The sequence below is a fragment of the Macrococcoides caseolyticum genome (assembly GCF_002902665.1).
Classification (GTDB): domain Bacteria; phylum Bacillota; class Bacilli; order Staphylococcales; family Staphylococcaceae; genus Macrococcoides; species Macrococcoides caseolyticum.
Genome location: NZ_PPRM01000028.1, coordinates 1 through 57,671 on the forward strand (window position 1 = coordinate 1; position 57,671 = coordinate 57,671).

Annotated in this window: 66 protein-coding genes, 1 pseudogene and 1 riboswitch; of the genes and pseudogenes, 10 read left to right on the forward strand and 57 right to left on the reverse strand. The window is 36.7% G+C overall.

From position 1 onward, the window contains the following. The first annotated feature begins 96 nt into the window (after window positions 1-96). Entirely contained in the window at window positions 97-693 is a 597-nt protein-coding gene (locus tag CD152_RS05290; protein WP_101140320.1) for a hypothetical protein, read from the forward strand. Window positions 694-707: 14 nt separating this feature from the next. Here the strand turns inward: CD152_RS05290 and CD152_RS05295 are convergent, their stop codons facing one another. Continuing rightward, on the reverse strand, window positions 708-1,538 hold the full coding sequence (locus CD152_RS05295) for a lipoate--protein ligase family protein (RefSeq protein WP_101140319.1): 831 nt from the start codon (window positions 1,536-1,538) through the stop codon (window positions 708-710). A 104-nt stretch (window positions 1,539-1,642) separates the two neighbouring features. Here CD152_RS05295 and CD152_RS05300 point away from each other — a divergent pair, with 104 nt between their 5' ends. After that, window positions 1,643-2,023 (forward strand): rhodanese-like domain-containing protein, encoded by a 381-nt coding sequence (locus tag CD152_RS05300; protein ID WP_012657083.1) that lies wholly within the window; start codon window positions 1,643-1,645, stop codon window positions 2,021-2,023. Window positions 2,024-2,061: 38 nt separating this feature from the next. On the opposite strand, the gene gcvPB is transcribed toward CD152_RS05300, so the two are convergent. The 10 genes from gcvPB to comGA form a co-directional block, all read right to left on the reverse strand. Then, window positions 2,062-3,531: an aminomethyl-transferring glycine dehydrogenase subunit GcvPB gene (gcvPB, locus tag CD152_RS05305; RefSeq protein WP_041636022.1), complete on the reverse strand. Its 1,470-nt coding sequence runs from the start codon at window positions 3,529-3,531 to the stop codon at window positions 2,062-2,064. Next, window positions 3,524-4,867 (reverse strand): aminomethyl-transferring glycine dehydrogenase subunit GcvPA, encoded by a 1,344-nt coding sequence (gene gcvPA / locus CD152_RS05310; RefSeq protein ID WP_012657085.1) that lies wholly within the window; start codon window positions 4,865-4,867, stop codon window positions 3,524-3,526. Before gcvPA ends, gcvPB begins: the two co-directional genes overlap by 8 nt. A 12-nt stretch (window positions 4,868-4,879) precedes the next feature. Continuing rightward, window positions 4,880-5,965: a glycine cleavage system aminomethyltransferase GcvT gene (gene gcvT / locus CD152_RS05315; protein WP_101140329.1), complete on the reverse strand. Its 1,086-nt coding sequence runs from the start codon at window positions 5,963-5,965 to the stop codon at window positions 4,880-4,882. Between the two features lie 65 nt (window positions 5,966-6,030). Then, window positions 6,031-6,116, reverse strand: a riboswitch (glycine riboswitch). Beyond that, window positions 6,103-6,609, reverse strand: a complete 507-nt coding sequence (locus tag CD152_RS05320; RefSeq protein WP_101140318.1) for a shikimate kinase — start codon at window positions 6,607-6,609, stop codon at window positions 6,103-6,105. (Overlaps the previous riboswitch by 14 nt.) A gap of 160 nt (window positions 6,610-6,769) precedes the next feature. Next, on the reverse strand, window positions 6,770-7,222 hold the full coding sequence (locus CD152_RS05330; protein ID WP_101140317.1) for a competence type IV pilus minor pilin ComGF: 453 nt from the start codon (window positions 7,220-7,222) through the stop codon (window positions 6,770-6,772). Continuing rightward, window positions 7,167-7,409, reverse strand: coding sequence for a hypothetical protein (locus CD152_RS11735; protein WP_133422303.1), 243 nt, complete (start codon window positions 7,407-7,409; stop codon window positions 7,167-7,169). Before CD152_RS11735 ends, CD152_RS05330 begins: the two co-directional genes overlap by 56 nt. Beyond that, window positions 7,396-7,821: a type II secretion system protein gene (locus tag CD152_RS05335; RefSeq protein WP_012657089.1), complete on the reverse strand. Its 426-nt coding sequence runs from the start codon at window positions 7,819-7,821 to the stop codon at window positions 7,396-7,398. Before CD152_RS05335 ends, CD152_RS11735 begins: the two co-directional genes overlap by 14 nt. Then, window positions 7,814-8,137: a competence type IV pilus major pilin ComGC gene (gene comGC, locus CD152_RS05340; RefSeq protein WP_041636417.1), complete on the reverse strand. Its 324-nt coding sequence runs from the start codon at window positions 8,135-8,137 to the stop codon at window positions 7,814-7,816. Before comGC ends, CD152_RS05335 begins: the two co-directional genes overlap by 8 nt. 21 nt (window positions 8,138-8,158) lie before the next feature. Then, the gene (gene comGB / locus CD152_RS05345; RefSeq protein ID WP_086038845.1) at window positions 8,159-9,232 is read right to left on the reverse strand and encodes a competence type IV pilus assembly protein ComGB; all 1,074 of its coding nucleotides are present in this window, start codon (window positions 9,230-9,232) and stop codon (window positions 8,159-8,161) included. Then, window positions 9,183-10,154, reverse strand: a complete 972-nt coding sequence (comGA, locus tag CD152_RS05350; RefSeq protein ID WP_012657092.1) for a competence type IV pilus ATPase ComGA — start codon at window positions 10,152-10,154, stop codon at window positions 9,183-9,185. Before comGA ends, comGB begins: the two co-directional genes overlap by 50 nt. A 211-nt stretch (window positions 10,155-10,365) precedes the next feature. Between comGA and CD152_RS05355 the strand changes: the two genes are divergently transcribed. Beyond that, window positions 10,366-10,614, forward strand: a complete 249-nt coding sequence (locus CD152_RS05355; protein ID WP_041636023.1) for a DUF2626 domain-containing protein — start codon at window positions 10,366-10,368, stop codon at window positions 10,612-10,614. A 26-nt stretch (window positions 10,615-10,640) separates the two neighbouring features. Here CD152_RS05355 and CD152_RS05360 read toward each other — a convergent pair whose 3' ends face one another. After that, window positions 10,641-11,261, reverse strand: coding sequence for an MBL fold metallo-hydrolase (locus CD152_RS05360; RefSeq protein WP_103214483.1), 621 nt, complete (start codon window positions 11,259-11,261; stop codon window positions 10,641-10,643). Window positions 11,262-11,350: 89 nt separating this feature from the next. Here CD152_RS05360 and CD152_RS05365 point away from each other — a divergent pair, with 89 nt between their 5' ends. Next, a complete protein-coding gene (locus tag CD152_RS05365; protein WP_041636024.1) occupies window positions 11,351-11,590 on the forward strand; it encodes a DUF2759 domain-containing protein in 240 nt (79 codons plus the stop codon). A gap of 25 nt (window positions 11,591-11,615) precedes the next feature. Here the strand turns inward: CD152_RS05365 and CD152_RS05370 are convergent, their stop codons facing one another. From CD152_RS05370 to CD152_RS05430, 13 genes are all read right to left on the reverse strand, one after another. Then, window positions 11,616-11,927: an MTH1187 family thiamine-binding protein gene (locus tag CD152_RS05370; RefSeq protein WP_086038848.1), complete on the reverse strand. Its 312-nt coding sequence runs from the start codon at window positions 11,925-11,927 to the stop codon at window positions 11,616-11,618. Beyond that, window positions 11,927-12,895: an ROK family glucokinase gene (locus CD152_RS05375; protein ID WP_103214484.1), complete on the reverse strand. Its 969-nt coding sequence runs from the start codon at window positions 12,893-12,895 to the stop codon at window positions 11,927-11,929. The genes CD152_RS05370 and CD152_RS05375 overlap by 1 nt, the downstream gene beginning before the upstream one ends. After that, window positions 12,892-13,083, reverse strand: coding sequence for a YqgQ family protein (locus CD152_RS05380; protein ID WP_103214485.1), 192 nt, complete (start codon window positions 13,081-13,083; stop codon window positions 12,892-12,894). Before CD152_RS05380 ends, CD152_RS05375 begins: the two co-directional genes overlap by 4 nt. Window positions 13,084-13,087: 4 nt before the next feature. Next, window positions 13,088-14,536 (reverse strand): rhomboid family protein, encoded by a 1,449-nt coding sequence (locus CD152_RS05385; RefSeq protein ID WP_101057093.1) that lies wholly within the window; start codon window positions 14,534-14,536, stop codon window positions 13,088-13,090. Next, a complete protein-coding gene (locus tag CD152_RS05390) occupies window positions 14,512-15,066 on the reverse strand; it encodes a 5-formyltetrahydrofolate cyclo-ligase (RefSeq protein WP_157820970.1) in 555 nt (184 codons plus the stop codon). Before CD152_RS05390 ends, CD152_RS05385 begins: the two co-directional genes overlap by 25 nt. 89 nt (window positions 15,067-15,155) lie before the next feature. Then, the gene (gene rpmG / locus CD152_RS05395; RefSeq protein WP_041636027.1) at window positions 15,156-15,305 is read right to left on the reverse strand and encodes a 50S ribosomal protein L33; all 150 of its coding nucleotides are present in this window, start codon (window positions 15,303-15,305) and stop codon (window positions 15,156-15,158) included. Window positions 15,306-15,393: 88 nt separating this feature from the next. Next, window positions 15,394-16,032 carry a phosphate signaling complex protein PhoU gene (phoU, locus tag CD152_RS05400; RefSeq protein ID WP_231845604.1) on the reverse strand — a complete coding sequence of 213 codons (639 nt, stop codon included), beginning with the start codon at window positions 16,030-16,032 and terminating at the stop codon, window positions 15,394-15,396. Further along, on the reverse strand, window positions 16,025-16,915 hold the full coding sequence (pstB, locus tag CD152_RS05405) for a phosphate ABC transporter ATP-binding protein PstB (RefSeq protein ID WP_103214486.1): 891 nt from the start codon (window positions 16,913-16,915) through the stop codon (window positions 16,025-16,027). The genes phoU and pstB overlap by 8 nt, the downstream gene beginning before the upstream one ends. Window positions 16,916-16,939: 24 nt before the next feature. Beyond that, complete coding sequence (gene pstA / locus CD152_RS05410) at window positions 16,940-17,833, reverse strand: phosphate ABC transporter permease PstA (protein WP_103214487.1); 894 nt, start codon at window positions 17,831-17,833, stop codon at window positions 16,940-16,942. Window position 17,834: 1 nt separating this feature from the next. Beyond that, window positions 17,835-18,764 (reverse strand): phosphate ABC transporter permease subunit PstC, encoded by a 930-nt coding sequence (gene pstC / locus CD152_RS05415; protein WP_099482960.1) that lies wholly within the window; start codon window positions 18,762-18,764, stop codon window positions 17,835-17,837. A gap of 69 nt (window positions 18,765-18,833) precedes the next feature. After that, window positions 18,834-19,796 carry a phosphate ABC transporter substrate-binding protein PstS family protein gene (locus CD152_RS05420; RefSeq protein ID WP_103214488.1) on the reverse strand — a complete coding sequence of 321 codons (963 nt, stop codon included), beginning with the start codon at window positions 19,794-19,796 and terminating at the stop codon, window positions 18,834-18,836. Between the two features lie 141 nt (window positions 19,797-19,937). Then, on the reverse strand, window positions 19,938-21,947 hold the full coding sequence (locus tag CD152_RS05425; RefSeq protein ID WP_103214496.1) for a peptidoglycan D,D-transpeptidase FtsI family protein: 2,010 nt from the start codon (window positions 21,945-21,947) through the stop codon (window positions 19,938-19,940). 153 nt (window positions 21,948-22,100) lie between these two features. Continuing rightward, complete coding sequence (locus CD152_RS05430; RefSeq protein ID WP_012657105.1) at window positions 22,101-22,700, reverse strand: superoxide dismutase; 600 nt, start codon at window positions 22,698-22,700, stop codon at window positions 22,101-22,103. A gap of 132 nt (window positions 22,701-22,832) precedes the next feature. Here CD152_RS05430 and CD152_RS05435 point away from each other — a divergent pair, with 132 nt between their 5' ends. The 3 genes from CD152_RS05435 to CD152_RS05445 all read left to right on the forward strand — a co-directional run bounded on the left by CD152_RS05435 (window position 22,833) and on the right by CD152_RS05445 (window position 25,321). After that, window positions 22,833-23,564, forward strand: coding sequence for a DUF1189 family protein (locus CD152_RS05435; protein ID WP_101140307.1), 732 nt, complete (start codon window positions 22,833-22,835; stop codon window positions 23,562-23,564). An 85-nt stretch (window positions 23,565-23,649) separates the two neighbouring features. After that, window positions 23,650-24,756 (forward strand): flavodoxin-dependent (E)-4-hydroxy-3-methylbut-2-enyl-diphosphate synthase, encoded by a 1,107-nt coding sequence (gene ispG, locus CD152_RS05440; RefSeq protein ID WP_174804805.1) that lies wholly within the window; start codon window positions 23,650-23,652, stop codon window positions 24,754-24,756. Beyond that, window positions 24,743-25,321: a 5' nucleotidase, NT5C type gene (locus tag CD152_RS05445; protein WP_101140306.1), complete on the forward strand. Its 579-nt coding sequence runs from the start codon at window positions 24,743-24,745 to the stop codon at window positions 25,319-25,321. The genes ispG and CD152_RS05445 overlap by 14 nt, the downstream gene beginning before the upstream one ends. Window positions 25,322-25,343: 22 nt before the next feature. On the opposite strand, the gene CD152_RS05450 is transcribed toward CD152_RS05445, so the two are convergent. From CD152_RS05450 to CD152_RS05470, 5 genes are all read right to left on the reverse strand, one after another. Then, entirely contained in the window at window positions 25,344-25,751 is a 408-nt protein-coding gene (locus CD152_RS05450; RefSeq protein WP_101140305.1) for a Fur family transcriptional regulator, read from the reverse strand. Then, the gene (locus CD152_RS05455; protein WP_165980776.1) at window positions 25,741-26,586 is read right to left on the reverse strand and encodes a metal ABC transporter permease; all 846 of its coding nucleotides are present in this window, start codon (window positions 26,584-26,586) and stop codon (window positions 25,741-25,743) included. The genes CD152_RS05450 and CD152_RS05455 overlap by 11 nt, the downstream gene beginning before the upstream one ends. A gap of 2 nt (window positions 26,587-26,588) precedes the next feature. Beyond that, window positions 26,589-27,359 carry a metal ABC transporter ATP-binding protein gene (locus tag CD152_RS05460; RefSeq protein WP_103214489.1) on the reverse strand — a complete coding sequence of 257 codons (771 nt, stop codon included), beginning with the start codon at window positions 27,357-27,359 and terminating at the stop codon, window positions 26,589-26,591. A 68-nt stretch (window positions 27,360-27,427) separates the two neighbouring features. Next, window positions 27,428-28,324, reverse strand: coding sequence for a deoxyribonuclease IV (locus CD152_RS05465; RefSeq protein WP_103214490.1), 897 nt, complete (start codon window positions 28,322-28,324; stop codon window positions 27,428-27,430). A gap of 10 nt (window positions 28,325-28,334) precedes the next feature. Continuing rightward, window positions 28,335-29,663 carry a DEAD/DEAH box helicase gene (locus CD152_RS05470; RefSeq protein ID WP_086038857.1) on the reverse strand — a complete coding sequence of 443 codons (1,329 nt, stop codon included), beginning with the start codon at window positions 29,661-29,663 and terminating at the stop codon, window positions 28,335-28,337. A 130-nt stretch (window positions 29,664-29,793) separates the two neighbouring features. On the opposite strand from CD152_RS05470, the gene CD152_RS05475 reads away from it, so the two are divergent. Then, entirely contained in the window at window positions 29,794-30,762 is a 969-nt protein-coding gene (locus CD152_RS05475; protein ID WP_103214491.1) for a 4-hydroxy-3-methylbut-2-enyl diphosphate reductase, read from the forward strand. 37 nt (window positions 30,763-30,799) lie between these two features. On the opposite strand, the gene CD152_RS05480 is transcribed toward CD152_RS05475, so the two are convergent. The 7 genes from CD152_RS05480 to CD152_RS05510 form a co-directional block, all read right to left on the reverse strand. Continuing rightward, entirely contained in the window at window positions 30,800-31,882 is a 1,083-nt protein-coding gene (locus CD152_RS05480) for a Nif3-like dinuclear metal center hexameric protein (protein WP_101140300.1), read from the reverse strand. Further along, window positions 31,869-32,555 (reverse strand): tRNA (adenine(22)-N(1))-methyltransferase, encoded by a 687-nt coding sequence (locus tag CD152_RS05485; RefSeq protein ID WP_232237453.1) that lies wholly within the window; start codon window positions 32,553-32,555, stop codon window positions 31,869-31,871. The genes CD152_RS05480 and CD152_RS05485 overlap by 14 nt, the downstream gene beginning before the upstream one ends. A gap of 75 nt (window positions 32,556-32,630) precedes the next feature. Next, entirely contained in the window at window positions 32,631-32,984 is a 354-nt protein-coding gene (locus CD152_RS05490; protein WP_101140298.1) for a c-type cytochrome, read from the reverse strand. 89 nt (window positions 32,985-33,073) lie between these two features. After that, a complete protein-coding gene (gene rpoD / locus CD152_RS05495) occupies window positions 33,074-34,174 on the reverse strand; it encodes an RNA polymerase sigma factor RpoD (RefSeq protein ID WP_012657118.1) in 1,101 nt (366 codons plus the stop codon). A 21-nt stretch (window positions 34,175-34,195) separates the two neighbouring features. Continuing rightward, window positions 34,196-35,947: a DNA primase gene (dnaG, locus tag CD152_RS05500; RefSeq protein WP_101153201.1), complete on the reverse strand. Its 1,752-nt coding sequence runs from the start codon at window positions 35,945-35,947 to the stop codon at window positions 34,196-34,198. Window positions 35,948-35,960: 13 nt separating this feature from the next. Continuing rightward, window positions 35,961-36,776, reverse strand: a complete 816-nt coding sequence (locus CD152_RS05505; RefSeq protein WP_101140297.1) for a pyruvate, water dikinase regulatory protein — start codon at window positions 36,774-36,776, stop codon at window positions 35,961-35,963. An 11-nt stretch (window positions 36,777-36,787) separates the two neighbouring features. Continuing rightward, window positions 36,788-37,429, reverse strand: a complete 642-nt coding sequence (locus tag CD152_RS05510) for a helix-turn-helix transcriptional regulator (protein WP_041636420.1) — start codon at window positions 37,427-37,429, stop codon at window positions 36,788-36,790. A 274-nt stretch (window positions 37,430-37,703) separates the two neighbouring features. Between CD152_RS05510 and CD152_RS05515 the strand changes: the two genes are divergently transcribed. Further along, entirely contained in the window at window positions 37,704-39,092 is a 1,389-nt protein-coding gene (locus CD152_RS05515; protein ID WP_012657122.1) for a glycine--tRNA ligase, read from the forward strand. A gap of 38 nt (window positions 39,093-39,130) precedes the next feature. On the opposite strand, the gene recO is transcribed toward CD152_RS05515, so the two are convergent. The 20 genes and pseudogenes from recO to lepA all read right to left on the reverse strand — a co-directional run bounded on the left by recO (window position 39,131) and on the right by lepA (window position 57,087). Next, entirely contained in the window at window positions 39,131-39,886 is a 756-nt protein-coding gene (gene recO / locus CD152_RS05520) for a DNA repair protein RecO (protein WP_101041614.1), read from the reverse strand. After that, on the reverse strand, window positions 39,886-40,788 hold the full coding sequence (era, locus tag CD152_RS05525; protein ID WP_012657124.1) for a GTPase Era: 903 nt from the start codon (window positions 40,786-40,788) through the stop codon (window positions 39,886-39,888). The genes recO and era overlap by 1 nt, the downstream gene beginning before the upstream one ends. Continuing rightward, entirely contained in the window at window positions 40,788-41,192 is a 405-nt protein-coding gene (gene cdd / locus CD152_RS05530) for a cytidine deaminase (RefSeq protein ID WP_012657125.1), read from the reverse strand. The genes era and cdd overlap by 1 nt, the downstream gene beginning before the upstream one ends. An 11-nt stretch (window positions 41,193-41,203) precedes the next feature. After that, the gene (locus CD152_RS05535; RefSeq protein ID WP_232237506.1) at window positions 41,204-41,548 is read right to left on the reverse strand and encodes a diacylglycerol kinase family protein; all 345 of its coding nucleotides are present in this window, start codon (window positions 41,546-41,548) and stop codon (window positions 41,204-41,206) included. Then, window positions 41,548-42,012: an rRNA maturation RNase YbeY gene (gene ybeY, locus CD152_RS05540; protein WP_103214492.1), complete on the reverse strand. Its 465-nt coding sequence runs from the start codon at window positions 42,010-42,012 to the stop codon at window positions 41,548-41,550. The genes CD152_RS05535 and ybeY overlap by 1 nt, the downstream gene beginning before the upstream one ends. Then, on the reverse strand, window positions 42,013-42,957 hold the full coding sequence (locus CD152_RS05545; protein WP_012657128.1) for a PhoH family protein: 945 nt from the start codon (window positions 42,955-42,957) through the stop codon (window positions 42,013-42,015). It lies immediately after the preceding gene. A 59-nt stretch (window positions 42,958-43,016) separates the two neighbouring features. Continuing rightward, on the reverse strand, window positions 43,017-43,436 hold the full coding sequence (locus tag CD152_RS05550) for a PH domain-containing protein (RefSeq protein ID WP_101035481.1): 420 nt from the start codon (window positions 43,434-43,436) through the stop codon (window positions 43,017-43,019). 128 nt (window positions 43,437-43,564) lie between these two features. Then, window positions 43,565-44,119 carry a hypothetical protein gene (locus CD152_RS05555; protein ID WP_103214493.1) on the reverse strand — a complete coding sequence of 185 codons (555 nt, stop codon included), beginning with the start codon at window positions 44,117-44,119 and terminating at the stop codon, window positions 43,565-43,567. Window positions 44,120-44,130: 11 nt separating this feature from the next. Further along, window positions 44,131-45,120 carry a flotillin-like protein FloA gene (floA, locus tag CD152_RS05560; protein ID WP_101140292.1) on the reverse strand — a complete coding sequence of 330 codons (990 nt, stop codon included), beginning with the start codon at window positions 45,118-45,120 and terminating at the stop codon, window positions 44,131-44,133. 17 nt (window positions 45,121-45,137) lie between these two features. After that, window positions 45,138-45,767: an NfeD family protein gene (locus tag CD152_RS05565; protein WP_012657132.1), complete on the reverse strand. Its 630-nt coding sequence runs from the start codon at window positions 45,765-45,767 to the stop codon at window positions 45,138-45,140. Between the two features lie 141 nt (window positions 45,768-45,908). Next, window positions 45,909-46,085 carry a 30S ribosomal protein S21 gene (rpsU, locus tag CD152_RS05570; RefSeq protein ID WP_041636032.1) on the reverse strand — a complete coding sequence of 59 codons (177 nt, stop codon included), beginning with the start codon at window positions 46,083-46,085 and terminating at the stop codon, window positions 45,909-45,911. A 116-nt stretch (window positions 46,086-46,201) separates the two neighbouring features. Continuing rightward, window positions 46,202-47,547: pseudogene (gene mtaB / locus CD152_RS05575) on the reverse strand (tRNA (N(6)-L-threonylcarbamoyladenosine(37)-C(2))-methylthiotransferase MtaB). A gap of 119 nt (window positions 47,548-47,666) precedes the next feature. Continuing rightward, a complete protein-coding gene (locus tag CD152_RS05580; protein ID WP_101140290.1) occupies window positions 47,667-48,404 on the reverse strand; it encodes a 16S rRNA (uracil(1498)-N(3))-methyltransferase in 738 nt (245 codons plus the stop codon). A gap of 1 nt (window position 48,405) precedes the next feature. After that, entirely contained in the window at window positions 48,406-49,341 is a 936-nt protein-coding gene (prmA, locus tag CD152_RS05585; RefSeq protein WP_101140289.1) for a 50S ribosomal protein L11 methyltransferase, read from the reverse strand. A 2-nt stretch (window positions 49,342-49,343) separates the two neighbouring features. Then, window positions 49,344-50,462 carry a molecular chaperone DnaJ gene (gene dnaJ / locus CD152_RS05590; RefSeq protein ID WP_103214494.1) on the reverse strand — a complete coding sequence of 373 codons (1,119 nt, stop codon included), beginning with the start codon at window positions 50,460-50,462 and terminating at the stop codon, window positions 49,344-49,346. A gap of 104 nt (window positions 50,463-50,566) precedes the next feature. Continuing rightward, entirely contained in the window at window positions 50,567-52,390 is a 1,824-nt protein-coding gene (gene dnaK / locus CD152_RS05595) for a molecular chaperone DnaK (protein ID WP_012657137.1), read from the reverse strand. A gap of 51 nt (window positions 52,391-52,441) precedes the next feature. Then, the gene (gene grpE, locus CD152_RS05600; RefSeq protein ID WP_101140286.1) at window positions 52,442-53,041 is read right to left on the reverse strand and encodes a nucleotide exchange factor GrpE; all 600 of its coding nucleotides are present in this window, start codon (window positions 53,039-53,041) and stop codon (window positions 52,442-52,444) included. A 2-nt stretch (window positions 53,042-53,043) separates the two neighbouring features. Then, window positions 53,044-53,997 (reverse strand): heat-inducible transcriptional repressor HrcA, encoded by a 954-nt coding sequence (gene hrcA / locus CD152_RS05605; protein WP_101140285.1) that lies wholly within the window; start codon window positions 53,995-53,997, stop codon window positions 53,044-53,046. A 111-nt stretch (window positions 53,998-54,108) separates the two neighbouring features. Next, complete coding sequence (hemW, locus tag CD152_RS05610) at window positions 54,109-55,224, reverse strand: radical SAM family heme chaperone HemW (protein ID WP_103214495.1); 1,116 nt, start codon at window positions 55,222-55,224, stop codon at window positions 54,109-54,111. Window positions 55,225-55,263: 39 nt separating this feature from the next. Beyond that, on the reverse strand, window positions 55,264-57,087 hold the full coding sequence (gene lepA / locus CD152_RS05615; RefSeq protein ID WP_101140283.1) for a translation elongation factor 4: 1,824 nt from the start codon (window positions 57,085-57,087) through the stop codon (window positions 55,264-55,266). A 181-nt stretch (window positions 57,088-57,268) separates the two neighbouring features. Between lepA and rpsT the strand changes: the two genes are divergently transcribed. Continuing rightward, a complete protein-coding gene (gene rpsT / locus CD152_RS05620; RefSeq protein ID WP_041636033.1) occupies window positions 57,269-57,517 on the forward strand; it encodes a 30S ribosomal protein S20 in 249 nt (82 codons plus the stop codon). The last annotated feature ends 154 nt before the right edge of the window (window positions 57,518-57,671 follow it).

The following is a 57,671-nucleotide window of genomic DNA, read 5'->3' on the forward strand; positions in this document are numbered from 1 at the left end:
GTATAAGAGACAGGTATATATATTTTAACTATATTTTCTGAATATATACATGTTAACATAGTATTTAGAAAAACGAATCATTTGAGGAGTAAAAAAATGAAAAAATTCAAAATATTATCATTAATAATGACTTCTACTATAACACTTACTGCCTGTGGCGGAGGTGCTGAAACAGAACTAACAGAAAAATCGACCGACTTAAAGAAGGAAATTAAAGTACTAAAATCTAAAATCGAAGATCAAAAAACCGATTTAATCACAAAACAAAACACTTTAAATGCTACTGACAATGAATTAAAACAACTACAAGGGAGCATGCAGATGTCTAATCATGAATTTACAACGCACTTTAATTCATATGCTGCTTCACTTGCAATGGCTATAAAAATGTTTTCAACCATTGAAAACAAACTATCAAAACAAAATGATATTCAGATTAAAGAAAAACTAAGCACAATTAAATCTGACGTCAAAGACACAATCCAGCAATATAATCATGTATTTAAAGATAGCCAGCCACCTGCAACATTTGCTGATGTTCACCATCAGGTAAATGAAGCAAATCATAAATTCGAAAAGGCAGTCAGTTTGATTCATAGCGGCTATGAAAAATCTGACACAAAAAAAATATCACAAGGCAAAGCGATGCTTCACGATGCGATAGATGCATTTGACAAATTAACAATTGAGTAGGTAAGCGCATGCGCTTACCTTCTTTTTAACCATTCTTCACTTCTATATTTTTCTATTAGTAAAGAAACTTCCTGTTCAATCTCAGCAGTTACTTCAAAAGGCTTGAGCTTAATGTCGAGACCTTGCTCAAATCCTTTATAAAATGCTTCTTCCATCATTGCAATGGTAATCTCTTCATCGGTCAGATCAGCAATACTGACTGCTTTGGAATAGAAACTACGTTTCATTCGTTCTTTCAGTCGTTCACTACTAAAGATGAACAAATCAAACAGTTCATCAACATCAATCGACTGTAATATTGAACCGTGCTGCAGAATCACTCCTTTTTGGCGCGTCTGTGCACTGCCAGCTATCTTCTTACCTTCAACGACTAATTCATACCAGCTCGAAGCATCGAAACATACTGAACTTCGCGGGTCTTTTAGGCGTTCTCTATCTTCTTTCGTCCTTGGCACCGAAAATTCCGCCTGGAACCCTAAATTCTTAAACCCTTCTAACAGCCCTGTTGAAATCACTTTATAAGCAGCAGTAACCGACTCCGGCATCATAGGATGAGACTCAGGTACGATCACACTGTACGTCAGTTCTTTATCATGCAGAACTCCTCGACCGCCTGTCGCACGTCTCACTAGTCCATAACCCCCAGCATTCACTTTATCAAGATCAATTTCTTTTTCTAGTTTCTGAAAATAACCGATCGATAAAGTTTTAGGAGCCCATCCATAAAATCTTATCACAGGAGATAGCGCGCCCTGTGATACTAAGTTGAGCAAAGCTTCATCCATTGCCATGTTATAATATGGATTATTTTTATGTGTATTGATAAATAACCATTCTTCCTGCATATGCAACCCTCTTTACTGTATGTCTATAGTTTTAAAAAATACTTTGAAAATAAAGTATATTATATCTATAATATATCTATGAAACAAAAAGGAGGAATACCTGTATGAATTTCTGGTATGTGTTAGGTATTGTTCTTCTCTTACTATTCATCTATATACTTGTTAATTACTTTATTAATCGTAAAGCTGTTACTGAGTTAAGTCAAGATGAGTTTCAACAAGGGTTAAGAAGAGCACAAGTAATCGATTTACGTGAAAAAGCTGACTATGATTATGGTCATATCATCGGCTCAAGAAATATTCCGATGTCAATATTTAGAACACGTATGCTAGGTTTACGTAAAGATCAGCCCATCTACTTCGTCGATGCGAACGGTATTTCAAGCTATCGTGCTGCACGCATGATGAAAAAGCATGGTTATACAGACCTTTATATGCTTAAAAACGGCTATAAAGGCTGGACTGGCAAAATCAAATCAAAATAAAACAAGGTTAAGACATGCGTCTTAACCTTGTTTTTGTACTACTTCTCGTTTGAACCTTCATACTTTAAAACTGGCTTACGTGCCGCCAATGTTTCATCTAATCTACCGATTACTGTGTGATGCGGTGCTTCTAATACGATATCCGGATTCTCTTCTGCTTCTTTAGCAATTTGAATCATCGTATCACAGAATGAATCTAATGTTTCTTTAGACTCTGTTTCTGTCGGCTCAATCATCATACACTCTTCAACATTAAGAGGGAAGTAGATTGTTGGCGGATGGAAATTAAAGTCTAACAGACGTTTCGCCATGTCTAATGTTCTTACGCCAAGTTTCTTCTGCTTAGATCCACTAATTACAAATTCATGCTTACAGTGACGATCGTACGGTAATACGAAGTAATCCTGTAGACGGCGCATCATATAGTTCGCATTTAATACTGCAACTTCTGAAGCTTCTTTCAGACCGTCTGGTCCCATCGTACGGATATACGTATAGGCACGTAAGTAAATACCAAAGTTACCGTAGAATGGTTTTACTCGTCCGATTGATTCTGGTCGGTCATTATCAAATTTATAACCATCTTCAGTCTTAACGATATGTGGTTTTGGTAAGAATGGCACTAAATCTGCTTTCACACCCACTGGTCCAGAACCTGGCCCGCCACCACCATGAGGTCCAGTAAACGTTTTGTGTAAATTCAGGTGAACTGCGTCAAATCCCATATCTCCAGGGCGTACTTTACTCATAATCGCATTTAAGTTTGCGCCATCATAGTATAACTTACCGCCGGCAGCATGAACGATTTCACGGATTTCCAGAATATCTTCTTCAAATAAGCCTAAAGTATTTGGGTTTGTTAACATAATTGCAGCCGTATCATCACCTACAACACGCTTTAAGTCCTCGATATCGACTAGTCCAAATTCATTTGATTTAACGGTTACTGTTTCAAAGCCGGCCACTGTTGCTGAAGCTGGGTTAGTACCGTGTGCTGAGTCGGGTACGATGACTTTCGTACGGTTATGGTCACCATTCGCTTCATGATAAGCACGAATCATCATAAGTGCTGTCCATTCACCGTGAGCCCCTGCAGCTGGTTGAAGTGTTACTTCATCCATACCTGTAATTTCTTTTAAGTGTTCTTGTAAATCGTAGATTACTTCTAAAGAGCCTTGAATTGTTTTTTCATCTTGAAGCGGATGAGCGTTTGCAAATCCTGACATACGCGCGACTTTTTCATTGATCTTTGGATTGTACTTCATCGTACAAGAACCTAGTGGATAGAATCCAGAGTCTACACCATGATTTTTATTTGAAAGTTCAGTATAATGACGCATTAAATCTAGTTCCGCTACTTCAGGCAGCATCGGACGTTCTTTACGGATAAACTTACTATCTAATAATTCTTCAACTTTTTTATTTTCTACTTCTAATTCTGGTAATGAATAGCTGAAACGATTTTCTTTTGAACGTTCAAAAATTAACGGAGAGCTTCCCTTAAGCATTGAACACACCTACTTTCGCGATAAATGTATCAATTTCTTCTTTCGTACGTAATTCAGTTACTGCAATTAACATATGATTATGATATTGCTCTTCAACTTGACCTAAGTCATATCCACCAATGAAGCCTTCATCAAGAAGTTTCTCATTAATCTCTTTAACCGGATGATTAAACTTCACTACGAATTCATTGAACGTCGTACCTTCAAGCACTTCGAACCCTTCTTCAACCATACGTGATTTCATATAATTTGCTTTTTGTAAGTTCTGGTTCGCCATTTCATAGACACCATTCTTACCTAATGCACTCATTGCAACTGATGCAGCTAAAGCATTCAAAGCTTGATTAGAACAGATATTTGATGTTGCTTTATCACGACGAATGTGTTGTTCACGCGCTTGTAATGTTAATACAAATCCACGGTTCCCTTCATCATCCTGTGTCTGTCCAACAAGGCGTCCTGGCATTTTACGCATCAATTTCTTCGTTGCTGCAAAGTAACCGCAGTGTGGTCCACCTAGTTGTGCTGGAATACCAAATACTTGTGCATCTCCAACAACTAAATCCGCCCCGAATTCCCCAGGTGGCGTTAATAGACCTAGACTCATCGGATTACTTGAAACTACGAATAAAGCCTTCGTACCTTCAGTGAAAGATTTAATTGTTTCTAAATCCTCTATACTTCCGAAGAAGTTAGGATATTGAACCATCACACATGCAGTATCTTCATCAATTGCAGCTTTTAATGCATCTAAATCCGTAACGGTATCTTTCACATCAATTTCAACTACTTCTAGATGTTGACCTTTTGCGTAAGTGTGTAATACTGCACGAGATTGATCGTTCACTGCTTTTGAAACAATAATCTTCTTATTTCTCGTATGACCACATGCAAGCATTGCTGCTTCCGCAAAAGATGTACCTCCATCATACATAGAAGAGTTCGCACAATCCATACCAGTAAGTTCTGCAATCATCGTCTGGAATTCAAAGATAGCTTGTAATTCACCTTGTGAAATTTCAGGTTGATAAGGAGTATATGCAGTATAGAATTCACTACGTGAAATCACATGATCTACTACTGTCGGAATATAATGATCATATACGCCTGCACCTAAAAATGACACATGTGTATCACTCGTTACATTCTTGTTTGCAAGCGCCTGTAATTCTCTTAGTAATGGAGTCTCAGATTTACGTGGCTTGATATTTAAATCGCCCTGGAAACGTACTTTCTCAGGTATATCCTGGAACAACTCATCAATTGAGTTGATACCTATTGTTTCCATCATTTCTTTTTTATCAGTTTCTGTTAATGGTATATAACGATGACTCATTTTCTTCGCCCCTTAATTTTTATGGAATGGAGTTTTAACAACTTTTGCCGGAATACGTTTTTTACGAACTTGTACATAAACTTCTGTATCAATTGCTGTAAAATCTGTATCAATTAATGCTAAAGCAATTGAACGGCCAGTTAATGGTGATTGCGTTCCACTAGTAATATAACCGATTTTATTATCCTCTTTATCAAACACTTCATAGTCAGTACGTGCAATACCGCGTTCTAAAAGTTCGATACCAGCAGATTTACGATTTACACCTTTTAACTTTTGAGTTTCAAGTACTGACTTGCCGATAAAGTTACCCTTATCAAGTTTAACGCTGAAGCCCATCTTAGCTTCATAAGGTGTTATCTCAGTTGATAGATCTTGTCCATGCAGTGGTAATGCCGCTTCTAAACGTAACGTATCTCGAGCACCAAGACCACAAGGCGTAACACCTAAATTAAGCAGTGCTTCCCAGATTGATACCGTGTCTTCGGCTTTACAATAAATTTCAAAGCCATATTCACCAGTGTAACCTGATTGACTTAAGATTACGTTTTTACCGAAAATTTCAACATCTTTTAAAAATTCAAATAATTTCATTTCTGAGATGTTTTCTTTAACTTCAGGTGCAAGCTTTTCTAGAGTTTTAGGACCTTGCACTGCAATTTGTCCATATTCAGAAGATACGTTCGTTATCGTTACACCATCTTTTTTATGTGATTTTAACCATTCGAAGTCAATATCAGTATTTCCAGCATTTACTACAAGTAAGTATTTATTCTCTTCTAATTTATATACAACAAGGTCATCAACAACCCCACCATCTTCATTACAGATCATTGTATACTGAGCTTTTTTATCGGTCATTTTAGATGCATCGTTTGTAAGTACATATTGAAGATATTCAAGTGCATGCTCACCTTCGACAATAATTTCACCCATATGACTGACATCAAACATTCCTATGTCTTCTCTAACAGCGATATGCTCTTCTTTAATGCTAGAAAATTGAACAGGTAAAGCCCAACCAGAAAAATCAATTACTTTCGCACCATCTTCTAGATATTTTTCATAAAGTGGTGTTCTCTTTAATTCTGACATGATATTCCTCCTAATTGTTAAAAATAAAAACAGCATAGCATCGTGCTATCCTGCTTCATTACAGGGTTTGTCCGGAAATTATCCTTTTGCCTGAGAGTTTAATATAGCGATGCCCCTTCGGCGATGATTTCTCATTCTCTCTAATTTCCTTCTTCCGCAATAATAAAATTGTGAATTTCCTGCACACAGTCTGACAGTTCATCATCATTGTTAACGCTAATGTATGCGATTTCATTATAACGTGAACGTCTTCTAAAGTACAAGTCTTTAATTGCATCAAATGATTTATTCATCGCATTCGGACGATTAACATCATTTACAATTCTATTATACACAGTGTTAATGTTCGTATCTACCCATATATTTATTTTATTTTCTTTTAAAAGAGAAATATTGTTCGGATTTTCTATAATTCCACCACCTGTAGCTAATATAATATTCATGTTTATATGTTGTTTTAAAATATTATGTTCTAACGTTCTGAAGTAAGTTTCTCCGTACTGCTCAAATATATCCTTAATCTTCATATTCATTTCCAGCTCAATCTGTTCATCGATATCAATGAACTTTAGCCCAAGCTTTCGAGCTAATAAATTACCGATTGTTGTTTTTCCAACACCCATAAATCCTACAAGTACATAAGCCAACTAGACACCTCTTTTTTCCACAGACTTTAGAATCTCTTCATAATAATATTGTTCAAGATGATCCATCGTCTTTAATTTTAACATGAATCTGTTGCTATAATAACTTAAAAAAAAGACTGTTAAAAATAATAGAATCAGCAAATATGGCGTTATAAATCCATTATAGAACTTGATATTTCTTTGCGTGAGATTCGTTTTTTGATTGCAGAGATATGTATAGATGTTCATCTTCTATAAAAAAGACTCCTTTCTTAATGTCTTCCAGCATGATGATATAACCCTCTCCATTTACCTTGCATACGATGCGATTATGCACATATTCATATGTAATCAAATCTGTTCGAAGTGCTATTTGAAGTTTATCATCAATTACTGTAATATCCTTCGCATTTTTAAGCTCAGTAGCAATCTCCCTTAAAAATAAAGCTGTATTTATATCATGATGATCTGTGGAACGTCCATTAAATTGATATATCTGAATTAAGATCATCGGTATAATCGACATGATAATCATAACTACAGCCATATTAACAAGCATCTCAAGTAGCGTGAATGCTTTATTTGAACGTATGGCATACTTTAGATGCTTTAATACAGATTGTATGTGCTTCACGCGTATACTCTCCTTCTCTAATTACGATATGCATATACAGTAACCGAACCTTTTCAAGCGTAACTTGTTTCCTTTGATATGTCATGGACATTTCGTTATACATCGGAAGTAGCAGCATGACAATTAGGATGATGATAGAAAATGCAAGCATACTATCTATGAATAAAAAACCACTATATCGTTTCAATTCTCATTCTCCCCCAATGAATCTGAAAGATTAGACGATATTTCTTATCGCCTATATGATAAATAACTGAGCCACCTTTATTGATCCCTCTCCCATCAAAATAATACTGTATATTATACGAACTATTGTGTCGATCAATATAACCGTCATCTATTCGATAGGAAGCATTAATGTCGAGCGCCGATGATTTGATATAAATGGTGTCACTTCCCGGAGGAAATGACACATAGATATTCACCTTATATACAACTGCTTTTGTCTGATAGTAATTTAGTAGTGAAATTATTTCATCATTAATCTCTTCATGTTTTATTTCATCTAATTTAAATCTGTTTAAAGGTACAACAGCGAGTATAATGGTGACAATCATCAGTACAATGAGCATTTCTATATACGAAAATGCTCTAAGCACCTAATAATGCCTCACCATTATTGATTATTATGTCTGTTCCATCTTTACATTTCACTTGATTTTCTTTCAAATATTCAGGAACAAGCTCATTTACTGTAGACGGTGTTTTACCAGTATCGATCCGATAGGCTTCGATCTGACCTTGTACCATCTTTACCTGAGCTTCGCATCCTTTAGCTTGTACAGTCTTAGATTGTTTAGCGATGTTTGGAATAATGACGATAATTAAAATCGAAATTACGAGCAATACTAATAACATTTCAATTAAAGTAAATCCATCATCCTTACTAAACTGTTTTTTAAACCTGCGCGCCATACGTTTCACTATAACCCCTCCTTATTTTATACCTTCCATCATTTGTAGCATCGGTAGTATAATGACGAGATACATGGTCACAATTAACAATGCTAATATCATAAAAATTACTGGCTGAATTGCTTTTATACAGCGTAATAATCGATGTTGAAATCGATCAAATATAAATTCACTGTAATATTTTAATTCTTTATCCAATTTTGAATTTCTCTCTCCATGCTCCATAAATTGTACAAGTGACGGTTCGAATATATTCATATCCTTGACAGCAGCAGGGAGTGGCCTCCCTTCTAAAAGCTTGTGATTGATCATGAGTGCAATGTATCGAAAGGTTTCATTCTTATTTTGTGATGATAATATTTGTAATATTCTTTTCATCATCACACCATTGGACAGGAAAAAAGAAAGCATTTCACTAAAGCGATAAGTAATGTACAAGCGATACAAATCTCTAATCAGCGGTACAGATAATAATATTTTAAGCTGACCAGCAACAGACTGTTTCCTAAAATAGAAAGTATAAGCTAAAATAAGTGCTATGAATAAAAGTATAAAACTGTAGATGATATAAGGTAGAGAAAATAAAATTGCAGTCATAACTTTTATTTCTATTCCTACATTTACATCCATAGTGTCATACATAGATTGAAATTGAGGAAGTACTGTTAAGTTTACTGTAAATATAAGCGTAATAAATATGAGGATTAAAATAAGAGGGTATTGAATTGTCTTTATAAGTTGTGAGGCAAGCTTTGCTTTACTTTCTAAATAATCATAACATCGTACCAATGTCATATTTAAATCACCATACTGCTCAGCAAACTGTATCTGCATTACAATATCATCGCTATAGTTGAAATAGTCGAGCAACTCGGATAACTGCTTTCCTGATTCAAGTAATTTTAATGCCTCTTCCTTTATCTCTTGGTCAATTTCTATATATTGCGTATTCAAGAAAGAGACTGCTTCGTAAAGAGTGAACCCATTATTTGTCATTTCAGAAATTCTAATCAAGAAATCTTTATGATATATTCTCAGACGATTTTTAAAGATCAAATTTTTCAAATTCATGTTGTGAAATCTGATTTGTTTCATACATCTCCTTTAGTATGTCAGCCAACGTTCTATAGTTTATGTGCTTATTCTTTAAATATTTTTCAATATCCTTTTTTGTCAGAAATTCATAGGCTAGAATACGCTCCTTTTCATCTCTTTTTTTAATCAGTCTTTGATTGATTATCAAATTGATACTTTGATAAAGATCAACAGCATTAATTCCCATTTCTTTTAACCGAAATAATGCGCCAATACAATCATTCGCATGTAATGTCGTTAAAACTAAATGACCACTCAGCCCCGCATTGATAACTTGCTGTGCTACGACCGAATCTCTTATTTCACCTAGCATAATGATATCTGGATCACATCTAAGGATTGCCTTAATTGCGGTTTGATATGTTATTTCTGCTTTTTCGTTAACATTAACTTGTATGATACCGTCAAGATGCTGCTCCACAGGATCTTCTATTGAAATTACTTGGCGTTTCAATGTGTCCTTTGCAAAATGTACAAGTTGATACATTAATGTACTCTTACCACTTCCAGTTGGCCCACTAATAATAATTATACCGCTTGATTTTTTCATCTGATCGAACAATATCTGATCATCTGTCTGATATTCATCTATAAAACTTTGTCTGATGATTCTCAATACACATGCTTCATCGCCTAATGAACGAGGTAAAGTAGATGCGCGAATATTATATCGTAAGTTATCCAGATTAAAATGTATTATCCCACTCTGAGCCTTATTCTTTTCTGATACATCAAGATGTGCTGTAAATTTAATATATGAAAGTAATTTTTTAAATAATATATCGTCGATGTCACTATATTCTTCGATATCACCTTGTACCCTAAATTTAATAGATACATTTTTATCACAAGGAATGAAGTGTATATCTGATGCACTTTGTAAAATTGCCTGCTCTATTATTTCATTGAATAATTTCTCCATCTCTACCTCCTCATCTATCATATAAACTTATTCTTGATCTTTCTTCTTAAGCTATTTAATATCATATAAATAAATAAATTTATCTAGATTTTAAAATAAAAAAGAAAAAATTGGATGTTACAAATTTCGTAAAATTAAGGTTTACTTATCTTATCGTTAACTTTATAATAATAAGTGATATGAAGAGTCTGAGATTAGGGGGAATTGCCAAATGGATAAGGTTTTTAAAACTTTAGGATTCTGGACAGCAATCTTTGCAGTAATGTTCTATGTAGGCGGAATGTCTATGATGTCATTTGTATTCATTGCTCAAACAGGATTTTTTGTATTACTTGGATACTTAAACTTATCAGAAAGAATGTACATGTATATTTTTGCAGCATACTTAATCGTGTGTTTCGTAGGCTTCACTTATTATTCTACATTTTTATTAGAGCCAAGCTTTGGCCACCACGAATAAAACCTTCCAAAATAGGAAGGTTTTTTCTATAGGTATGGATTGTGTGTTTTTTCATATCCGACAGTCGTTTCAGGGCCATGACCCGGACAAATAATGAACGTTTCATCTAATGAAAGTAATTCCCTGTCGATGCTATTGATTAATTGTGACATATCTCCTTGATAGAGATCTGTTCTTCCGATACCTTCCTTAAACAAAGTATCCCCAACAATCGCGAAATTCTTAAATATAAAACTCAAGCTCCCTGGTGAGTGTCCTGGTGTATGGCGTACTTCAAAACTAAATGTTCCGATTTGATGAAAACCGTTATCCAGAAATTTCGGCTGCTGCTTCACTATTGTGGGTTCTATTCCATATTGACTGAATTTATCTGAACCATTTTTAAGCGGGTCTGTTAAAAAGTATTTTTCAATTTGAGACATATAAACTTCACACTGATAATAGCTGCATATTGCATCAACTGCTCCAATATGGTCAAAATGTGCATGTGTCAGCAGTACACCACTTACTTTTTTATCTGTATTACCGATTGCATCGATGAGCCTATCCGCTTCATTTCCTGGATCAACGATTAAAATTTCTTGTTCATTCTCTAATATATAGCAGTTCGTTTCAATCATACCTAAAGCAATTTTCTTTTTCTTCAAACTGAATTCCTCCTAAAATGTACTCGACAAATATATACTTTAATTATACAATATTAATGATAACAAAAGAAATTCATGGGGGTTATACTATGCCATTTATTAACACGGGCGAACTATTTGAAGTTTTTGGCGTAAAAATTCACATTGGTGTGAATATTTTTGCGATTCTAATGTTTTTAGTTTTCTTATTATCAATAAAAGCATTATTAAGTTCATTAAAGTCTAAAAATGTATTAGGCATTATTTTTGGTCTACTTGCAACTTTATCTTTTGGATTCTTCTCGTTAGCAACAATCTTCACCTATGGTTATCCAATTTTACATCATTAAAAAGACATCATTCGATGTCTTTTTTTTAATGCATATGTTTCTTTACAGCGTCAAGCTTGTCATTCATCTTTCTTTGCTTATCTCTTCGATCATCAATCCTAATATTCGTACACACCCGTTCAACCCCTGCCTGAAACGGAGATTCATGAATGCGTTCTAATGCTACTAGACAGTCATGAAGCTCTCCTTCAATCAATGTACTCATCGGTGTCAGCTGATAATCTATCTTTCCCTCTTGTTTCATCGCTTCAAGTATATTCTGTACTTCTGCAACATATTTACTGATACTGATAGATTTTCCATCCATCGGTATGATTACAACATCTATTATCGCCATTATATCTTCTCTCCTAGAATATAAATTTTGATTAAACCTGCAGCACCAATCATGCCTGCATCATTGCCTAGCTCAGCAGTTACTATCTTTGTTCCTTCATAAGCTGGAAGGAACGTTAAATCTTTATAATACTGTTCGATATGATCTACAAGAAACTGTCCTGCTTTAGAGACCCCTCCGCCAATGATAATGTGCTTAGGATTTGTCATGACACTGATAATACTAAATGCATAAGCGAGATGTTTCGCTACTTTCTTAATCACATATACTGAAAACTCATCCCCTGCTTTTGCGGCATCAAATATCATCTTTGCCTGAAGCTCTTTATTTCTGATTGCATCTTCGATTACAGTCTTAAATTGCAGCTCTTCGTAATAATGATAGGCTAAATTTACCACCCCTGTAGCACTTGCAACCGTCTCAAGACAGCCGTGTTTTCCACAGTTACATTTAAATCTCTGCTTCGTATCTACAGTAATATGTCCGAATTCTCCTGCTGCACCATTGAATCCATGAATGAGCTCATGATTACTGACGATACCCCCACCTACGCCTGTACCTAGGGTTACACATACGACATCAGGCTCATTTCTACCCGCTCCTCGAAATTTTTCACCGAGCGTCGCTACATTTGCATCATTATCTACATATACTGGTAATCCGCTTAGTGCTTCAAACTGCGCTTTAATATTAATCTTACCATGCCAGTTTAAGTTAATCGCTCCATTGATAATACCATTGTTAAAATCTACCGGACCTGGTACACCGAGACCCACACCTATGCAGTCTTTAATGGTTAAATTTACAGCACTTAAATGTTTAATAAATGAATCATAAATGTTCTTTAATATATGTGTTCCGTTATCATCTTTATTCGTAACGATTTCCCATTTTTTAATAATATTGAGGTTTGAGTCTAATATACCTAGCTTACAAGTTGTTCCACCTATATCTGCTGCTAAAATCATAGTTTATTCATCCTTCTCTGATTGATTAGTAAACGCGACTGGATATAAGTCTGATTATCAATTAACATTGCATCATGCAATGATTTTAATTCTTCATCCATCATCGCTAAAGTATTCTTTTCATCTTTAAAATAGATAATAATTCCAAATTTTTGCAATAGTTTTTGTACGTCATAGAATTGCTTCATCTTATCACCTGAATTCCTGAATCTCTTTCTTTAATTTTATGTATTCTCCCTTTTTATTGATTGTAATGGTCCTATCAATATATTTCTCTGCCTTCGGGTAGTCGTCCATTGCACGGTATGCTAATGCAAGCTGAAAGTTCAGCCGTTCACTATCAGGATATTTTTTCAGAGCTTCTAACCAGACTAATAGAGCACTTGATAAACTTTCATCTTTTGTTTTCCACAGTCCATAAAGTACATAAGTTTCATCATTTTGATAGCCTCTATCAATGGTCTTACGAATAATCTCAATGCCCTCACTATCTTTTCCTTCAATCAAATATTGTTTAGCATATTCATTGTAAATATGATGTTCACGCTCAGAAAAAATATTGATGATGAGTAATCCTAAAATAACAACCAGGCCGAGTGCCATATAATAGAAATATCTTTTATTGTATCGATAAATAAAAAACATTGAAGCAATGAACATTCCACCAAATAATCCACCAAAATGTGCATAATGATTTACGTTCTCAAAGATCGCACTGCCAATCAAGAAGATAAGAATACCGATAAAAGTCTGTACAAGAAATTTTTTCTCGAATTTCCCACTGAATACCAAATGGCTCATCAGTGCTCCGATAAGCGCGCAGATAGCACCACTCGCTCCTACAGATATTGATACATTATCAAATGTCAGTGAAATCAGATTACCAATAATACCACCTATAAAATAAATACATAGATATTGCCAGCGCGGATATAAATATTCTACAAGCTTACCAAATATAAAGAGGGTCATCATATTGTAAAGCAAGTGCTGCACATCGAAGTGTATGAAGATAGAGGTGATGACCCTATAATAATCTCCATGCACAAAATTAAAATGCGTAAGTCCTCCTTTATCAATGATCATTTCTACTTCATGAATATGTTGAACGATACTCATAAGAAGAAAAATAACGACATTGAGCAGTATAATTAAATATGTCAGTGGGGAAAATTTTCTCATTGCATTTTCAATCATATTTCCATTTAGTACACTTTTCTTATACGTTTTAATTGCCTTATCCTTATTCTTACCTGTAAGCTTCTGATATGGATGCCCAAACAGACGCTTTAAATCGCTCTCGTCATTACACTGTTCAATAAATATATGATTCGGCATGTCATCCTGAAAATGATTTATCTGATTTACGAGAATAATTTCAAATTTATTGATTGTATGACCAACTGTATTCTCAATATCATCAAAATGATCCATAATCTTCTGTACCATAAAGAGTGTGGACTGTGCTGTCTCTTTTTTTAGGATAATTCTCTTAATGAAACCTTTCTTTCTATCAATCAGCCATATATCGTCTTCCGCTTCTCCGTGTGTAAAATACTCAAAGTCACTGTATTTTGTGTATTCATAGATCGTTCTCCATATCTTTTTTTGTTCTATCATTGCTTCATACCTGTATGCCATTCTCTTTCTTCAGTAATGATATGGGCTACGGGAACATCATGTGGCTCAATGATCACTTCTCCTATCTGCGCTTCAAATACAAGACTAATTGTATGCCCTTCATATACACTTAAATATTTATCATAATAACCGCCACCATAACCTATACGATATCCCGATTCATCAAAACGTACACCAGGAACAATAAGAAGTGCTGGCTGCTCACTTCTTCCGTCATTATGTGTCATTACATCAATTCCAAAACGATCTTGAACTATATCTTCCGGAGATGTAAAGAACGTAAAATACATTTGTTGTTTACTGTAATCACACTTTGGGACAAATACAGTCTTACCAACCATTTGTGCATAACGGATGATAAATCGTGTATCCATCTCATGGTCCATGGATAGCGTTATACCAATAGACTCCGCATCTTTAAAATGCTGATTATTTATTAATTTCTCAATGATTATATTTTCTTTAGTATACTTGTCCGTTAACGATTTTAACTGATTTATCGTCGACTTCCTCAACTCTTTTTTAGTCATAACATCACCCATATATAATTATACAATAAACTGATCAAAATTTTATGATTTAACAAAAAAACAGACACAAAATGTGTCTGTTAAAAATATTATTTAGTTTCTCTGTGTAAAGTTTTCTTATTATCTCTTGCACAGTATTTTGACATTTCAATACGTTCTGGGTTATTACGTTTATTTTTTTTAGTGATGTAGTTACGGTCACCACATTCAGTACAAGCTAAAGTAACATTAACGCGCATAGTTGTTCCCTCCTCACGTTTCTAAATATCCATACGACTTTTATATAATACCACGAGACGCATGATTTATCTAGTGTAAATTTGTGATTTAGGCAAATCTTTCACCAGTAATCGTGAAATAAACACTTTCCGCAATATTTGTAATATGATCACCGATACGCTCAAGATATCTACCTGCTAAATGCGCCTGACCTGAAATATATGGGTCATTATCAATTAAGTAAGCACTGTTGATAATCTCTTTATATAAATCATCGATGTCATTATCACGCTCAATAATCTCTTTAACCAAATTAACGTCTTTACTCTCATAGGCTTCCTTTAAATCAGCGAGCATCATCATACTAAGTTTTCCCATTGTTTTTAGACGTGTGAGAATATAAGCATCTTCAAACTTTACACGTTTACGAATCTTAGCAATGTTCGCGGCATTATCACCCATTCTTTCTAGTTCAGAAGATACTTTACTTGAAGAAAGAATCATCCTTAAATCTGTAGCGATTGGCTGCTGCTTTGTAATCAGACTAATTATCTGGTCATCAATGTCACTTTCCATCGCATTGATAACATGATCATGTTCAATAATTTCTCTTGCCATCGCTTTATCACTATCACTCAGTACATTGATGCTTTTTTCGATTGTTCTATACACTTCATCAGCCAGTTTAAGAACACTTGCCTCCAGGTGCTGTAAACTTTCTTCGTAAATTTCTCTCATATTAACCAAACCTTCCTGAAATATATCTCTCTGTCTGTTCATCAGCTGGGTTAGAGAAAATCTTATCTGTTGCATCATATTCATTTACATATCCATTCAAGAAGAATGCAGTTTTATCAGAGATACGTGCAGCTTGCTGCATGTTATGCGTAACAATGATAATTGAATACTTATCTTTAATTTCCTGTACTAATTCTTCTACCTTTAATGTAGAAATTGGGTCTAATGCTGATGTAGGCTCGTCCATCAGGATAACATCTGGTTCAATCGCTAAGCATCGTGCGATACAGATACGTTGCTGCTGCCCACCAGATAAACCGTAAGCATTCTTGTCCAGACGATCTTTCGTCTCATCCCAGATTGCAGCCCCACGCAAAGATTTTTCAACAATTTCATCTAATATTTTCTTATCAGTAATACCGTGAATTCTAGGACCATAGGTAATATTATCATAGATAGATTTAGGGAATGGATTTGGTTTTTGGAAGACCATTCCTACACGTGTTCTTAAATGCTCAACTTTATAGCTTTTATCAAATATATTATCTCCACGGTAAAGAATTTCACCAGAAGTGCGCACGCCAGGAATCAATTCTATCATTCGGTTTAATGTTTTAATGTATGTCGACTTACCACAACCTGATGGTCCGATAATTGCAGTTACTTCATTCTCTAAAATATCAAGATTGATATTCTGTAAAGCATGATGGTCCCCATACCAAAGGTTTAAATTTTTTGTCTGATAAACGATCTTACGATTATTTGGATTTGGTGTCTCACCTGTAACTATCGTATGTTCTTTATTCGTTAATGCAGGTTGTTTTTCAGTAGCAACTTCCTTATTATCAGTTGAAGTTTCATTCCTATTAATAATGTTTACTTTTGAATTCATTATATTGACTCCTCTCAAAATGAGCTAGAATTTTTTCTGATATTTATTACGGATAAATATAGCGATTGAGTTCATTGCAATTAAAATAATAAGTAACACGATAATCGCGGCTGATGATACAAACTGAAACTCTGCTTTTGGCAATTTCGCCCAAGTAAAGATTTGCATCGGTAATGCCTGGAAACGGTCCATAATATTATCTGGTGTTTTCATAAAGATCGTCGGAATACCAATTACTACTAAAGGGGCCGTTTCTCCAATAGCACGCGATAATGCAAGAATTGTTCCAGTTAACATCCCAGGAATAGATGCTGGAAGTACGACGTTCGTTATCGTCTGCCATTTCGTCCCACCTAATCCTAAAGATGCTTCACGAATGGCGTTTGGCACTGCACGAATTGCTTCTTGCGACGACACGATAATAACCGGTAAGATCATAAGAGACATCGTCAATGCTGCAGCTAGAACAGATTTCCCTAATGAAAGTGCTTCTATTCCGCCGCCACGAACAAATAATGTTAATCCTAATAAACCAAATACTACAGATGGTACAGACGCCAGGTTTGCAATATTTACTTTAACAAAACGTGTAAAAAAATTATCTTTAGCATACTCTTCCATATAAATAGCCGTCGCTACTCCCAGAGTAATTGCAATCGGTGCAATCGTCATCATAAGCCATAATGTACCGATTAAAGCCCCTTTGATACCAGCTTTTGAAGGTGTAGTACTAGAAAAGTTCGTAAAGAATTCTGGTGTTAGATAACCTGCACCCTTTCTGATAATGTCAAAAAGAAGCATTGCTAGAACGATTAATCCAATAATCGTACATAAGAAGAAAATAAACTTAACTATCGCATTTTTAGTAAGTCGTCCAGAGAGTTTTTTCGCGACTCTTTCCTGATTAATTAATTCCATTCTAATACTCCTCTCTGAATTTTTTGGTGATCCATTGTGAAATCATATTCATAATTAATGTAAATACAAACAATGTAAATCCAACCGCATAGATACTATAGTAAATATCTGAACCAAATGTTGCATCACCAGTAGCAACTTGTACGATAAATGCTGTCATAGTCTGCAATGAATTTGTAAAATCTAACGAGAATTCTGGTGAACTCCCTGCTGCAAGTGATACGATCATCGTTTCACCAATTGCACGTGATACTGCAAGGACGATTGATGCTAAAATACCAGATAAGGCAGCTGGGAAGACGACTTTAAGCGCTGTCTCTAATCGTGTTGAACCTAGTCCTAGTGCCCCTTCTCTAATCGCTTGTGGTACTGCACTCATGGCATCTTCAGAAAGACTTGCAATCATTGGCACGATCATTATGCCGATGACTAGACCAGGACTGATTGCATTAAATGAACCTAAGTCTGGCCAAACAGAACGAAGCATTGGTGTAACAAAAGTTAACGCAAAAAACCCGTATACAATGGTTGGAATCCCTGCGAGAATCTCTAAGATTGGTTTAATGATTCTTCTTACTTTGTCACTTGCATATTCGCTTAAGTAAAGCGCCGCTCCCAGTCCAACCGGAACAGCAAAAATTGTCGCGATAAGTGTCACTTTCAATGTTCCTAAAATTAAAGAGATGATCCCGTATTTTGGATCCTGTCCGAAAGCATTCCATGTCTTCTCAAGGAAAAATTCACTGAATGATACTCTTGTAAAGAAAGTAATCGTCTCAGTTAATAATGTAATCAGAATCCCAATTGTAGTTAATATAGAAATAGATGCAATTACAGCAAGTATTATCGGGATAAACTTCTCGATAATATTTTTAGAACCCTTACTTTGACGCTGCTGAATCAATTCCTGTACAGATACTTTATTTTCCATAGCATTGACTCCTTCATTTTAAAAGGGACGAAAAATTTCGTCCCTGAAAAATTTCTTATATATTATTAACTATTTAACTTCTTCTAATTTCTTTAGATCTTCTTCATAAACTTTATCTTCTAAAGGCACATAACCTGATTCTTTAGAAGCATCTTTAGCATTTTCTAGAGTAAATTTCATAAATGTATTAAATGCTTCATTACTCTTAAGTGAATCGTTTTTAGCATAGATGAATAATGGGCGACTTAATGGATAAGAACCATCTTTAACTGTTTCTTCAGTCGCTTCAACACCTTCACCTTTACCTTCTTTTTGAATCTTAACTGCTTTTAAGTTGTCTTTATTTTCTTGGTAGAAGTTATATCCGAAGAATCCGATACCCGCTTTGTTATCTTGTACTGATTTTACGATTACGTTTGTATCAGCGTTTTTCTCAGCTGTAATTTCACCTTTATCTAACACTTCTTCACTAAAGAAGTCATACGTACCGTGTGATTGGTCAGGAGAGAATGCTTTGATTTCTTCTGCAGGGAAGTCAGCACGTACATCTTTCCATGTTTTTGCTTCGCCAGAGTAGATTTTCTTTAATTCATCAAATGTTAAGTAGTCAACAAAATCATTATCTTTATTAACAGCAACGGTTAAGCCGTCACTTGCAATTTTGAATTCAGTATATTCGATTTTTTTATCTTCTAGTGCTTTTTTCTCTTCATCTTTAATATCACGTGAAGCATTTGAAAAATCAGTTTCTCCAGCGATAAACTTCTCGAAACCACCGCCTGTACCTGAAGTACCGATTGAAACAGTAACATCTGGATATTCAGTTGCAAATTGTTCATTAATCTTTTCAACTACAGGTGCTACTGTCGTAGAACCATCCCCATTTACTTCACCTTTGATATCTTTAGCTGCTGTATCTGTGCCTTTATCTTCACTCTTTGTGTCAGATTTATCAGCTGCTCCATCACATGCCCCTAATAATAATGCAGTACCTAAAACAGTTGTTGATCCTACTAATTGCCACTTTTTCATTGTAAAGAATCCTCCTAATATAAAGACGAATAAATTTTTTGATTTGTTATTACATTTCTAACTATATAGCTTTATTATTAATTTAGAATGAATGTATTGTAAATTTTATGTAAAGAACGTACAAATAAAAGAAGCAGCCGACTATTTATCGGCTGCTTCTTTATCTTTAAAATATTCATTGATAATTTCTTTTCCTAGATCTCCACCTGGTAACCACGGAGGTGGTACTGGCTGATTCGTATAGATGATAGAAAAACTCATTTCAGGTTTTTTCACTGGTGCATACCCTATATATGTTGAATTTACTCTAGCTTCACCATCTTGAGTTACTTCAGCTGTACCTGTTTTACCTGCAGCTTTAACAGCAGTATTACTAAAACTAGCATATCCTGTTCCTTCTGCTTGATTAAAAACCATTTCGAAACCAGACTTTACTTGTTCAATTTCTTTATCTGTATTATTAATCTTATTTAATACTTTTCCATTAAAGTGACTTTTAATAGGACCTATTTTACCTGTTTTAGACGCGCCTCTAATTTCTTTGACGATATGCGGCTGAATACGGTATCCATCATTAGCAATCGTAGAAACATATTGAGAAAGCTGTAATGGTGTATATGTATCATACTGTCCGATTGCTAAATCCAGAAAATTCCCTGGATTATTTTTTAGAATACCAGTTTGGCCTGTCACTTCATTCGGCAGATCAATCCCTGTCTTTACACCTAAGCCAAATTGATTCATACCTTTTCTTAATTTCTGCCCTGCCTCAATAATATCGTCTGGTAAGCTCATGCCAGATGAATAATCGAGTCCAGCAAGTTTGAGCGCTGTCTTAAACATATAGACGTTTGATGAGTGCATCAATGCCTGCTTATCATTGATAGCAAGACTACCACTTTGGTTAAAATAAGAACGTTTCTGTATCCCACCTTTAAATACTAACGGCTGATCGATCATCGTCTCTCCGACACTAATTGCACCATTACTATAACCTGTCAGTAACGTAGCACCTTTAACCGAAGACCCCACTGCATATTGTGATGTGAATGTGCCATAATGATAATCCGTTATCTTGCCTGACTTATCAATCTGACGGCCTGCTAACGCCAATATATCTCCATTATGAGGATCTTGTACAACGACTAGTACTTTATCCATATCTCTAGCACCCATACTTCTCAGTTTTCGAATATTGTTATCGACTAACTTTTCTACTTTGAGCTGCAGTTCTATATCGATGGACAGAATGAGGTCGTCACCTCTGGATCCTTCTGAGAGGACTTCTGAATCTATAATCTTACCTGATTTATTCGTAATATACCTCATTTTTTTCTTTTTACCGCGTAGGACATTTTCATATTGATATTCTAGATAACTTTGCCCAACTCGGTCATTTCTAGAATATCCTTTCGCTAGATAATAATCTGTAAGTTCCTTAGGTAATCCTTCTTCTTTAGAGGATACACGACCAAACATAGTACGCAGCGTATCGCCATATAAATACTTTCTATCCCAGTCCATAGAAGTATTGACACCCGGTAACTCCCCTAGATTCTGAGATACCAATGCATATTCTTTTTCTGTAACATCTTCATTTTTTATTATTTGTGGGCTTAATTGGCTACCACTAGACATTTCTCTATAAATTGCTGCAACTTGCAGTTCTTTTTTCGATAGTTTATTGATTTGCTGTGCCGTTAATTTATTATAGAGCGCTGTGTTATAAGCCTCTTCTGTAATTTCTCCGTTTTTAAGTAATGTATTCTCTTTTTTCATCAATTGATCCACAGCTTCTTTATGGGTCAATATATAGAAATCCTGCTTATCTCGTTGTGTGAGTGCATCTGTCGGCATATCAATGATCTTTTGCAGCTTCTTTGCAATGATTAATATTTCTTTACTCGTCGTCATACGATCTCTTGTATAAGTGATTGATTTTTTTGATGTATTATCGACCAGCAGTTTACCATTTCTATCATAAATTCTTCCACGCGGTACCGATTCATTGACTTCTATATTTTCATTATTATCTACCGCCTGTCGATACGCTTCACCTTTTACAATCTGTAAATAACCTAATCTCAATACAAGAATTATTAGCAAGGAAACAATTGCCATAAAAATGACGCCGATTCTTCGATTAGTCATTCGTTTTTGCTTTAGTTCATTGGATTCCTGTTTAACACGTTTCAAAAAAAATCCCCCATTGATACATTATCCTTCTATAATATATGAAATGCTGTCAGTTTTCTATAATAATCATAAAAAAACACCGTTCATAAGAACGGTGTTTTGAAAACATTACTTAGCTGATAAGTATAATTCGTTTACTTTATCCCAGTTAACAACATTCCAGAATGCTGCGATATAATCCGGACGTTTGTTTTGATAGTTTAAATAGTAAGCATGTTCCCAAACATCTAATCCTAAGATTGGTGTTTTGCCTTCCATTAATGGATTTTCCTGGTTTGGCGTTGAAGTTACTTCAAGCTCTCCGTTATTAACAACTAACCATGCCCAGCCTGAACCGAAGCGCCCAGCTGCAGCATCAGCAAATTCTTGTTTAAATGCATCTAAAGAACCAAATTTTGATTCAATCGCATCAACAACTTCACCTTTCGCTTCTTTACCTGGAGCAAGCAATGTCCAGAACAATGAGTGGTTATAATGACCGCCACCATTATTAACTACAGCAGTTTTCTTGTCTGCAGGAACTTCATCAATTCTCTTCATCAGATCTTCGATAGATACATTCTCAAACTCCGTACCAGCCACTGCATCATTTAATTTCGTTACATAAGTGTTATGATGTTTTGTATGGTGAATCTCCATCGTTTCTTTGTCGATGTGTGGTTCTAATGCATCATATGCGTACTCTAATTTTGGTAGTTCAAATGCCATAATAAATCATCCTCCTGTGTTTTACGAAAAGTATTTACAATTAAATATTATCAATTTTATCGGATGTTCTCAAATAGTTTGCTTATTTTAAGACGATTTCTGATAAAATAATAGAAGTCAGGAGGTAATTCATTGTATATTCAACATCTAATGCGTTTATTCCAGCCAAAACGATACCCTTTATATCGAATCGTCAAAATGAGATATATCTTATTACATATATTGCTACTTTCAATAGCTATGGCTTCGCCAGCAATGATTAATTATTTTAAAACATTTCAAGCTATTAATCAGGTTAGTCATGAGGAACTTTCGGCTATTCCAGATTTTAAAGTTGTAGATGACTCGCTTATCCTTTCACAGGAAAAGCAGATTGAACTGAGTACTCTCACTTTATTATTCACTGAAAAAAATGTAGAGCCTTTGTCAAATTTTATCATTTTAGATAAGGATGAGATTTTAATCAGTAAAAGCTCACGTATCAAATATTCAAATATCAACATGTTCCAGGATAAGGAGACATTGATTCAGTTTCTTAAAACATTTACAGACTCGATTTATTTTTATTTCCTCATCCTGTCAATACTGATAATCAGTTCTCAATATGTTATTACTATTTTGAAGATTATCATCATAAGTATAGTCAGCCATATCGTATCAAATATTTTAAACAAGAAATCACGCTATATGAACTGGTTGAAAATCAATACATTCTTGCTTACACTGCCTACTTTAATATTATTGTCGGCCATTATCCTGAAATCTGTCGTCTTAACAATAGCTTCATGGATTGTTTTGATAATACTTAACTTAATAACCATCAAGAATCTACCGAAAAACAAGCATAAAGCTAAACAAATTTGATTTCCAACTATATAATAGAAGTGTTATTCTAGTAAGGATAGTAATTAATAAGTTTAAATTATGAAGGAGAATTATAATGCCTGAAATTACACATAGAAAAAATACACGCCCGGTTAAAGTCGGCGATCTTACTATTGGGGGTTCAAACGAACTTGTAATCCAAAGTATGACAACAACGAAGACACATGATGTTGAAGCTACAGTTGCAGAGATCAAACGTCTTGAAGAAGCGGGATGCCAGATTGTCCGTGTAGCCTGTCCTAAAGAAGAAGATGCACTTGCAATCGCAGAGATTAAAAAACAAATTAATATTCCATTAGTCGTCGATATTCATTTCGACTATAAACTTGCATTACTCGCAATTGAAGGTGGTGCGGATAAAATCCGTATTAATCCGGGAAATATCGGTCGTCGTGAAAAAGTTGAAGAAGTTGTAAAAGCTTGTAAAGCGAAGGGCATTCCGATTCGTATCGGAGTAAACGCAGGTTCACTTGAGAAACATATATTAAAAAAATATGGTTATCCTACAGCAGATGGTATGGTGGAAAGTGCATTGCATCATATTAAAATATTAGAAGACCTGGATTTCCATGATATTATCGTTTCGATGAAAGCAAGTGATGTTAACTTAGCGATTGAGGCCTATACAAAAGCTGCGCAAGCATTTGATTATCCACTACATTTAGGTATCACAGAGAGCGGGACATTATTTGCCGGGACAGTAAAATCAGCCGCAGGTCTCGGTGCAATTATGAGTTTAGGTATTGGTAACACGTTGCGTATTTCATTATCAGCAGATCCCGTAGAAGAAGTTAAAGTAGCGAGAGAACTATTGAAATCTTTCGGTCTGGCAAGTAACGCAGCAACGCTTATTTCATGTCCGACTTGTGGTCGAATTGAAATCGACTTAATTTCAATTGCCAACGAAGTTGAAGAATATATTTCAACGATCAAAGCACCACTCAAAGTCGCAGTTTTAGGATGTGCTGTAAATGGTCCTGGTGAAGCACGTGAAGCAGATATCGGTATTGCTGGTGCGCGTGGTGAAGGTCTGTTATTTATGAAAGGTAAAACGGTAAGAAAAGTGCCCGAAGAAACAATGGTTGAAGAATTGAAGATGGAAATCGATAAACTTGCTGAAGAATACTTTAAAAAACAGGAAGCAGAAAAATTAGCAAATGCAGAAAAATAAAATAAGATTCGGTATTGATATCGATGGTACTGTTACTTGTCCGACAGCACTTGTGCCATACCTTCAGAAATCCTTTAATCCAGACTTTAAGTACGAAGATATTACTGCATACGAACTAACAACTGTATTAGGTATTAGCAGTGATGAAGTTGCACAGTGGTTTGAAGAAAATGAACGTGCTTTATATAAAGATTCGCCTGTGCATAAAGATGCGGACTTAATATTAAGACAATGGTCAGAAGAATTTGAGCTGTTCTTCATCAGTGCAAGACACACCTTACTTACTGATATTACTTATGACTGGTTCGATAGACATAATATCCCCTATCACCATATCGAACTTACAGGATCGCATAATAAAGTTGAGACGGCGCGCAATCTAAAAGTTGATGCTTTCTTTGAAGATAAACTTGATAATGCGCTTGATATTCAACAGGCGCTTGATATTCCGGTCTACCTGTTCGATACACCATACAATCAGGCAGAGTTACCTGAAGATGTGTTTCGTGTGCACTCCTGGATTGAAACGAATCGACTTATTCAACAACATTTTAATACAAAATAAAAAAGATGCTTCGGCATCTTTTTTATTTGCATTTTTCACATAATCCATAGAGTTCAATTTTATGACTTTCTATTTCAACATCTGGAAGTTCATCCTTAAATATTTCAATTGGACAATGTTCCACAACACGCGTATCTCCACATTGTCTGCAGATAAAGTGATGGTGATGATGATGACTACAGGCAAGTCTGAACTTTTTCTCTCCTTCTAACTCAGTTGTTTCTATAATCCCTAATGATTCAAATAGATGTAGGTTGCGATAAATCGTGTCAAATGAAATACCAGGATATTTATCGTTCAGAGCTTGCTGCATCTGTTTAGCGTTTAAATATTTACTATTATCATGCAGAAGAGTAATCATATCTTTTCTTTTGTCAGTATACTTGTGACCATTATTCTTCAATATTTGTATTGCATCATTAATTTCCATTTAAACTACCTGCTTTTTCTTTATTTTTCTTGATTATAATCGATAATATCAAAATCGCTACAAGTAACATGACAATAACACCGCCTGGCGTTATATCAAGATAGAATGCTGTTACTAAACCAGCAATAACAGCAAATTCACCGATGACGACACTCCATACCATCAGTTCTTTATAACTTCTTGTCAGTCGCATGGCACTAGCGACAGGTAACGTAATTAAACTAGATACTAGCAGTATTCCCACGACACGCATAGATGCAGAGATAACAAGCGCGACCATAAGCATAAACAAAATATGTACATACCTTGGCACGCCAATAATCGAAGCATATTCTTCATCAAATGAAAGGATGAATAATTCTTTGTACAGCAGTCCAATAAACAACACTACGACTATAAAAATAGAAAAGATGACTACAACATCATTGAACGTTACAGCACTGATACTTCCAAATAAATAGCCGAATAAATCCTGATTGAAACCATCTGCAAAAGAAATAAATATAACACTCAATCCGATACCAAGACTCATAATTATCGGAATTGCAAGCTCCTGATAATGTTTATAGACACTTCGTAATCTTTCGATCATAAGTGAACCTGCAATTGAAAATAATATCCCCGTCCATACAGGATTAATCGTAAATGCCAATACTTTAGTCAATAACATACCAAATGCGATACCACCAAGTGTAACATGACTGAGTGCATCCGCTATTAATGAAAGTCTTCTGACAACGATAAAAGTTCCTATTAATGGTGCAAGTAATCCAATCAGGATTCCAGATATAAATGAATAACGAATAAAGTCAAATTCTATTAGCGCATCAATCAGACTCATAAACAGCACTCCCTATCATGTCCACTATGATCGATGAACTGTACAGGATGACCATAAATTTTAGAAATTTCTACTTCGTCAAGCGATTTAAATTGATGTGTTGTTCCATGGAAATGCAGATGTTCGTTGAGACAAGCGACTTGTGTTGCTGTATCAACAACTACACCAATATCATGGGAGACAAGTAGAATTGTGATACCTTCTTGTTTCAGCTGTTCAAGTAACGCATAGAATTCCGCCACATTTTTTGCATCAATCCCTACTGTCGGTTCATCGAGCACAAGCACCGATGGATTTGATATCAAGGCTCGCGCGATATATACACGCTGCTGTTGTCCACCAGAAAGATCAGATATATTTTTATCTTTTAGCTGATCAATATGGAGACGTCTTAAAATGTCATCCACTTTTTTATGATCATTCTTGTCAAATCTTTTAAACATAGGTTTTATCTGTATTAAACCGCTTCTTACAACTTCAAAAACATTTGCCGGGAAACCTGAATTTCCTGCATTTGATTTTTGTGACACGTAACCAATGCCCGTACGATTCTTTAGTTTACGAATGTCCGTACCATTCATCAGAATACTGCCCTCTTGCAAATTCAAAATACCAAGCATCAGTTTCAGCAAAGTAGATTTCCCAGACCCATTCGGACCTACAATTGCCAGAAAATCACCTTGATAAACACTAATATTGATATGGGATAACGCTTTCTTATCTGGATAACTGTAAGATACATCTTTAATTTCAAATACGGGTTCCATATCCTCATCCTTCTATAAACAAAAACAAGCATTAATCATAGATTAATCCCTGTTTCTATTGTCAAATTCTACTGCAATTTAATCTTTTCTAATAATTCAGGATTAAAAGTTCTACTTTTAATCATATCGATTTCAAATTTATAAGGCGGCTTTTTATTTTTCTTATCGTCACCAACTTGAACGTAAGGAGTTTCTAGAATCTTAGGAATATTTTCAAACGCTTCATGATAAACGAGTTTTGTTAATGCATCAAAACCAATATTTCCAAAACCAAAGTTTTCATGTCTATCTTTTCTTGCTCCTATAACATTTTTACTGTCGTTCACATGTACAACTTTTATACGTTCTAATCCAACGATGTCATCAAATTCCTGTAATACTCCATCTAAGTCATTGATAATATCATATCCTGCATCATGTGTATGGCATGTATCAAAACATACAGACAGTCGTTCATTATGTGTTACACCTGAAATAATTTCGGCAAGCTCTTCAAATGATTTACCACATTCAGAGCCTTTACCAGCCATTGTTTCAAGTGCAATACGCACGTCGTTATTATTTGATAAAACTTCATTCAAGCCTTCGATGATCTTCTTAATACCGGCTTCTTCCCCAGCTCCCACATGTGCACCTGGATGCAGCACAATATCTTTTGCACCAAGTGCTTCGGTACGCTCAATTTCCTTTTGTAAAAATTCAACACCTAAAGCAAATACTTCAGGTTTTACTGTATTTGCAATATTGATAATATAGGGTGCGTGGACAACAATATTTGATAAACCATTTTCTTTCATATGTGCCTGTCCTGCTTCAATATTTAAGTCTTCGATTGCTTTACGTCGTGTATTTTGAGGTGCACCTGTATAAATCATAAACGTTGAAGCACCGTAGCTTGCTGCCTCTTCTGAAGCCTGCAGGAGCATTTTCTTTCCGCTCATTGAAACATGTGATCCGATTAACATAAGTTTCACCTTAACCTTTTCTGTTCTGCTTGTTTACACGTTTAGAGTGTGCTTTCTTTTCATTGCGTTTAATCTTATCTAATTCATATCTGAACTTCTTTTTATAACCTGGTTTTACCTTCTTTTTCTTCTTCACTTTATGAACTAAAGATTTTTCAATATTATCTTCTTTTTTCTGACGACTTCTACGCTCAGTACGATCTTTAATTTCTGTGAGTTCTCCGTTTTTAATATCCGAATGAATAAATGAGAAGCCTTTTTTCTCGATCTGATTAATTAAATCTTCTTCATCTGGCGTGTATAGCGTGATTGCTACACCAGTGTAATTACCGCGTCCTGTACGACCTACACGATGTGTGAAGAAATCGATATCTTTTGGAATATCATAGTTAAACACATGACTTACACCTTCAATATCAATACCTCGGCTTGCAAGATCACTCGCTATAATATATTGGAATTCTAAGTTCTTGACGCGTTTCATCATCTGGATACGTTCACGAGGTGCCAGCCCTCCATGCATGATACCAACTTTCAATCCTTGATCCTGCAGAAATTCAGCAAGTTCATCTGCACGATCACGACTATTTGCAAAGATAATCGCTAAATACGGATTACATGTGTTCATAACGCTCACTAGCTTTTCTTTTTTATCGTTACTCTTTGTCGGGACAAGGTAGAACGTAATATTCTTATTCGTCTTACTATCTGGTTCGATTTCGATAAATTCCGGCTTTGATAAATATTTGTTTAAAAATGGATGTAATGCTTTAGGAATCGTTGCTGAAAAGACAGCAATCTGAGCATCGCGTGATACGTTCGCAGCAATTTTATCAACTGTCGGTAAGAATCCAAGATCGATCATTAAATCCGCTTCATCAACCACTACTGCATTTGCCAAATGAATATGCAGTACATTTTCCTCCGCTAGATCCTTGATACGGTTTGGTGTACCAATTACGATTTGTGGCTGTACTTTTGATTTCTGTATATCTTTATTCTTATCCGTTCCTCCAATGTAAAGCCCTGCTTTAATACCTTCTGTAAAGGAAATAAGATGTTCACTTGCATCATATAATTGTTTTGCAAGTTCACGTGTCGGTGCTAGAATAATCACTTGCGGCTGAATTAAATCTTTATCAATTTTATTGATTAACGGCAACAGGAATGCATGTGATTTACCTGTACCAGTTTGAGATTGTCCGATTAAATGTGTTTCTTTTTTTAATTTTGGAATAACTCTTCTCTGGATTTCTGTGGGCTGGTTGAAATTTAGATCCTTCACCGCTTCTATTAAATATGGTGCAAGTTCAAAATGTTCAAATGGGTGTTTGTCCATCATAATCCTCCTCTTTTTCTTCATCTAATGTATTATATAGGAAACATTACTAAAAAGAAAGTAAACATTTTTAAAACCCTATTATAAATGGTATGATGATAGTACTGATTCATGAATTGGAGGCACAACAATGGAAATCATTAAAATTACACCTCGTGGCTATTGTTATGGCGTAGTCGATGCAATGGTCATCGCACGTAACGCATCCTTAGACAAGACCCTACCACGTCCTATTTATATACTTGGTATGATCGTTCATAATAAACATGTCACAGATGCATTTGAAAGTGACGGCATTATTACATTGGATGGTCCTAACCGACTTGAAATCTTAGAACAGATTGAAACTGGAACAGTTATCTTCACAGCACATGGTGTAAGTCCAGAAGTAAAACGTCGTGCAAAAGAAAAAGGCCTTGTCTGTATCGATGCCACTTGCCCAGATGTTGAAAATACACATACATTGATTCGTCGTAAGAAAGCTGACGGCTATCATGTCATCTATATCGGTAAGAAAGGTCACCCTGAACCTGAAGGAGCAGTGGGTGTTGCTCCAGATATCGTTCACCTTGTAGAAAACAAACAGGATATCGAACAATTACCAGAATCATTAAATGATCAGAAACTCATTGTAACAAACCAAACAACAATGAGTCAGTGGGATGTTAAACATCTGATGGAAGACTTAGAAGAGAAGTTTCCGCACATTGAAGTGCATAAAGAAATATGTCTTGCAACACAAGTAAGACAGGAAGCCGTTGCTAATCAGGCTCCAAGTGCGGATGTTCTGATCGTTGTCGGTGACCCTAAAAGTAATAACTCTAACAGACTCGCACAAGTTTCAAAAGAAATCGCACATACTGAAGCCTATCGTATTTCAGATATCAGTGAATTAAAGCTAGAGTGGCTTGAGGGAAAATCAACGATTGCAGTTACAGCAGGAGCTTCCACACCTACACCGATTGTTAAAGAAGTGATCGACTATATTAAAAGCTATGATCCACTAAATATTACTCCCATACCTGAAACGTCTGGTGTACCAGTTGACAAGATCTTACCTAAAATTAAAAACGCAGCCCCTGTCAAAATATTAGATTAACAAAAGCGCCATCGTCAGTAGACGATGGCACTTTTGTTTATATTTCATTAAACGGATTAGTATTTGTCGTTGATGCGACAACTGTAATTTCAGGTATCAGGCCATCAATTATCGCTTTTAGCCCTTCTCTCATTACATATTCACTGTAATGACCGATATCAATTGCAATCTGCCCTTTCATCAGTAGATCTTGTGCTTCATGGTACTTGATATCCCCAGTTAAAAACACATCAGCTCGTCCTGCAATTTGATCCATATATGATACGCCGGCACCACCTATAATAGATATTGACGCAATCTGGGCATTTAAATTACCAATTACTTTAACATACGGAATATCAAGCTTTTCTTTTAAGATTTCAGCAAGCTCGTGAACCTTCATTTCTTTAATCCTACCGATAGTCCCCGTACCATAATCTGCCTGAACGTCATATTCAAATATATCATATGCAGGCGTTTCATACGGGTGTACATCCATAATGACTTTCTCTACCTGCTGTCTTATTTGAGGTTCAAACACACACTCAATCTTCATTTCCTGTTCGTAATGGATTTCACCATTCTTACCTACAAATGGATTTGCACTTGATAATGGCATAAATTCTCCTGTACCTTCTGTCGTATAGAAGCAATGCGCATATTCTCCGATTTGTCCGGCACCAATTTGCGCTAATGCATCTTTCATTTGCGCGACATGATCATTCGGTACAAACAACTGTAATTTACAAAACTTTCTAGATTCGCGTAACAGAATCGTCTGATCCTTCAACCCAATTTGTTTACCGATCATATAACTCACACCATATTTGTAGTTATCTAAATTTGTATGCATCGCAATCACTTGAATATCATGCTTAATTGCACGGCGCATGACATTGCCGTATCCTCTGGCATTAATTTGTTTGATGCCACTAAAAATAAGCGGGTGGTGACAAATAATTGTATTGATACCAAGCGTAATTGCTTCATCGATAACCTCCTCTGTACAGTCTAATGTTGTCAGAACCCCTGTTACTTCTGTCGATTCGTCTCCAATTAACAGGCCGACATTGTCCCAGGATTCCGCTGTGTACTTTGGAATTTCATTATGAATAATCTGCTGTAATTCACAAATTTTCAATGTTTAAGACCTCCTTTAAAGTTTCAATATCATTCAGTAGCTGTGATGCTTTTTCAGAGTGTCTTTCTTCTGATTTTATCGATTCATATACTGTTTTCAGATGATGATACTCACGTAGCCACTTCTCCTTAAAGACATCGTCCTTTTTATTTAATAACACCGGACCAAACTTTAATTCTCTTTCATTATATACTACGTCGTTATTGTTTCGTTCAGCAACAATAATTTCATACACGTGCTTACGCTCTTTCATAATGACTTCATCTTTTATTATGTAGCCTAATGCCATCAACCTGCGCCTAACAGCTTCTGTATGAATATTACTTTGCAGTATAAGTGTCGGATAATGGGTAAGTTTTTCTTTACCTTTGTTTAAAATCTCACTGATTAATGGGCCACCCATACCACAAATGGTAATGCAGTCTACTTCATTGGGCTCAATTACATCAAGGCCGTCTCCAAGTCTGACGTCTATCTTGCTGTCTAGTGCATACTTCTTTACATTTTCTACTGCTGCCATGAATGGGCCCTTTACAACTTCACCTGCAACAGCACTTTTTACTTTGCCTTGTTCTACTGCATATATCGGAAGATAAGCATGATCTGAACCAATATCTGCTAATCTCTCATGATTGATATATGTTGCAACTGTCAGTAATCTGTTATTTATCATCACGTTTATCCTTTCATTTCATCCATTTAAAAGAGGATGAGACAACGTTGTCCCATCCTCTCATATTGCAAATTATTATTTAGCACCATCTTTAAGATACTTAACTAAAGTATCTAGATCTTTATCAGAAATTGTTGCTTCATCATGTGCTGGCATCGCACCTTTACCTTCACGGATAACTTTCTTTAAAGCACCTGCGTCTTTAGAGTTCCCCGCTAATTTAGGACCCATACCGCCTTCTAAGTTTTGCCCATGACAAGAAGTACAGTTGTCTTTAGCAAATGTTTTTGCATCAAATTTCTGTTCAGTTTTAGCACCGTCTTCGCTTTCTTCTTCCCCTTTGTTTGCACCGTGTGCTGACATAAAGAAAATAAGACCTACACCCATAAGCATAATAAGTATAAACGGTATCACTGGATTACGATTCATTCAATTAACCTCCCTTTAAATTCACCATATACATATCTATTTTATATTAAAAAGTAGGATTGTCAAAGACTTTTCACAATTTAATTTAATTAATCCATAAAATCTTTTAAACGTTTACTTCGTGATGGATGACGTAATTTTCTGAGTGCTTTTGCTTCTATCTGTCTGATACGTTCACGTGTTACGCCAAAGACCTTACCAACTTCCTCAAGCGTGCGTGTACGGCCATCATCAAGTCCAAATCTTAAGCGCAGGACATTTTCTTCTCTATCCGTCAGAGTATCAAGTACGTCTTCTAACTGTTCTTTCAGAAGTTCATAAGCTGCATGATCTGCGGGACTTTGTGCATCCTGATCCTCAATGAAATCACCAAGATGGCTGTCATCTTCTTCTCCAATCGGTGTTTCAAGAGAAACTGGTTCCTGAGCAATCTTCAAGATCTCTCTTACTTTTTCAGCTGGTAGATCCATTTCTTCTCCGATCTCTTCTGGAGAAGGATCACGGCCTAAATCTTGCAGTAACTGACGTTGTACACGAATTAATTTATTGATTGTTTCTACCATATGAACTGGAATTCGAATTGTACGCGCCTGGTCAGCGATTGCACGTGTTATCGCCTGACGAATCCACCACGTTGCATAAGTCGAAAATTTAAAGCCTTTTGTAAAGTCAAATTTCTCAACCGCTTTTATTAGTCCCATATTTCCTTCCTGAATCAAGTCAAGAAACAGCATACCACGGCCAACGTAACGCTTCGCAATACTAACTACAAGACGTAAGTTTGCTTCTGCAAGTCTCGCTTTCGCCTCTTCGTCACCTTGTTCAATACGTTTCGCAAGTTCAATTTCTTCTTCTGCACTTAATAAATTTACACGACCAATTTCTTTTAAATACATACGTACAGGGTCATTAATCTTAACACCCGGTGGTGCTGAAAGATCATTTAAATTAATCTTGTCGTCCGTATCTTGTGCATCTTTTTCATTAATTAATGTAATATCATTCTCAGCAATCGCTTCAAAGAATTCATCCATATGATCAGAATCCATTTCGAAGTTCTGCAATTTATCAGCAATCTCTTCATGACTGAGATGACCATTCTTCTTACCAGTCTCTATCAATTGTGCTTTAACCTGGTCAATTGTTAATAATACATCATCTTTAGTTTTTTTCATTTCTTTTTTGGTCATAATATTAACCCCCTGTAGAATCTACTGTTTCTTTTGTCGTTGTAAATTAATAATTTCACGCATAAGCTGCGCACGTTTTTCATGATTCTCTGTACTTACAGCATCACTAAGTTGTGCCTTTAACGATTGCAGCTGCTCTATTTCTTTCGGTTCCTGCTGAAAGACATAGAGATAATCATTGACTTCTTCAATAGAAGGCTCATGATTTACGAGCATAGCATCAATTTTCAGACAAGTTTCATGGCATTCATGTGGGACATGTGATGAGAACTTACTTAACATAAATGTCTCTTCTATTTTATAGTACCCACTTAAAGCTTTATAAATCATCTGATGAACTTTGACGCTAAAATGTTCTTCTGTAATCTGATCTTTAAACTGCATAAACAGCATACGATCATTCATAAAATATTTGAGCACAGTACGCTCCGCTAGCATTGGTCGTGAGAGTACCTCACTTTCAAATGTCGGCATACGCGCTTGTATTCTATTATCCTTCTGTACTTTGAATTTTAAGCTGTCAAAGTCTACATTAAACAATTCAGTGATTTCGTGCAATACTTTTTTCTGTAAATGCTCGGAATTCATTAGTTTAGCATCTTCGATAATGTTATTCAAATGTTTTTCATAGGCAAGATCATTATTCTTAATTTCATCAAGATAATGACGCATATAAAAGCTCACATAAGTAAGCTTATTATGATTAAAATAACTTAAAAATTTATCCGTTCCAAGTTCTGTAATCATTTCATCCGGATCGTACCCTTTTTTCATCGGTACAACAAATACATTCATTCCTTCTTGATTTAACTGCTTACCAATTTTGAGCGTTGCTTCGATACCCGCTCGGTCGCCATCGTACATCAGTGTAATATTTGATGCCAGTTTCTTCAGCTGCAGGATATGCTCACGGCTAAGTGCTGTGCCCATCGTTGCAATCGCATTTAATATTCCTGCTTCATTAAGCTTAAGGACATCCATAAATCCTTCCAGTAAAATCACTTCATCTTGATTACGAATTGGTTTTCTTGCAACATCGATATGATAAAGTACATTTCTTTTTTGGAAAATTAATGTTTCCGGACTGTTTAGATACTTTGGTTCGCTCCCATCAATCGAGCGTGCCGAAAAGCCGATGACTTTACCACGGAAGTCCTTGATAGGAAACATGATACGGTTTCTAAAACGATCGAAGTAGGAAATCGTTTCTTCATTACGGCTTAGTAAACCTGCGTCATATGCAAGCGCCTCATCATAACCTTTATTCTTTAAATAATCACGGGTGAATGTTGACACGTTGGGACTATAACCTATTTTCTCACGTGCAATCTGTTCATCTGTAAAGCCTCTTGAATACAAGTATTTAAGCGCTGGCTCAGCTTGTTCAATCGCCTTAAGCACATAGTTATAATAGTGCGCCATCGCCTCATGCATCGCAATCATCTTGTTCTGTTCATTATCTGCTTGAGGCGTATCGTCGTCAGTCTTAACTTCTATCCCTGTACGCTCACCTAGTATTTTTACCGCCTCTATAAAGCTTATGGCTTCAATCTGTTCTATAAACTGAAAGACGTTCCCGCCTTTTTTACAGCCGAAGCAGTGGCAAATCTGTTTTTCTACCGAGACAGAAAACGAAGGGGTCTTTTCATCATGAAAGGGACATAAACCAATATAGTTTCGTCCCCTTTTTTCTAACTTCACATATTGACTGACAACGTCCAATATATCGTTCTTCTGTTGAATTTCATGAATTAGCTCTGGCTCTATATGCAAATTATGCACCTCTTTAACGTTGATTCTCAGTTATAATCTTAATAATTTCGTTTGCTGTTTCTTCTATCGCTTTATTTGATACATCGATCACCTTACATCCAATTCTATCGACAATCGAATGGAAATAGTCAAGTTCTTCATGAATACGGTCATCCTTAGCATAGTTTGCATCATTCTTTAACCCAAGTTGAGCGAGACGTTCCACTCTTATCTTGTTTAACTTAGCTGGATCAATTTTTAGTGCGATGCACTTGGATGGATCTATATCAAACAGCTGCTCAGGCGGATCAACTTCGGGTACAAGTGGCACGTTCATCACCTTATATCGCTTATGTGCTAAGTATTGACTTAGTGGCGTCTTAGATGTACGCGAGACACCTATCAGCACGATATCTGCTTTAGCTAAGCCGCGCACGTCTCTTCCATCATCGTATTTTACGGCAAATTCAATGGCTTCTATTTTCTTGAAATAATCTTCATCTAACTTATGTACGATACCTGGTTCATTTAAGGGATGCTCATCTAGAGCATCAACCAGCACTGTCATCAAAGGACCCATTATATCGACACTCTTAATATTAAAAGCCTCAAGCTGCTGCTGCATGTACTTTCTAATCGCTGGTTTAACAAGTGTATAGACAACTATCGATTCTTGTTCCTTTGACAGATTAATAACTTCATCAATATTCTCGGTCGTCTCGATATAAGGTAATCGTATTGTTTCAATCACATTATTCAGCAGATTAAATTGAGATATACATGCTTTCGTAACGAGTTCTGCGGTCTCTCCTACAGAATCCGATGCGATGATTAATCTAATTTCTTTCATAAATTTATCCCCTATTCATCCTCAATTAGTGATACAAAGGCACGCGTAATCGTTGTCTTAGTAATACGTCCTGTCACTTCATAATGTTGTCCTGACTTCTGTACAACTGGTAACGAATCAATCTGTTTCTCTATCAATAGATTTGCTGCATATATGAGTAGATCATCCTGTACACATACAGAAATATTTGGCATACGGGACATAAAGACATTTACCGGCAGATTATGAATCTCTTGATTACCCATCGATGCACGGAGCAGATCTTTACGAGAACAGACACCGACAAGATGATTTGCATGATTTGTCACAAACAGCGTACCTACATCCTCCAGAAACATCGTACAAATTGCATCATAAGCTGAGATGTCTTCGTGGATAACGACCGGTATGGACTGGAAATCTTTTACCTTAAACTTCTTAATAGAAGCTGATAAGAGCTGTGTGCTGGACTTACCCGTGTAAAAGTAACCCACTCGTGGCCTCGCATCTAAGTAGCCAGCCATAGTCAGAATTGCTAAATCTGGTCTTAATGTTGCTCGTGTCAAACTTAACTTCTCAGCAATTTTCTCTCCAGTAATGGGGCCATTATTTTTTACAATCTGTATTATCTTTTCCTGTCTTTTATTCAGTTCTATCGTAAACACCCCAAACATGCACAATTTATTAACTTTATTATACCCATCAACCGCAATTTTTACAAATAACCTGTCTAACATCTTGAGTCTCATGAAGAAAGATGATATATTCATATTAAGCGAGTTAAGGGTGGTGTGAGCTTAACAGAACAATTGGCGCAGTATCACAACTTAACATTTATAAAAGTGAGTAAACACTAATTTGGGTGGAACCGCGGGTTTATATACTCGTCCCAAGGCTTAATTGCCTTGGGACTTTTTTGTTTACTCTAAATTAATAGGAGGTCATATTATGGCAGAAAAAAACATGGAAACAATTGTTAATCTTGCAAAGCACAGAGGATTTGTCTTTCCTGGTAGTGAAATCTACGGCGGACTTGCAAACACTTGGGATTACGGTCCGTTAGGTGTGGAGCTTAAAAACAATGTAAAACGTGCATGGTGGCAAAAGTTCGTTCAGCAATCACCTTATAATGTAGGTCTTGATGCTGCGATTCTGATGAACCCAAAAACTTGGGAAGCAAGTGGTCACTTATCTAACTTTAACGACCCTATGATCGATAACAAAGATTCTAAGATTCGTTATCGTGCAGATAAATTAATTGAAGATTATATGCACGCACAAGGGGATGAACACTTTATCGCTGACGGTATGAGCTTTGATGAAATGAAACAGTTCATCGATGAAAAAGGTATCGTTTGTCCTGTTTCAGGTACAGCAAACTGGACCGAAATTCGTCAATTCAATTTAATGTTCAAAACATTCCAGGGTGTTACTGAATCATCTACAAATGAAATTTTCCTGCGTCCTGAAACAGCACAAGGTATATTTGTAAACTATAAGAATGTTCAACGCTCAATGCGTAAGAAACTCCCATTCGGTATTGCACAAGTAGGTAAATCATTCCGTAATGAAATCACACCAGGTAACTTTATCTTCAGAACGCGAGAATTCGAACAGATGGAATTAGAATTCTTCTGTAAACCAGGGACAGAAATTGAATGGCAGGAATACTGGAAGAATTTTGCCGCGAAATGGCTGAAAGATTTAGGCATTAAAGAAGAGAACACAAAACTTCGTGACCATGATGAAGACGAATTATCTCACTACTCTAATGCCACAACAGATATCGAATATAAATTCCCATTTGGCTGGGGTGAATTATGGGGTATTGCAAGCCGTACAGACTTCGACTTAAAAGCGCATATGGCAGCAAGTGGAGATGACTTCAGCTATCATGATCAGGAAACGAACGAAAAATATGTACCTTACTGTATCGAACCATCACTTGGTGCAGATCGTGTGACATTAGCATTTTTATGTGATGCTTATGAAGAAGAAACACTTGAAGGCGGAGATTCTCGTACAGTGATGCGTTTCCACCCGGCACTCGCACCTTACAAAGCTGCAATCCTGCCGTTAAGTAAAAAGCTGTCACCAGATGCGATGAAAGTTTATGAAGCATTAAGTGCTGACTTTGCTATTGATTTTGATGAAAGTCAGTCAATTGGTAAACGTTACAGAAGACAAGACGAAATCGGTACACCATTCTGTATCACATTTGACTTTGATTCGTTAGAAGATAATCAAGTTACTGTTCGTGACCGTGACACGATGGAACAAGTACGTATGCCAATTAGCGAAGTGAAAGCATTTTTAGATGAAAAAATTAAATTTTAAAATGATAGAAGCGGGTTCATTTTCATGAACTCGCTTCTTTATTTATAATTATCTAGTCTTCTCATCTGCTCCAGAATCTTCCTCGACTTGATAAAGACACCTATAAATTCATCATACATCTTATACACGAGCGTTTCCATCTCGTCAATTAAACTCTGTTCAATATTTATAGAACTTAAACTTTCGATTGGTACTTCACTGAGCAGATAAAGCATATAGAGACTCTTATTCGTCATCGGGATTGCATGCGGGTCTTCAATAAGCGCCTCTTGCGTTACCACGCTATTAAATTGAAATGAATACGCAATAAAATCTTTATGTGTCATATTACCATCATAGGTACTGTACTTAAAATTCGGTACATAGCCATAGAGCGGCATACATTTAATACTCACTAACAGCGTAATAAGTCTCGCTTTATCACTTCGCTCCATATGTGTCAACGCGACTTTAAGTAACTGATATGCATATGGATTAGTCTCATCTTCTTCAAGTGCACGATCAATCAGTTCAACAACGTACTGTGCATACGTCATCACATAGATATCTTCACGTATTTCATAATGACTGTTAATTGTATCCACCGAAGACAATGTACCCATTCCTTTGAACTGAGAAAAAATAAACAAATTCTCATAGAACAAATCTAATCCCGAACCATACTTTGTTGATTTACGGGCATTCCTTGCTATTAACGCAACTTTAACCCCCGCTTCATTCAAAAAGGTGATAATCAAATGATTATCACCATAAGCGACACGTCTAATGACAATACCTACAGCTTTTTTAAGCATTAATACTCGTCTTCTCTATAGCCAATTTGTCGTATAAAGTTCGGTTTATTTCTCCAGTCTTTCTGTACTTTCACCCACAGCTCTAAATATACTTTAGAACCCAGTAACATTTCAATATCTTTACGGGCAAGCTGACCAATTTTCTTTAGCATCGATCCCTGCTTACCGATTATAATGCCCTTTTGAGATTCGCGCTCAATATAGATCGTTGCTTCAATATGTACACGTTCTTCAGACTCTTTTACCATCTTCTCAACTTGTACACCAATTGCGTGTGGAATTTCCTGACTCGTTAAATGCAGCGCTTTTTCACGAATAAGTTCTGCCACGATAAACTCTTCCGGATGATCTGAAATCTGATCTTTCGGATAGTACATCGGTCCTTCCGGCATATATCTTTCAATGACTTTTACAAGATGGTCAACATTATTACCTTGTAATGCTGAAATCGGTACAATCTCTGCAAACGGTAATAAGTCCTTATACTTCTCAATTTCTTTAATCAGCTCGTCAGGATGTATCTTATCGATTTTGTTTAACACTAAGAATATTGGTGTGCGATTATTCTTAAGTAGTTCAATAATAAATTCATCTCCACGGCCGATACTCTCTTCTACGTTGACCATAAACAAGATTGCATCAACTTCACGTAACGTGTTTTTCGCAACTTTCATCATATAATCACCAAGCATATGTTTCGGTTTATGAATACCTGGTGTGTCGATAAAGATGATTTGTGACTGTTCTGTCGTTAAAACACCTTGCACTTTATTGCGTGTCGTCTGTGCTTTATCTGACATTATCGCTACTTTCTGTCCAAGTACTTTATTCATAAATGTAGATTTCCCTACATTCGGGCGTCCGATAATCGCAACAAACCCTGACTTAAATTCATTTGACATTATTTCAAATCCTTTCCTGAGAAACCAAGCGGCAATAAATCATCAACTGTACGTGCGATAACATCACCTTTGACATTCGTTAAGAATACAGGCATTTCATCATCGCATAACTCCTTGATCACTTGTCGACATGAACCACATGGCGATGATGGTGTATCAGTATCTGTTGTAACAACCAGTACTTCAAAGTCACCTGGCTTATAACCATCTGCAATCGCTGATACTAGCGCTGTACGCTCCGCACAGATGCAGTCACCATATGCAGCATTCTCTACATTACAACCATCGAAACTTTTTCCATCTTTCGTAATTAAATAGGCGCCTACTTTAAAGTTTGAGTACGGTGCATGTGCTTTTTGCTGGGCGCGAATAACGCCCTCTAACCATTCCTGTTTGAATTCCATGATCATTCCTCCTAGAATAACTTCAATATATACGGTATAAAAATAATCATACCGATAAGCAGGCTCATCATGGATGCAATTAATACCGCAAGACTTGCTGTGTCTTTTGCGTACTTCGCTAACGGATGATATTCATCTGTTACGAGATCAACAACATATTCAACAGACGTATTGATCACTTCCATAAAGAGAACTGCACTTATTGCAATGATGATAAACAACCATTCCGTTCTCGTGATATTAAATAATACACTAATAATGAGTACGAATAAAGCAACAATTAAATGTAGAAGAAAATTTTTATCCTTTTGTAATAATACAACAAGTCCTGCAATCGGATGTTTAAATCGTTTGATCATACATCTCTTCGTAACCCGAATGCATTTAATATTTCATCCTGACGTCCGAACATACGCGCTTCATCTGATTCATTCATATGATCGTAACCTAGAAGATGTAGTAAACCATGCAAAGATAAGAAACCTAGCTCACGCTCAAAAGAATGACCATACTCTTCAGCCTGTTCCAAAGCTCTTTTCACACAGATAATGATGTCTCCTAGCACACGTGGTTCATCCGGCATTTCAAAGTCATCTTCGCCTTCTTCAAGTGCAAAACTGATAACGTCTGTTACTGCATCCTTATTACGGTATGCTTTATTAATTGCCTGAATTTCATTTTCGTCTACAAATGACACTGCAACTTCGGCTTCTTCATCAATTCCTTCCTGCTCAGCAGCAAAGATGAGCAAACGCTCAATTTCTGGTAAGTGCTTTGTATCAATTTGTGCATTATCATCAATAAAATCTACTGTTAACATCTAAACGTCTCCTTCGTATGCATTAATTATCTTTCCAACAAGCGGATGTCTCACAACATCAGCACCATCAAAATAATGGATCTCTATCCCTTTTACGCCGCTTAAACGCTGAACTGCTTCAATTAGGCCACTCTTAACACCTTTAGGCAGATCAATTTGTGTTTCATCACCAGTAATGACCATCTTAGAGCCGAATCCCAGACGCGTTAAGAACATCTTCATTTGAGCTTGTGTCGTATTCTGTGCCTCATCTAATATAACGAACGCATCTTCTAATGTACGGCCACGCATGTAAGCAAGTGGTGCAATTTCAATCACGCCACGTTCAATTAGACGTGCTGTGTGCTCTGCACCGAGTACAAAATGCAAGCCATCATATAACGGACGTAAGTATGGATCGACCTTCTCTTTCAAGTCTCCAGGCAAGAATCCAAGGGACTCACCCGCTTCAACAGCTGGACGTGTTAATACGATGCGCTTGACCTTTCCACTACGTAAACTCTGTGCGGCCATTACAACTGCCAGAAAAGTCTTCCCGGTCCCAGCGGGTCCAATACCAATCACAAGATCGTTCTTCTTTATTTGATGGGCATATAATCGTTGACCCATCGTCTTTGCGCGAATAGACTTTCCTGTAGCATCTTTTGTTATTTCTTCATCATACAGATCACTTAAATAATGAATTGTGCCCTTCTCAGACATCTGAACAGCCGACTGTACATCGCGTAACGTAACATTCGTACCTTTTTGAATAATCTTAAGCAAACTTCTGATAACAACCTCAGCCTTGGAAATCGCATCAGCTTGACCATGAATCGTAAGCTCCTGACCACGCGTATGCAATTCCACACCATAAAATTCCTCAAGATAATTTAAATGTTCATCGTTATTGCCAAGCATTGCCTGGGCTTCATTTATATTGTCAAAGCGAATGATATCAGACATCCAAAAACTCCTTTATTTATCGTTACCTTAACTTTATCAGTTTGGGAAATAACACACAATTATTTTATATCAGCAACTCTATCAAGCATTGAATCGGCTAAATTGAAGTTCTGAATGTGAATATCCGGATTAACCTTCTTCAAATGTGCAATAAATTCCAAGGTAAGTTTAGGTTTAACAACAACTTTCTGCTCCTTACCATAAATCTCTACAAGTACATTATCTCGTACTTTCACACAATTTAATAATTCAATATCATGAACATTAATCGCTTTACGCTCAAAACCTTTTGTAATATTAAGAACATTACCCTCTATAACATAAAATTCATTTAATAACGTATAGGTAAGGAGACCACCAAGTACAAAAGAAGCGAGACCACTTGTCAAAGGATTTAAATAGAATGCAATAGAAACGAGCGTAACAATAATGATGACTAGGGACTTCTGAAATGAATTGACGATACTTTTATATCTCATGCAATCACCTCTTATCTCTATTTTATCAAATTTTATTCATAATACGTTAATAGTTTCTCTATAAACTCATAAATTATCATCAAAATAAAAAACCTTAAGTGACTGAAACAATCACTTAAGGTTAACCATTATTGCAATGATTTGGGCTTGCCGAGCACTTCGCTCATAATAATACCGTTTAATACTGCAGCTTTATCAAACGTCAGGGCGTCGGCAGCAACTTCAATGTCCTGTGCCATCACTAAACTTTGAATACGATTCTGTTTTTGGCGTGGTGTGAGATTCTGATCACTTTTAATTTTATAGATTTGCTCAGCCAACGTGACAGTTTGGGTTGCAACTGTTTTGCTCTGTCCTGAAAGACCTGCTTGTTCTACCTGTGCTTTCACATTCTGCTTCGTGTTTTCTTTTATATTGCTTTGATGCTGCACAACTTTCTTCGGCTTCACTGGACCAACTGCCTGTCCACGCGCTTGAGTCGTGGCACTACCAGTAGATTCGCGATTCATACCTTGATTCATTGTTGTCTCGATTTGCTGTATCTGCTTCTGAAGTTCTGATAACACACCTTTTGAAGTTCCACCTTTCTTGCCGGGAACCGTCTTTTTCTTATCGTTATCTAACAAAGAAGACACACCGCTAATTACCGCAATCAATATAAATATTATCGTACCTACACTCATGTAATCACCCTTTATTTTTTAGGCGTATCATCATTCTTATCTGTCATCTTGTTAATCGCGTTACGCATGCCAGTATCTGATTCGATATTCTTTAAGTTATAATATTCTTTAACACCGATATTACCAGACTTTAATGCTTCTGCCATTGCAAGCGGCACTTCCGCTTCCGCTTCCACAACTTTCGCTCGCATCTCTTGAACACGCGCTTTCATCTCTTGCTCCTGTGCAACTGCCATCGCACGTCGTTCTTCAGCTTTCGCCTGTGCGATATTCTTATCTGCCAGCGCTTGCTCTGTCTGTAGATCTGCACCAATATTCTTACCGATATCTACATCCGCAATATCTATCGACAGAATCTCAAATGCTGTTCCAGAGTCTAACCCTTTCCCTAATACTGTCTGGGAAATCATATCCGGATTCTCTAATACCGATGTGTGCGAACGACTTGAACCGATTGTCGAAACGATACCTTCTCCGACACGGGCTACAATCGTCTCTTCACCTGCACCACCGACAAGGCGTTCAATGTTTGCACGCACTGTGATACGCGCCTTTGCCTTCACTTCGATACCGTTCATCGCAACACCGGCGATAAATGGCGTTTCTATAACTTTCGGATTAACCGACATCTGTACAGCTTCCAATACGTCACGTCCTGCTAAATCGATTGCAGCACCACGCTCGAAAGGTAAGTTAATGTCTGCACGTTGTGCTGCAATAATTGCATCTACGACACGGTCAACGTTCCCACCTGCTAAATAATGCGACTCTAACTGGTTCGTCGTTAATGATAAACCTGCTTTATGCGCTTTAATCAATGGATCAATAACGCGACGAGGCGATACACGACGTAAACGCATACCAACAAGTGTACCGATGCCGACTTTAACCCCAGCTGCTAACGCCGAAATCCATAATCCTACTGGTACAAACGAGAATAATACCATCAAGAAGACGATAACGATAAATGTAATTATTCCAATACCTATTAAACCTGACATTCATTCCACTCCTTTAATTATAATGTCTTTACTACAACACGCGTACCTTCAACCTCGGTTATCTTCACCGAAGTATCTTTTTTGATAAATGCACCTTCACTCACGGCGTCGATGCGCTTATCATTATGCACGATAATACCAGAAGGTCTTAGATCAGTTAGACAAACAGCTACCTGCCCTACTAAATAGGACCTGTCATCATGAGATGTGTAACCAGCCTCCTTATTCGTTGAGTCATGTAATACGACCTGCTGAAGTAGAGGAATTCTCTTCTTGAAAAACTTCACTATAATCACCCATTCTATAAGCGCGACTATTAAACAGATCGATACGAATAAAGTCATCATCATTATGTTATCTCCAATAAGCAGAAAACTGATAATAATGCATACAGTACCGATGATCCCAATAATAGCACCAATAATAAATAACTCTAAAATAACAAGAAGTATACCACCGATAAACAAAATAATAGCCAGCGCTTCCATATCACCATTATAGATATTCATGACAAAGAATAATAAACTCGCAATTGTACATATTATTCCAGCACTGCTGATTCTCGGAGTATAAAGCTGCCATATACATGACACTGTCATAACAATCATTAAAATAAGCAGGATAATATCCTGTAATTGTAAATCCAACTGAACACCTCCTTATTTTCATTATACAGAAAATTCACTCACAATATATGTAAAACATAAAATTTATGAAAAATTCACAAAAAAAGAAGCCTGGATAATCCAGACTTCTACATCTATTAATAACATTTGAGGGAGCAAATATTATTTGAATTTACGTTTACGCGCTGCTTCTGATTTCTTTTTACGTTTTACACTTGGTTTTTCGTAGAATTCACGTTTACGTACTTCTTGAATTGTACCATTTTTAGAAACAGTACGCTTGAAACGACGTAAAGCATCTTCAATTGATTCGTTTTTACGAACTACAGTTTTAGACATATAATTTCCCTCCCTCCAAATATCAACGGAACATTTTAAACATAGATATAAGTAAAATATTCTATGTACTAAAATATTATAATACAACAGTTACTAGAGGTCAATAACGAATTTTTTTATGAATGCATTTGCATCTCTGACTTCTTGTAAGCATTTGGGATGACCGTTACGAATGTCCCTTCATTCAGTGGATAGCCACTCTTATCAATCTTCACCTTAACAAGTTCACCAATTAAATGCTCATCAGCTTCAAACTGCACCTTAAGGTAATTATCCGTGTAACCGACAAGCATATTACCATTGCTTGCCTTCTCTTCAGGAATCACTTCTAGTACATCACCTTCAAAGCGACTCGCGTATTCTTTTGCCAGCTGATCGCTTAATGTAATTAAACGATGTACGCGGTCATTCTTAATAGATTCATCAATCTGATCCGTCATTCTCGCAGCAGGCGTGCCTGTACGCATTGAATACGGGAAGACGTGTAGTTCACTGAAACCATGCTGTAAAATAAAGTCATACGTCTCCTGGAACTCTTCCTCAGTCTCACCAGGGAAACCGACAATAACATCACTTGTTACAGCAAGACCTGGCATAATCGCATGCAATTTCTTCAGACGCTCTGAGAAATGAGACATCGTATATTTACGACGCATACGCTTTAACACCGTATCACTACCTGACTGAAGGGGATGTGTAAGTGACGCACGACTTTATTACTCTTGTCAATCACATCAATTACTTCATCGGTTAACTGACTCGCTTCGATAGAAGAAATACGAATACGCTTCAGACCATCAATCGTCTCTAGATCACGCAATAACTGCGCTAGATTATAATCCTTTAAATCTTCACCATAACCACCCGTATGAATCCCTGTTAATACAATCTCCTGATAACCGGACTGTACAAGCTGCGTTGCCTGACGGACAACTTCTTTTGGATCACGAGAACGCATTAAACCACGCGCCCAAGGAATGATACAGAACGTACAGAAGTTGTTACACCCTTCCTGAATCTTGAGTGACGCACGCGTACGGTCCGTAAAGTAAGGTACATCTAACTCCTCATACGTACGATTCTTCATAATATTTGTCACGCCGTTAATCGGTTGACGTTCAGCACGATACTGTTCGATATAGGGAAGCATCTTATGACGGTCCTGTGTACCGACAACAATATCTACACCCGCAATATCCATAATTTCAGCAGATGACGTCTGTGCATAACAACCTGTAACACAAATTACCGCATCAGGATTACGACGAATCGCACGACGAATCACTTGACGACTCTTCTTGTCCCCTGTATTTGTTACAGTACATGTATTAATAACATAGACGTCAGCGTTTTGTTCAAAATCAACGCGCTCATAATCAGCATCTTTAAATAACTGCCAAATCGCTTCTGTTTCATAATGGTTTACTTTACAGCCCAACGTATGAAATGCAACTGTTGACATATGTTCACCTCATTTATAATTCTTTGCATTATATAAAAATACCATGAATATTAATAACTTTCAATGTCATTGCATGGAATGTTATTGATATACAATAAAAGACACTGAGAGTTCAGTGTCTAATTCAACTCAAAATGAAAGCTCATTGCTGATAATGCATAAAGTGGTGCCGTCTCTGCTCTTAATATACGTGGCCCAAGTCCTATCACCTTACTACCAAACTGAGCCACTTCCGCTTCACTCAGCCCACCTTCCGGACCAAATATCACGCACACCTTATCACCATGCTTTACATCTTGCAATGCTTCCGTAAAGTTTTTAATCTCACCTGACTTCGCGGTCTCTTCATACGCAATCAGCACATGATCAAATGCTTCAAGTTTCTTTGCTAAAGCTTTCCCGCTCGCGACAAATTCAATAGATGGGACAATTTGTCTGTAACTCTGCTCAGCCGCTTCCTTAACGATCTTTGTAAAACGTTCTACCTTCTTCTGAAACTTCTTTTCGTCTACTTTCACAATCGTTCTTTCACTAACAAACGGTATAAACGACGCGGCTCCAAGTTCTGTTGCCTTCTGTATCATCCATTCATACTTATCATTTTTAAGTAACCCGCTCGCAATCGTTACAGACACAGGCATCTCTGTAAGAATATCAATGTCTTCAATCGGTTTCACTGTAATCTCAGTCTGAATATCAATAATCTCACAAATCATCGTTGCATTCGTAAAGTTAACGATTACTTTATCTCCCGTTTGCTGTCGCATAACGTTTTTGATATGGTGGACGTCATCCTTACCACTGATCTGATATGTTTCATTTATAACACTTTTTACATCAAGAAAATATCGCTGCATACTATGCCTCTTTTCTTGCTGCAATGGCAACCCATCCACTATCGCGCATCACTTCCACAATTGTATACCCGACGCCTTTTAAGTGGTCGATAATCATCTCTTCTTTCTCTTCTATGATGCCTGATATTATGAGAAGTCCGTTATCATTTAACAATGCATAACTATCATCAATCATCATATCCACGATATGAGCTAATATATTTGCAAATATTACATCTCGTTTCTCTGTCTCACCTTTAAGAAGATTACCGGGTTCTGCTTGTATCGCATCAAGACAGTCATTCTTCTCAAAATTGTCTTCTGCTACTTTCACAGCAACAGAATCTAAATCGAGTGCTTTAATCGGCTCGGCGCCGAGTTTATGTGCAGCGATACTTAATATGCCAGACCCAGTACCTACGTCAACTATAGACTGACCCTTTTCTACATACTTCTCAATTAATTTGAGACACATCGAAGTCGTGGCATGATCGCCAGTACCAAATGCCATACCAGGATCCAGATGTATCGCATGCTCACCATCCTGCAAACCGTCATAGCTTTCCCAGCTCGGTACGATAACGAACTTGTCTGAAACTTTAAAGGCATGGAAATGATTCTTCCATTCATTTGCCCAGTCTTCTTCCTGTACAGTATTTGTACTGAATTCAAGACGAGTGACGTCGACATCGTTTAATGCATCTACTTTTTCTTTAATCTGCTCTATAACAGACGCATCATAATCTAGTTCACTAAAGTAAACTTTAACGCGTACATCCTCTTCTGGAAAATCATCCGGATTTAATTCATAAATTTCCCCGAATGTTTCAATACGACCTTTCTGAAGTTCAAGACTATCTTCAATCACTACACCATTCGCGCCAACTTCATTCAGAATATCCGCAATAAATGGCTCAAGTTCATGATTGATCATCATCGTTATCTCTACATAGTTCATCTTTATTCTCCTTTAAAGAAGCGTTTTGTTTTATCAAAGAAATTTGAAGGCTGCTCAGTGATATCATGTCCGTCTATTTCTGCAAACTCTCTTAGTAACTCCGCTTGTCTATTCGTCATCTTAACTGGCGTCATCACTTTAACTGTTACATATTCATCACCGCGACCATAGCCATGGACGTTCTGAACACCTTTTTCCTTCAATCGGAAACGTTTGCCTGTTTGTGTTCCTGCTGGAATCGTTAGCTTCACTTTGCCTTCTAACGTTGGGACTTCGACTTCGTCACCAAGTGCCGCTTGTGCGATTGACAATTCCAATGTATAGAAGATATCCTCACCAGAGCGATCAAAGTATGCATGGTCCTGTACATTAAATACAACATATAAATCTCCAGCTGGTCCGCCATTTATACCTGGTTCACCTTGACCTGATAGTCGAATTTGCTGACCTGTATCAACACCTGCCGGTACTTTCACGCTAATCTTAACTGTCTTAATCTTTCTACCAGTACCGCCACAGTCAGAACATTTCTCTTCAAACTCTTTACCAGTACCACCACAATCTGGACAAGTACGTTCACTTCTCACGCGACCAAATGGCGTGTTCTGTTCAACATGAACATTTCCTCGTCCACCACAAGTTGAGCATGTCTTAATATTTGTTCCTGGTTGTGCACCACTGCCATCACACGTATCACATTCGACTTCCTTCTTCACTGAAATTTCTTTCTCAGCGCCAAATACAGCCTCTTCAAACGTTACATTCATCTGATACTGCAAATCATTCCCTTGTCGCGGTGCATTCGGGTCACGTCGTGCACCACCACCAAAGAACGAACTGAAGATATCTTCGAATCCACCGAAGCCACCAAAGTCCTGGCCACCAAAGCCAGCACCTTGTCCCATGCCTGCATGACCGAACTGATCATACTGTACTTTTTTCTGATCATCACTTAACACTTCGTATGCCTCAGCAATTTCTTTGAATTTATCTTCAGCATCCGCTTCTTTATTAATGTCCGGATGATATTTCTTTGATAGTTTCTTATATGCTCTTTTTATCTCTTCTTTAGAAGCACCTTTAGATAATCCAAGTACTTCGTAGTAATCCCTTTTCGCCACGTTTCATTCTCCCTTTCTTATTTCTTTATTACTATATCAGTGTATCGCATGTTTTAAAAGAAAAAGTCAAAGCCAATAAATTGACTTTGACTTTAAAAGAGTACTTATTTATTATCGTCATCTTTCACTTCAGTAAAATCAGCATCTACAACATCGTCATCTTGAGATGCAGCACCCTCAGCACCTTGTTGCGCCTGTGCCATTTGCTCATAAAGTTTCATAGATAAGCCTTGAACGATTTCGTTTAAAGTATCTTTTTTCGCTTTAATTTCTTCAAGGTCATTACCTTCTAATGCTTTTTTAAGTTCTTCTTTTGCTGCTTCTGCTTTTTCTTTTTCAGCAGCATCTACTTTGTCTTCTAAATCTTTGATTGCTTTATCCGTTGCAAATACAAGTTGATCTGCTTCGTTACGTAAATCTACTTCTTCACGACGCTTCTTATCTGCTTCAGCGTTTGCTTCTGCATCTTTAACCATACGATCAATCTCTTCGTCGCTTAATGAAGATGAAGACTGAATTGTGATCTTCTGTTCTTTTTGAGTGCCAAGGTCTTTCGCTGTAACGTTAACGATACCGTTCTTATCGATATCAAATGTCACTTCGATTTGAGGCACACCACGTGGTGCTGGTGGAATGTCAGTTAACTGGAAGCGACCTAACGTTTTGTTATCTGCTGCCATTTGACGCTCACCTTGTAATACGTGAATGTCTACTGCCGGCTGATTGTCCGCTGCAGTTGAGAACACTTGTGATTTAGATGTTGGAATTGTAGTATTACGTTCGATTAATACTGTAGACACACCACCCATTGTTTCGATACCAAGTGATAATGGCGTTACGTCTAATAATACAACGTCTTTTACATCACCAGTGATAACGCCACCTTGAATTGCAGCACCCATCGCTACAACTTCATCAGGGTTAACACCTTTATTTGGTTCTTTACCTAATTCTTTCTTGATTGCTTCTTGTACTGCTGGAATACGAGTTGAACCACCAACAAGAATTACTTCATCGATATCTGCATTTGATAATCCAGCATCTTTCATCGCTTGACGTGTAGGACCCATCGTACGTTCTACTAATGTATGAGATAGTTCTTCAAACTTCGCACGTGATAAAGTAACTTCTAAGTGAAGTGGTCCTGCCTCACCTGCAGAGATGAATGGTAATGAAATTTGTGTTGAAGATACACCTGATAAGTCTTTTTTCGCTTTTTCAGCAGCATCTTTTAGACGTTGCATTGCCATTTTGTCCTGAGATAGATCTAAGCCATTTTCTTTTTTGAATTCTTCTACTAAGTAATCGATGATTACTTGGTCAAAGTCATCTCCACCTAATTTATTGTCACCTGACGTTGATAATACTTCAAATACACCATCACCAAGTTCAAGGATAGATACGTCGAACGTACCACCACCTAGGTCGAATACTAATACTTTCTGTTCTTTATCTGTTTTATCTAAGCCATAAGCAAGCGCTGCAGCAGTAGGCTCGTTAATAATACGCTCTACTTCAAGTCCTGCAATTTTACCAGCATCTTTAGTTGCCTGACGTTCTGCGTCGTTGAAATATGCAGGTACAGTAATTACGGCTTTCGTTACTTTTTCACCTAAGTAGCTTTCAGCTGTTGCTTTTAAGTTTTGAAGAATCATCGCTGAAATTTCTTGAGGTGAGTATTCTTTACCCTCGATGTTTTCTTTATAGTCTGTACCCATATGACGTTTAATCGAAATGATTGTATTAGGGTTAGTGATCGCTTGACGTTTTGCAACTTCACCGACTTGTGTTTCGCCATTTTTGAATGCTACAACTGAAGGTGTTGTACGGTTACCTTCTGGGTTAGCGATTACTTTCGGTTCTCCACCTTCTAATACAGCTACACATGAATTTGTAGTTCCTAAGTCAATACCAATTACTTTACTCATTATTAATTCCTCCATTAATTTAAAATTTATGAAATGTTATAAAACTAAAAATCATTCGTTTACTTTAACCATTGACGGTCTTAGTACACGTTCCTTTAATTTATAGCCCTTCTGTAGTTCTTCAAGTACGATACCTGAATCCTTATGCTCATCACTTTCTTGCATCACTGCTTGATGAAGATTTGGATCGAATGGCTGGTCAAGTGCTTCTATGACTTCTAATCCATTCTCTTTAAGTGAATGTAACAGACTTTCATAAACCATCTCTACACCCTTGTGAAGTGATTTAAACTCATCTGATTCACCTTGCTGCGCTAGTGCACGTTCAATATTATCAATTGCTGGTAATATATCACGTAATACGCTCTGTGCACGATATGTTCTTTCAGTATCTAATTCCTGACGCGTGCGCTTCTTATAGTTTTCAAACTCTGCATACAGTCTTAAATACTTCTCCTCTGACTGCTCAAGCTTTGCTTCAAGTTCAGCCACCGGGTCGGTACTTTCCTCTTCAATAGGTGCCTCACTCACTACTGTTGCATCTGGAGTTTCGGTTGATTCAACATCTGTTTCATTGCTTTCAGTTTCATTCGTTTCTGTTTCTATGATGCTTTCGTCTTTTATTACATCCTGCTTATTCTCTTCTGACAAATCTAGTCCTCCTTAAACATTCGATGTAAATTCGATAATTTATTAAATATATCACGGTAACTCATTTGAGTTGGTCCGATGATTGAAATATTACCATTCATATTATGCATATGAATCGGTGTTGTTACAATCGATATCCCTTGTAAATTCTCACTAATCTCCTGACCTAATATTACTTCAATCTGATTCGACTGCTTTGATTCTATTAGATCTGGTAATGTTCTAGAGTCGATAAGCTTCAACATTTCTCTAATCGCTTCTAGATTATCAGAGTCCATAATTTCGTATAAATACTCACGACCTTCAAAGAACACTGCGTTTGTATTCGTTGTCGCTTTCTTAATAATCTCTGATTTAATATGTGTTAATGGAAGCTGCTTTATCGACGGATATCCTTCCTGATGTAAATTCGGCTTATTAATTGATGCCAAATTCGCATTCAAGAAATTATTCATCTTCTCAATTTCAAGTCTCGTTAAACGTACCTGCCATGAAATTTGCTGATGTTCAACATTTCCGTTTTCATATACGATAATCAGCACCAGCTTCGTCGGTGTTAAGTATGTTAAATGAATTTGGGAAATAGACTTCATATCGATTTGAGACGTTGTTGCAATAGACAAGTGTCTTGTATCTCTTGCGATTAATTGTGCAAGTCTTCTGAAGTCAAGTGCATCACTGTTATTAATATCGAAGTTCGGTTCATAAGGAAATTCTTCCTGTAGCGCTTCTACATAAAACTTATAACCCGTTTCTGAAGGAACACGTCCTGAAGATGTGTGCATCTTCTCGATTAAACCAAAATCTTCTAAACGTTTCATCTCTGCACGTATCGTTGCAGGACTGACATTAAAGTGATGATCATCAATTAACTTCTTAGATGCTATAGGCGTTCCACTATCAACAAAATCCTCAACAATTACGTTTAACAAATGTAATTGTCTATCTGTTAGCATATTTCACCTCGTTAGCACTCTATCACCTCAAGTGCTAATACTAATTTATCAAATTGGTCAAAGTATGTCAACATTAACACTCATAATTATAAAAAAAGAAGTTCCTACTTACTAAACAGTAAGCAGGAACTTCTCAAACACATCATTTCCACGCATTCTTCCGAGTACTGTCAAAGAGATGCGATCATCCATCTCAATTAAATACCCTTCTTTTACAAGCTCAGTCGTGACATCTTTAAACACATCATCACACGACGTTTTATATCGCGCAAGAAATTCATTCTTGCTAATGCCTTCATTCAATCTTAATCCTAAAAACATAAACTCTTCCATTGCAGCATCAACTGTGACAGGTATGCGTTCTTTAACCGCATCGCCTTTATGCATCGCTTTAATGTAGTGTGGAACAGGTGCAATGTTATAATAGCGTACTCCGTCAATGTACCCATGACTTCCGGCCCCGGCACCATAATATTCTTTATTCTGCCAGTATACTTTATTGTGTGTTGATTCATGGTGTCCTTTAGCGTAATTAGAGATTTCATATTGATGAAAGCCTTGCGCGCTTAAAGTATTCATCGTGAGGGTGTACATCTCTGCAGCAAGCTGTTCATCCGGCAGCTGAAGCATGCCTTTTTTATACATATTATAAAACTGTGTCTTCGGCTCTAATATTAGGGAGTAACTTGAAATATGGTGTATATCCAGTGATGTCGCAAGCGCTAGATCACGGCGACATTGCTCTAATGTCTGTGTCGGTAAATGATACATTAAGTCGAGACTGATAGATTCTATACCGAGTTCGTTTGCGGCGTTCACCGCGTTAAATATATCCTGTTCTTGATGTGTCCTGCCGAGCGACTTTAACAGATCATTATCAAACGTCTGTACACCGAGCGATAGACGGTTGACACCGTACTGCTTCATTAATGCAATCTTGTTACGCGTCAATTCATCAGGATTTGCTTCCATCGTAAATTCTTCGTGTATCGTAAATGATTGCTCAATGTAACTGAGCAATCGTTCAAGTTGTCCTTCATTCAGCGCTGTAGGTGTACCTCCACCAATAAATACCGTTAACAAATCGCGTTCATCAATGAATGAAAGCTCTTTGATCAAACAATCCAGATATTCATCTACCGGCTGATTTTTAATGAGGAACTTATTAAAATCACAGTATGTGCATATACGATTACAAAAAGGAATATGAATATATAAACTTCTCATTATGCCTCCTAACAAACAAAGACATGGTTACCCATGTCTTTATTCTTCATCCATTTTCAGTACAGCTAAGAATGCATCCTGAGGAATTTCAACCGATCCCACTGATTTCATCTTTGCTTTACCGGCTTTTTGTTTTTCAAGTAATTTACGCTTACGGCTGATATCGCCACCGTAACATTTCGCAAGTACGTTCTTACCGATCGATTTAATATTTGTACGTGCAATAATCTTCTGACCGATTGCTGCTTGAACAGGGACTTCGAACTGCTGTCTTGGAATTAATGTCTTTAACTTTTCAACGATGACTTTACCACGATCATATGCAAAATCTCTATGCACGATAAAGCTTAGTGCATCTACTGTTTCACCGTTTAATAATATATCCATCTTCACAAGCTTGCTTTCCTGATAACCAATCAATTCATAATCAAATGAAGCATACCCTTTCGTGCTTGATTTCAACTGATCAAAGAAATCAAATACAACTTCTGAAAGCGGTACTTCATAAATGATGTTAACACGGATATCATCTAAGTAATCCATCGTCTGGAAGTTTCCGCGTTTCTTCTGACAAAGTTCCATCACAGCACCCACATAATCATTCGGTACCATAATACTCGCTTTAACATAGGGTTCATAAATTTTATCGATCTTCTGCGGATCCGGCATTTTAGACGGATTATCCACTACCACTTCGCTACCATCTGTCATCTCACATTTGTAGATAACGCTTGGTGCAGTCGCAATTAATTCAATACCAAATTCACGTTCAATACGTTCCTGAATAATTTCCATATGTAGTAATCCTAAGAAACCGACACGGAAACCGAATCCTAACGCCTGAGATGTTTCCGGTTCAAATTCTAATGATGCATCGTTTAACTGAAGTTTCTCTAATGCTTCACGAAGATCATTATATTTACCAGTATCAATCGGATATACACCACAGAATACCATCGGGTTCATCTTCTTATATCCTTGAAGCGGTTCTGGTGCCGGATTGCTGGCATGTGTAATTGTGTCACCGACACGTGAATCGCCAACATTCTTGATCGATGCCGTTAAATAACCCACATCTCCAACCGTTAATTCAGCAACCGGCATTTGCTTCGGTGTATTGATTCCTACTTCGACAACTTCAAATTCTTTACCTGTCGCCATCATCTTAATCTTATCGCCTGCCTTAACCGTCCCATCAATAATTCTGATTGATGAAATAACACCACGATAGGCATCAAAAGCACTATCAAAGATCAGCGCTTTAAGTGGTGCTTCTGGATCACCCATTGGTGGGGGCACGAGTTCTACAATCTGTTCTAATATATCTTCAATGCCGATATTTGCCTTCGCACTTGCAAGCACAGCATCACTCGCATCAAGACCGATAACATCTTCAATCTCCTGGCGCACACGCTCAGGTTCTGCTGCTGGTAAATCTATCTTATTGATAACCGGAATAAGTTCTAGCTCATTATCAAGTGCTAAATAAACGTTTGCCAGCGTTTGTGCTTCAATTCCTTGCGCAGCATCCACTACGAGAATGGCACCTTCACATGCAGCTAAACTACGAGAAACCTCATATGTGAAATCGACATGTCCAGGGGTATCGATTAAATGAAAGATGTAGGTCTCGCCATCTTTCGCTGTATAATTTAACTGTACTGCATTTAATTTAATTGTAATCCCGCGTTCACGCTCGAGATCCATAGAATCAAGAAGCTGCGCTTTCATCTCACGCGTGGCTACAGATTTCGTATTCTCTAAAATTCTATCCGCCAAAGTCGACTTCCCATGGTCGATGTGGGCAATAATCGAAAAGTTTCTAATTCGTTCCTGACGCTTTAAACGTTGTTCATTATTCATAGTTATTGTCCAACTTTCTTAAATTGTTCGTATATTTGATTATAACAACTAAATGTAAGTGTATCAATCAGTTTTCAAAAAATTAGATTGCATATAATGCTTGAATTTGATAAAATATTTCTTGTTGCAATCAAATTTATAATTTTATGCAAGTGTAAGACATTTTTAGGAGGTGAAATTTATGCCAAACATCAAATCTGCAATTAAACGTGTTACTACAAGTAACAAAGCACACGATGCTAACATTTCTCAAACAAATGATATGCGTACTGCTGTGAAAAACGCTAAAGCGGCAATTGAAAACAACGCTGACAATAAATCAGAATTAGTACAAGTAGCTGTTAAAAAGATTGATAAAGCTGCGAAAAGCAACTTAATCCACTCAAACAAAGCTGACCGTTTAAAATCACAAATCATGAAAAATAAATAAAAGGTCGTGACTCGAGTGTTTAGACACGAGTAAAATCACGAAAAAGAATGCAGGAAATGGTTTTTAATTTCCTGCATTCTTTTTCGTTTCGCCGGCGTATCTGCATAGGTGAAACCCGACGATAGTTTGAACATCACCCAGTCAAGTAGACACT

Coding starts and splice junctions, on each gene's coding strand:
- CD152_RS05290 (WP_101140320.1), top strand. CDS start 97: ATGAAAAAATTCAAAATATTATCATTAATAATGACTTCTACTATAACA.
- CD152_RS05295 (WP_101140319.1), bottom strand. CDS start 1,538: ATGCAGGAAGAATGGTTATTTATCAATACACATAAAAATAATCCATAT.
- CD152_RS05300 (WP_012657083.1), top strand. CDS start 1,643: ATGAATTTCTGGTATGTGTTAGGTATTGTTCTTCTCTTACTATTCATC.
- gcvPB (WP_041636022.1), bottom strand. CDS start 3,531: ATGCTTAAGGGAAGCTCTCCGTTAATTTTTGAACGTTCAAAAGAAAAT.
- gcvPA (WP_012657085.1), bottom strand. CDS start 4,867: ATGAGTCATCGTTATATACCATTAACAGAAACTGATAAAAAAGAAATG.
- comGC (WP_041636417.1), bottom strand. CDS start 8,137: ATGGCGCGCAGGTTTAAAAAACAGTTTAGTAAGGATGATGGATTTACT.
- comGB (WP_086038845.1), bottom strand. CDS start 9,232: ATGAAACAAATCAGATTTCACAACATGAATTTGAAAAATTTGATCTTT.
- comGA (WP_012657092.1), bottom strand. CDS start 10,154: ATGGAGAAATTATTCAATGAAATAATAGAGCAGGCAATTTTACAAAGT.
- CD152_RS05355 (WP_041636023.1), top strand. CDS start 10,366: ATGGATAAGGTTTTTAAAACTTTAGGATTCTGGACAGCAATCTTTGCA.
- CD152_RS05365 (WP_041636024.1), top strand. CDS start 11,351: ATGCCATTTATTAACACGGGCGAACTATTTGAAGTTTTTGGCGTAAAA.
- CD152_RS05370 (WP_086038848.1), bottom strand. CDS start 11,927: ATGGCGATAATAGATGTTGTAATCATACCGATGGATGGAAAATCTATC.
- CD152_RS05375 (WP_103214484.1), bottom strand. CDS start 12,895: ATGATTTTAGCAGCAGATATAGGTGGAACAACTTGTAAGCTAGGTATA.
- CD152_RS05380 (WP_103214485.1), bottom strand. CDS start 13,083: ATGAAGCAATTCTATGACGTACAAAAACTATTGCAAAAATTTGGAATT.
- CD152_RS05385 (WP_101057093.1), bottom strand. CDS start 14,536: ATGGCATACAGGTATGAAGCAATGATAGAACAAAAAAAGATATGGAGA.
- CD152_RS05390 (WP_157820970.1), bottom strand. CDS start 15,066: ATGACTAAAAAAGAGTTGAGGAAGTCGACGATAAATCAGTTAAAATCG.
- rpmG (WP_041636027.1), bottom strand. CDS start 15,305: ATGCGCGTTAATGTTACTTTAGCTTGTACTGAATGTGGTGACCGTAAC.
- pstB (WP_103214486.1), bottom strand. CDS start 16,915: ATGAATTCAAAAGTAAACATTATTAATAGGAATGAAACTTCAACTGAT.
- pstA (WP_103214487.1), bottom strand. CDS start 17,833: ATGGAATTAATTAATCAGGAAAGAGTCGCGAAAAAACTCTCTGGACGA.
- pstC (WP_099482960.1), bottom strand. CDS start 18,764: ATGGAAAATAAAGTATCTGTACAGGAATTGATTCAGCAGCGTCAAAGT.
- CD152_RS05420 (WP_103214488.1), bottom strand. CDS start 19,796: ATGAAAAAGTGGCAATTAGTAGGATCAACAACTGTTTTAGGTACTGCA.
- CD152_RS05425 (WP_103214496.1), bottom strand. CDS start 21,947: ATGACTAATCGAAGAATCGGCGTCATTTTTATGGCAATTGTTTCCTTG.
- CD152_RS05430 (WP_012657105.1), bottom strand. CDS start 22,700: ATGGCATTTGAACTACCAAAATTAGAGTACGCATATGATGCATTAGAA.
- CD152_RS05445 (WP_101140306.1), top strand. CDS start 24,743: ATGCAGAAAAATAAAATAAGATTCGGTATTGATATCGATGGTACTGTT.
- CD152_RS05450 (WP_101140305.1), bottom strand. CDS start 25,751: ATGGAAATTAATGATGCAATACAAATATTGAAGAATAATGGTCACAAG.
- CD152_RS05460 (WP_103214489.1), bottom strand. CDS start 27,359: ATGGAACCCGTATTTGAAATTAAAGATGTATCTTACAGTTATCCAGAT.
- CD152_RS05465 (WP_103214490.1), bottom strand. CDS start 28,324: ATGTTAATCGGATCACATGTTTCAATGAGCGGAAAGAAAATGCTCCTG.
- CD152_RS05470 (WP_086038857.1), bottom strand. CDS start 29,663: ATGGACAAACACCCATTTGAACATTTTGAACTTGCACCATATTTAATA.
- CD152_RS05475 (WP_103214491.1), top strand. CDS start 29,794: ATGGAAATCATTAAAATTACACCTCGTGGCTATTGTTATGGCGTAGTC.
- CD152_RS05485 (WP_232237453.1), bottom strand. CDS start 32,555: ATGATAAATAACAGATTACTGACAGTTGCAACATATATCAATCATGAG.
- CD152_RS05490 (WP_101140298.1), bottom strand. CDS start 32,984: ATGAATCGTAATCCAGTGATACCGTTTATACTTATTATGCTTATGGGT.
- rpoD (WP_012657118.1), bottom strand. CDS start 34,174: ATGACCAAAAAAGAAATGAAAAAAACTAAAGATGATGTATTATTAACA.
- CD152_RS05505 (WP_101140297.1), bottom strand. CDS start 36,776: ATGAAAGAAATTAGATTAATCATCGCATCGGATTCTGTAGGAGAGACC.
- CD152_RS05510 (WP_041636420.1), bottom strand. CDS start 37,429: ATGTTTGGGGTGTTTACGATAGAACTGAATAAAAGACAGGAAAAGATA.
- CD152_RS05515 (WP_012657122.1), top strand. CDS start 37,704: ATGGCAGAAAAAAACATGGAAACAATTGTTAATCTTGCAAAGCACAGA.
- recO (WP_101041614.1), bottom strand. CDS start 39,886: ATGCTTAAAAAAGCTGTAGGTATTGTCATTAGACGTGTCGCTTATGGT.
- era (WP_012657124.1), bottom strand. CDS start 40,788: ATGTCAAATGAATTTAAGTCAGGGTTTGTTGCGATTATCGGACGCCCG.
- cdd (WP_012657125.1), bottom strand. CDS start 41,192: ATGGAATTCAAACAGGAATGGTTAGAGGGCGTTATTCGCGCCCAGCAA.
- ybeY (WP_103214492.1), bottom strand. CDS start 42,012: ATGTTAACAGTAGATTTTATTGATGATAATGCACAAATTGATACAAAG.
- CD152_RS05545 (WP_012657128.1), bottom strand. CDS start 42,957: ATGTCTGATATCATTCGCTTTGACAATATAAATGAAGCCCAGGCAATG.
- CD152_RS05550 (WP_101035481.1), bottom strand. CDS start 43,436: ATGAGATATAAAAGTATCGTCAATTCATTTCAGAAGTCCCTAGTCATC.
- CD152_RS05555 (WP_103214493.1), bottom strand. CDS start 44,119: ATGAGTGTAGGTACGATAATATTTATATTGATTGCGGTAATTAGCGGT.
- floA (WP_101140292.1), bottom strand. CDS start 45,120: ATGTCAGGTTTAATAGGTATTGGAATAATTACATTTATCGTTATCGTC.
- rpsU (WP_041636032.1), bottom strand. CDS start 46,085: ATGTCTAAAACTGTAGTTCGTAAAAACGAATCAATTGAAGATGCTTTA.
- CD152_RS05580 (WP_101140290.1), bottom strand. CDS start 48,404: ATGCAGCGATATTTTCTTGATGTAAAAAGTGTTATAAATGAAACATAT.
- prmA (WP_101140289.1), bottom strand. CDS start 49,341: ATGAACTATGTAGAGATAACGATGATGATCAATCATGAACTTGAGCCA.
- dnaK (WP_012657137.1), bottom strand. CDS start 52,390: ATGAGTAAAGTAATTGGTATTGACTTAGGAACTACAAATTCATGTGTA.
- hrcA (WP_101140285.1), bottom strand. CDS start 53,997: ATGCTAACAGATAGACAATTACATTTGTTAAACGTAATTGTTGAGGAT.
- hemW (WP_103214495.1), bottom strand. CDS start 55,224: ATGAGAAGTTTATATATTCATATTCCTTTTTGTAATCGTATATGCACA.
- lepA (WP_101140283.1), bottom strand. CDS start 57,087: ATGAATAATGAACAACGTTTAAAGCGTCAGGAACGAATTAGAAACTTT.
- rpsT (WP_041636033.1), top strand. CDS start 57,269: ATGCCAAACATCAAATCTGCAATTAAACGTGTTACTACAAGTAACAAA.